We start from the raw sequence: 57,671 nt of genomic DNA on the forward strand, positions 1-57,671 counted from the left end.
GAAAGCTTAGTTGCTTTTGCGTGAAAGCTTAGTTGCTTTTGCGTGAAAGCTTAGTTGCTTTTGCGTGAAAGCTTAGTTGCTTTTGTCTGAAAGCTTAGTTGCTTTTGCGTGAAAGCTTTATTGCTTTTGATGCTCTCATCAGGTGCTTTCTAAAAAAATGTGCCAAGCAATCAATCAAAAGCTTAGGAGTTTTTGATGCACTAATTAGAAGTTTCCCAGAAAGGATACTGAGCAATCGAAAAAAAGATACCGAGCGATCTTGCGATCGCCCGGTATCTTTTGGGCCACCATTCGGCAACTTCTTTTGCGTGGCACCTAAATGGAGCAGAAACATCCCCTCAAGCGAATGCTTTATCTCTAATAGTTCTCTTGCGGTAGTCAGTTTGTGCCAGAGAGTCGATGGAGGATTTTCCTGCGATTTGGATGTAAACACCCTTAAGAAAGTGTATTACCAATTTGGAAGAAGTCAATTAGTTTTCGATGGAATCTATCATGAGGAAGAAAAATTCAGTATGTAAGGAGGAGAATTTCTTACGTACTCTTCAATATCGAGGCTCCTCACAAGAGAGCTAAAACAGCCTCCACACAAAAGCGACAAAAGAAGTCATCAGAAAGCCAAGTAAGAGAGGCAAAAAGGCTGAGATAGCTGTCCACTTGCCACTCTTGGTCTCCTTGTAAATTGTGTATAAGGTGGTGCTGCAAGGATTGTGCAGCAGGCTGAATAGCATCAAATTGACACCGGTCAGCAAGGTCCAACCTCCCATATCGAATACTTGTTTGGTGATATTCTCATCTTCAAACATCACTCCAGCTCCGGCTCCAATTTCCGTATTGCCTGTCACCAAAAGAGTTAGCATCAGTATTGTGGGGATCACAATCTCATTGGCTGGTATGGCTAAAATATATGCCAGCAATATGACTCCATTCAACCCCATTAGCCAGCCGATACCATCCAGAGAATGAGCCAATCTGGCAGCTATACTGAGATCTCCAATCATGATGTTGGAAGAAAGCCAAATAAGAGCACCGGCCGGAATGGCGAAGATAATTGCACGCCACAGAACGATAAGTGTACGATCGACAAGGGATGTATAGAGTGTTTGCCAAAACTGTGGAGGCCTGTATGGAGGTAACTCCAAGTGAAAAGTGGACACCGAGCCTTTGAGCAATGTGCGCGACAAACTCCATGAAGAGAAAAACATAAAAGCGATACCAAGCAATGCAACAACAACTACAGCTCCGATAGAGGCCGTAGCACGAAAAGCTGCAGGCACCGAAGCCCCTATATAGAGAGACGCGATGAGGATTTGCAAAGGCCAGCGACCATTACAAAGGGAAAAATTGTTTGTCACAATAGCAATCAGCCTCTCTCTCGGGCTGTCTATAATACGAGTGGAAACGACCCCGGCAGCATTACAGCCAAACCCCATTGTCATTGTGAGAGCCTGCTTGCCGTGTGCTCCTGATCGACGGAACAATTCATCGAGGTTAAAGGCGACACGAGGCAGATAGCCAAAATCTTCGAGCAATGTGAAGAGAGGGAAAAATATAGCCATGGGAGGCAACATCACCGATACCACCCAAGCTGTGGATAAATAAACCCCGTCGATCAAGAAGCCGGTGAGCCACCATGGGGCCCAAGATTCAAAAAGCCCTCTCAACCAGGGATGCCCCTGACCCACCAATAGCTCTCCTAAGAAGGAACTCGGATAGTTGCTTCCTACAATAGTGAGCCAGAGGACAGCCACTAACATCAACAGCATAATGGGGAAGCCCCACAGCCGGCTGGTGAGGATGCGGTCCAGTTTTACATCCAAAGGAGCTCGTCCATTGGCATATTCGTAGCGAATAATACCCTCGCATAGCGATACCGATTCTTTGTAAAGACCTTCGGTTAATTTATCGTGCAGATCATCTCCCAGTTCATCACCTAATTCACCAGCTCGAGCAATCAAAGCCTTCCAACGAACTGAATCGGCTAAAAGCTGCCCGGATAGAGCATATCCCTTACTAAGTCGATCTATTACTTCATCATCTCGTTCGATCAATCGATATGCCAACCAACGTTTATGTCGGTAGTCAGGGAGAATTTCGGTCAGTTTATCAACAATCTCGCCGACTGCAACTTCAGAAGCCCCTTCGAGAGGGTTGCTTCGATAAGGCTTACAACGAATTTCCTCATGAGCTAGCCCTGCGATTGTGGATAATAGCCCATTTATTCCTTCTCCCGATCTGGCAGAACAACCTACCACCGGTATTCCCAACCGTTTCCCCAATGCTCTCAGATCAATGTCCACCTTATTACGCCGGGCTTCATCCAGTAGGTTGATACACAGAACGACTTTGTCGGAAATTTGCATCGTCTGCAATACCAAATTAAGGTTACGCTCCAATCTGGTAGCATCAGCTACAATCACTGTTACATCAGGGTTTCCGAAAAGAATAAAGTTCCTTGCTACTTCTTCATCTTCAGAGGTGGAGAGCAGAGAATAGGTTCCCGGCAAATCCACAATCCGATACTCATCTTGCCCATAGGCATATGCACCTTCGGCCCTCTCTACGGTCTTACCCGGCCAATTCCCAGTATGTTGTTTAAGCCCTGTCAGGCGATTGAAAATAGTGCTCTTACCGGTATTGGGATTCCCAGCGAGAGCAACTGTATAGTTGCCTCGCCTGCTCTCCGAATCTCCCAATTGACGCAAAGCATCTCCTTGTGAGCAACCGGAACAGGAAGACGATGTACAAGTCGATTTATGTATCATAAAGGATTTTTGTTTGCTGATATAGGCCTGACTCGGATATGAGCTGCTTGATCATGTCTCAAGGCAATGGTGCTACCTCTTACCAAGTAGGCTGTAGGGTTTCCCAAGGGGGATCTCAAATCGATACTTACAATGCTTCCGGGCACGAAACCAAGGTCTAACAACCGACGCCTACCAGCTCCTCGGTATAGGTCGCTGATGCCTACAACCAGAGCTCGTGTACCGGAGGGCAGTTGATGAAGTCGAATACAATCGAGTTCCTCAGATATAATGGAAACATCCAGAGAGGTAGAGACTGTAATCTGGGAACGCATGACCGGGGACAGTAGGTATTTTTTCCCCTCAAAAAGGATTTGCAAACCATCTTGTGTTTCTTCCAGTAGCTGCAGAATAGCCCCGGGATACAAACCTATCTTCACTAGTTTGAGGAAAGCATCTTCCGGCTCATCCTCCATGTGCAGAATACGTGCGTAACCCGGGATTTGCATTTTCCCTGCCAGAGACTGTCCCTTAGCTATCGGCATATGACCGTCTTTCGTTGGGATAGGATCTCCATGAGGATCAAATCGAGGATTACCCAATAGACGTGATATACGCTCTTCTTCTGCTTCATCCATGGCATGCTCCACTCTCTCGGCTTTACTGTGCCACTCTTGAGGGGCAAAGCTCGAATGCTCGGCCAGATAAGTTTCGTACAATCTGTGCCTGCGAATGAGAACTAATGCTCGTTGGCGACCTTTCTGAGTAAGCACGAGATTCGAATCGATATCAGCATAGTTCCGTAGGTGCTCTATTGCTGCTGCCAAGATCTTTTGGCTGCAGCCTATTTCGGACGCCATTCTGGTCAGTCTCGGCCTGCGCCCCTCTTCTTCGTGGTGAAAAAGTAGCTTCAATATGTCTTCTGAGACCTCTTTGAGGTAAGGCCTCTTGTCAAAAAGAGAAAAAAAGAAACTCCTCTTTTTTCTGCTCCCTGTTGATTGACGATTCATTCGTATCTGTTTTAGGGACAAAAATATAGAACTCTATCTCCTCCAGTATCGCTATTCTTAGGGATTTATAGAGGGAGTCTTGCTGTGGGAACCGATTTGCAAAGCAATTTGTTCGGCTGCGAAAAGATTCTGTAACCCCAACCTCTCACCCAAAAGGTAGGGAACCTCAACAATGCAGACTAAGGACTAAGGTAGAGGGCATCTCTGCCATTGCATCCACATCATTGGTCGAAAGGAAGTTCCAACGATTACGGCTGAGTATTATGAAGTCGTAATCCTGCAAGATTGATGTAGTTGGGAGTAACTCTGCTGACAGCAATGATTCTGTACCGTGCAGTTTCCCTTGCAGATCTATTTGTGGGGAGGTTGGCAAGATACTTAGTTTGGCTCCATTATTTTCTGCCATTGTTCTGGCATATGGTAGCAATTTGATATCGCTTTCCTCCCCTATCTGCAGGAGAATGTTTTTGGGCTGACTAAACCCTCTATCTATGAGTACCCCCACTGAACAAGAGACATGGGAAAAAAAGTAAGACATCTTGTCCCGAAGCATTGGAGCTGCTGCCAACAGACTCTCTCCTGCTGAGACTCCTATACCTCCGATACGCCTTTTCAGGCGAGAGCGACGAGCCTCTACCTCACGATGACTCTTGAGACCGGAGTGTTTCACGCCTCCTCCTACCAATAGCAAACCATAATTACCCTCTTCAGCTACTTCAACAATCATTTGTTCCGGATGATCGGATAGCTCATACTGTGTCTTAAGCTTTGTTCCCAACCGCTGGCTTTCCTCCAACATTGGAGTAAAGCTTGATTCCTTAAACCTGGCTGCCATAATAGGATTGGTTTCAGCATGAGGGGTAATATGCAATGCAGTTACATCCGGTATGATGTCTTTCCCTCTTCTAGTCAATTGATCAGCCAATCTGAGCAATAGAGCTCCCGAAGCTGGGCGGCCAAAAGAGATGAGCACTTTGGCCGATTGGTATACTCGATTTACATTGCTCAGGCGTTTCTTTCTTTTTTCCAGCCTACGGTATCCTGCATTGATTAGACTAATTAGAGGTGTTGTCATGAAGGTAGTAACCAATGTCATCAGTACCAAGATTGTGAATATCACTGGAGGCAAAATGCCCAAGTCGAAGCCTAAGGCGAGAACAACCAATTCCATAAGCCCTCGTGTATTCATAAAAGCACCAAGATATAGACTGTCTTTCCGTGTCTCACCTACAGCTCTTGCTGCTACGTAAGTACCCACTACCTTACCGAATATAGCCACCAGAGTAAAAATCAAAAACAAGATCCATAAAGAAGCAGTATTGATCAGTCCTACCTGAGTTGCCAACCCTGAACTGGCAAAGAAAAGAGGAAGAAAAAAGCTGAGAGAAACATCTTCTACCTTCTCAGTTATGAGATGACGGAACTTCAAGTTGTCGGGCATCACTAAGCCCATGATAAATGCGCCAAAAATGGCATGCATACTCAGAAGATCTGTAACATAGGAAGATACGATAAGCAGGATGAATATAATCCCGACCATGGATTTACCCACCACCTCCGTATTGTCATAGATTTTGCTAACAAAGGAGAAGAAAGGCCGTATGACAAAGAACATCACCAGCAAATACAGCAAAAGGAAAACGAAGTTGTACACGGAGCTGAGCATACTGCCAGAAGAAGAAATCGCCATGACAGCTGCCAAAATAAGCCAAGCTGTAATGTCCCCTGTAGCCGCGGTGTTTAGTGCCAAACTTCCTAGGTGAGTACGTCCAAGGCGGCGCTCCTGTATGATTCTTGCCAGTACAGGAAAAGCGGTAATGCTCATGGCTACTCCTACAAACAGGGCATAGGGGAGAAATGAAGTTTGAGACATGGCATACTGCTCATAGGTATAGAAGCTCAACCACACACCTAAGGCAAAAGGCAAGCAGATACCAGCATGGCTGATGATCAGAGAAGAGCGGAACTTTTGCTTTACCTCTTTTAGGCTAAGCTCCATGCCAATAGCGAACATGAAGAGAATAAGACCAATCTCACTTAATAGCCCAATACTTCCGAGACTGTGCTCGGGAAAAAGAAATTGGAAAGCCTCCGGCCAGACAGCTCCCAAAAGAGATGGACCAAGGATGATACCAGAAAGAATCTCCCCAATAACGGTTGGCTGACCTATTCGATTGAATATCCAACCCACAAAGCGGGCAACTGAAAGGATTACTATAATCTGCAGCAGCAATAGCCCTATCGGGCTAATTGTATGCTCTGCTACGGAGTCTGAAAAAGAATCAAATGCAGCGATCCAGCCATATTCTCCGGAGGTAGACTCTGGATGGACAGCTCCCACAGACTCGACTGACGAACCTAACCTAATACCAAGAATGATGGCTAAGGCACATACCACAAGAGTGAAAACATAGAAGATCACCTGCTTCCACATCGCAGGTCTGCTTGTCAAAGAGAGGTTACCGTCTTTTATTTCTTTCACCTTATTCCGATTACTTTCAAATTATACTGTCTTGTAGAGGAAGGTAGCTATGAGGTAAGCCAACTTATACATTAAATCGGAAGTGCATAATGTCTCCATCCTGCACTACATAGTCTTTGCCTTCGACATTCATCTTCCCGGCTTCTCGAACAGCAGACTCCGATCCAAGGGCTATATAGTCTTCATACTTGATTACTTCAGCACGAATGAAGCCCTTTTCAAAATCGGTATGGATCACGCCAGCACATACGGGAGCTTTGGAGCCTTTGTGGTATGTCCAGGCTCGCACCTCTTGTTTGCCGGCAGTAAGGAAGGTTTCCAAATCCAGAAGTTTGTATGCTGACCGAATAAGCCTGCTTACACCACTCTCTTCCAATCCTATTTCGGCAAGAAACATTTGCCGTTCTTCGTAAGTCTCAAGTTCAGCTATTTCACTCTCTATTTTGGCTGCTACAACCAATAGTTCGGCTTGTTCTTTAGCTATAGCTTGGCGAACTTGCTCCACATATTGGTTCCCGGAAAGAGCCGAAGCCTCGTCCACATTACATATATACAACACAGGCTTGGCCGTAAGAAGACATAAATCTTTGGCTACCTTGAGTTCATCTTTCGTCTCAAAAGATACGGTACGGGCGTTCAATCCTTGTTCCAAAACGTCTTTATACCTCAACAACACCTCGCAAGAGAGTTTGGCCTGTTTGTCCCCACCTGTCTGAGCTTGCTTGTAAACTTTCTGCAGGCGACTCTCCACAGTCTCAAGGTCTTTGAGCTGTAGTTCGGTATCTATAATCTCCTTATCACGGAGGGGATCTATACTTCCATCCACATGCGTGATATTGTCATCATCAAAGCAACGCAGCACATGCAAGATTGCATCAGTCTCACGAATATTTGCCAAAAACTTATTGCCCAATCCTTCTCCTTTGCTGGCGCCTTTGACTAATCCTGCTATATCAACGATTTCCACGGTGGTGGGGACGATGCGTTCAGGTTGAATGAGTTCGGCCAACTTATTGAGCCGTTCATCAGGAACAGTGATGACACCGACATTAGGCTCGATAGTACAAAAAGGGAAATTAGCCGACTGAGCTTTTGCATTAGAAAGACAGTTGAACAAGGTACTCTTACCCACATTGGGTAAACCAACAATACCACACTGAAGAGACATATCCGATTTCTTTTGTATTGACTTGATTATGGAGGACAAAGATAGGAAGAATGAGACCTTTACAAAAAATGCCGGACGGAAATCCTTGCTATTCCGTCCGGCAGATTGCTATAAGGCAGTCGGAACACCCGACCTCAAAATTACGCCCCAATAATTATTTACTTAGTTGCTTGTGCATGGCAGCAGCAGCTTTGCGCCCATCGCCCATCGCGAGAATTACGGTGGCTCCTCCGCGCACAATATCTCCACCTGCAAAAATGGTAGGAATATCTGTTCGGTTCTCTTCATCCACCAAGATCGTTCCCTTAGGAGATATCTTTAAGCCATCTATTGAGCGAGGAATAAGGGGATTGGGAGATACACCGATACTTACGATAACCTCATCTACAGCTATCTCTTCTATGGCTCCAACAATCTCTACCGGTTTGCGACGTCCACTCTGGTCAGGTTCCCCAAGCTCCATTTTTTGCAGGCGCATGGCTCGCACCTTTCCCTTGTCATCGGCGAGATACTCAATCGGGTTATGCAGGGTCAGAAATTCTACCCCCTCTTCCTTGGCATGCTTCACTTCTTCCAGTCGAGCAGGCATTTCCTGTTCAGAACGCCGGTATACGATCATAGCTCGGTCTGCCCCAAGTCTCTTGGCTGTACGCACGGAGTCCATAGCCGTATTGCCACCGCCTATTACAGCCACATTTTTACCCTTGAACACAGGTGTGTCACTATCACTATCGGCTGCATGCATCAGGTTGACACGGGTGAGATATTCATTAGAAGACATCACTCCAATGAGGTTTTCTCCAGGGATATTCATGAAATTGGGCAATCCGGCTCCGCTTCCTACGAACATTCCGGAGAATCCCATCTCCACAATATCATCATAGCTCAGTGTACGACCGATAATTGTGTCATTCTCAAATACAACCCCCATTCGTTCTAACAGATCTATCTCACTCTGTACAACACTATTGGGCAATCTGTATTCAGGAATGCCATACTTGAGCACTCCTCCTATTTCATGTAGGGCTTCAAACACAGTCACACTATAGCCGAGCTTGGCCATATCTCCAGCAAAAGACAACCCAGCAGGTCCACTGCCCACAACTGCAATACTTTTTCCGTTGGATTCAGCCATTTGCGGTAGAGCTATCTCTCCATGTGTGCACTCATAGTCTGCTGCAAAACGCTCCAAATAGCCAATTGCTACCGCTTCTTTCTTAAGCCCTGTGGTGTATATACAACGGCTCTCGCACTGCTTTTCCTGTGGACAAACACGCCCACATACGGCTGGCAAAGAACTCGTCTCACGCAAAATTGCGGCAGCCTCAGCAAACTCACCTCGCTCGATATTTTTGATAAAGTCCGGTATACTGATGCTTACAGGGCATCCTTCCATACATCCGGGTTTGGGACAGTCCAAGCAGCGTTTGGCCTCTGCCATTGCTTGCTCTTCGGTAAGTCCCAAGTTCACTTCCTTATCCAGTTGAGTTGCACGATAGGCCGGATCCAACTCCGGCATCACAACCCTCGGGAGTTGCATACGCTCCTTGTTTTTCATCTTATTGCGTAGCTCTTCGCGCCAGGCTTCGGCTCTACGCATAGCCGTATGAGTGGTCTGTGTCATTGCTCCAAACTCTTATAAGCGCCAAGGCGCATGATCATTTCATCAAAATCCACCTTATGAGCATCAAACTCAGGTCCGTCTACACAAACAAACTTAGTCTTACCATCTACCGTGATGCGACAGGCTCCACACATCCCCGTACCATCCACCATGATTGTATTGAGGGATGCAATTGTTGGGATTTCGTATTTCTTTGTCAGAAGAGCTACGAACTTCATCATTATGGCAGGGCCTATAGTCACGCACAAATCGACTTTTTCTCTCTGTATCACAGATTCTACTCCTTCAGTCACAAGTCCTTTATGGCCATAAGAGCCATCGTCTGTCATGATGATAACTTCGTCGCTATTGGCCTTCATTTGCTCCTCCAATATTACAAGCTCTTTGGTTCGTGCAGCCAACACTACGATAACTTTGTTACCTGCCTTATGGAAAGCCTCTACAATAGGCAGCAGAGGAGCTACTCCCACACCTCCCCCAGCACAAACGACAGTACCGACCTTTTCTACATGTGTGCTTTTACCCAACGGTCCTACAATGTCATCTATGCAATCACCTACTTCCAAGGCACAAATCTTCTCAGAGGAACGACCTACGACTTGTATTACTAGAGTGATTGTGCCACGGTCCGGATCCGCAGCTGCGATGGTAAGAGGTACGCGCTCTCCTTTGGGTCCCGTACGAACGATTACAAAGTGTCCAGCACGTCTGGCTTTGGCTATGCGTGGAGCCTCTACTACCAACTTCACAACCTTGGGAGAGAAATACTCTTTCTCGACAATCCTATTCTTCATAATAGCTGTAACAAGTGAAAAATCGACAGTATTTAATATTCTAAATTGACGTCAAAGGTAAGAATAAAGACTAGATAAGGCGAACACAGCCCCAAATGATTTTTTTTGCAGTTAATGCAAAGCTTGCTATTCTTCGTTGGTTGTTTTTGATATGGAGCAAAGCAAGCAACATTTGGTATTCGCATCTACTCCGAATCGCCTATCAGCTACCAATCCGGGAACCCAAATAGGAGTATTGTCTGAGCATAACAGATCCATATCTCGTTCTTGAAGAGGGTATTTGCAATCAATCAGTAGCTTAGAGATCTTTTTCGAGCCTTTCATACCAAAAGGATAGATCTTTTCTCCTGCTTGTTTAAGGCGTAGAGAGAGCTGTCCCAATTTGTTGTAATCGAAAAGAGCCATATTGAGGGGAAGACGGAGAGATGCTCCAAACATTTGTCGGTCAACTATTCTCCAACATAGTTTCAAGTCCTTGTTGTGAGGAAATAGACATTCTCCCTGCTCTGTATTGTTTATAGGGATGAGAATTTCTTTTACATCATGCTGATCCAATAGAGAAGCCAATGGGTAGATATGCAGAGAATTTGTACTGCGCACCAATCGATGAGTTGGTGAGTCATATACGGCTCCAGATGAATTGGAAAGGCGTTGGTAAATATCTCGAATCATCACTCTGGAGAAATGAGCCGGACGGAGAAGTTCAAAAAGGAATGTAGGGACAGAGGCGGAAGATAGAACTTCTTCCATTGATATTTTACCTTCCCTGTAAAAGCGAATCACCGACTCTGATAACTGCTCCTCAAATATATCTTCAACTCCTTGCAGGTTATCTATGGTTCGATCTATGGCTTTTTCTACAGAAGGATTGATTTCTTTGAGTAGAGGGATTAGGCGATGCCGCACGAAGTTCCGTTTGTAGGTCGTATCTGTATTGCTTTTATCTATACGATAGTCTTGATCAATATCTGATAGATATTCCTCTATTTCCTTCCGACTAAAATGTAATAAGGGACGGAATATGCGCTGTTTGCTCCATGTACGCATCGCTGTGAGACCTCGTAGGCCGGTACCAGCTGTCAGATTTAGTAATAGCGTCTCTATATTGTCATCCCGATGGTGTGCCAAAGCCAAAGCGGAAGCTTGTCTCGATTGCATTAGTTCTTCAAACCAAGTATACCGCAGTTTGCGAGCAGACATTTCTATGGAAATGCCATGTTTTTGGGCGTAAGAAGTGGTGTCAAATGTTATGTGACGAATAGGGATATCTAAATCCTGGCAAAGCTTCTGGACAAAAACTTCATCCTCTTCACAGTCTCCTGGTCTGAGGCTAAAATTACAGTGCGCTGCTTCGACAAGGCAGCCCAGACGATACAGACTTAACAGCAATGCCACGGAATCGGCCCCTCCACTTACTCCCACTATTATCAGGTCTTGGACTCGCAAGCCTGCCTGATTCAACTCCTTTTTTATCTGCTTCTCTATCGCTTCCGTATGAGGAGTATGGATACCTTGTTGCATATTTATTGGACAAAAAGAAAGGCCCCATCGAGACATATTCCCCAAGTTTGGAGGATATGTTTCGGTGGGGCTATGTTATTGTAAGCTTTCAGATAAACCGCAAGGAAGAAGTCTCTGTATCTCCGTAAGAGAGACTCAATCTTGTTTTTTATCGGCTTCCGAAGCAATTAACTCTGGGTCAATCATGATGCGACCACAGTATTCACATACAATAATCTTCTTGTGCAGCTTAACATCAAGTTGTCGCTGCGGAGGAATCTTATTGAAGCATCCGCCACAAGCCCCTCTATCTACTGGCACAACAGCAAGACCGTTGCGAGCACCTTTTCTGATTCGCTTGAATGCCAAAAGGAGACGTGGCTCAATTTGCTTTTCCAATTCTTTTGCTTGATCATGGAGAGTCTCCTCGTCTTGTTTCGTTTCGGAAATGATGGCATCTAATTCGCTCTTTTTAGCTTCCAAGTCGCTCTTACGCTCTTCGATATGCTCCTTGAGCGATGCTATCTCAACCTTGCGCCCCTGTATCTCAGCATTATTCTCTTTCAGCTTTTTTTCTGACAATTGTACCTCTAACTCCTGAAATTCGATTTCCTTTTGCAGGTTGTCGTATTCCTTGTTGTTGCGCACCATATCAAGTTGAGCCTTATACTTCTCGATCAAGTCCTTTGCTTTTGAGGCTTTGGTTTTTTCTTGGGTTACAGTTGCGGAGAGCGTTTTGTTGTCTGCGGTAAAATTAGCCAAACGTGTCTCCATACCGGCGATTTCGTCCTCAAGATCTTGAACCTCCAACGGAAGTTCCCCTCTGAGCTTTCTTATCTTGTCGATTTCAGAGAGTGTTCGCTGTAGTATTGCCAGTGCAATTTGTTTTTGTTCTACTGTGGTTTCCGGTTTGTCTGCTCCTGCAGTCTGGGTCAGTGGGGTTTCGTTTGTTTTAGCCATCAGTATTGTATTATAGATAATTTACCGGGTTACTTATTCGTACGCTAATGCGAATCGCAAAGTTAGGGAATTTCTGCAATAATGTACGTTGGAAAAGTTCCGTTGCATATTGTTCAGTCTCGTAATGACCTGCGGTCACTAGCATGGGACCATCGACAGCATCGTAGAAATCGTTGTATTTAGCTTCACCGGTGAGAAATATGTCCGCTTTTTTCTGCATTGCAGATTTATACATGAAAGCTCCAGATCCTCCACAAATAGCCACCCTCTGTATCAGTTGATCGGGAAATTTTGGTCGACTATAGCACAGTCGATCTGCAGAAAGTAGCCTTTTGATTTGATGCAAAAACTCAATGTAAGGAATAGGGTGGGGAAGAAGACCAATAAGGCCTCCTCCTTGTGTATCCCAACTATTGTCGAGAGAGACTATGTCAAAAGCCGGTTCCTCATAGGGGTGTGCCTTACATAGGACCTCTACAATTTGGCTCTCTTTGTGTGCCGGGAATATCGTGCTGATGCAAGTCTCCGGTACAACGCAGAGTTTCCCCTCTTCTCCAGTGTGAGGATGCGTCTCTTGTCCAGGACGAAAAGAACCGAGACCTTCTACCTGATAACTACAACAGTCGTATGCTCCGATTTCTCCAGCTCCGGCTTGCCAGATTGCATTTTGAACAGATCGGATATGATTTGCAGGTACAAATGTAACCAGCTTACGTAGCTTATTCTTCAATGGAATTAGTGGCAGACAATTCTCTAGTCCTAAATGTTCTGCCAGAATACTGTTGATCCCTGGCAAAGCATTGTCTGCATTGGTATGAGCTGCGTAGACATGAAGGTCATGGCGTGCAGCCAGACGGATACTCCGCTCTATGTAAGAAGAATTTCCAAGCCGCTTGACAGCATTAAAGAGCAGGGGGTGGTGTGTCACCACCATATTGCAACCCGTTTCTATAGCTTCGGTCAATACAGCTTCGTCGACATCGACAGCAATCAGGATACCTGTCACCTCTGCCGATCGGTCTCCTATTTGCAGACCGCTATTGTCATAGCTTTCTTGAAAAGACAGGGGGAAAGCCTCTTCTAGACAATCTACAATGTCGGATACTTTCATTATTTCTGTGCTATGACTTCTAAAGCCAAGTCTTGGAGCTGCTCGGCATCCAATGCAGAAGGTGCATCTATCATTACATCCCGTCCCGATGTGTTTTTGGGGAACGCAATGCAATCTCTAATGGAGTCAAGGCCTGCAAAGAGTGATACCCAGCGGTCCAATCCGTAAGCGATACCACCATGAGGAGGTGCTCCGTATTTGAAAGCATTCATCAAAAATCCGAACTGCTCTTCTGCTTTTTCGGGAGTAAATCCCAATACATCGAACATCTTTCTCTGTAGCTGTTTGTCATGTATCCGGATCGATCCTCCGCCAACTTCCACTCCATTGATAACCATATCGTAGGCGTTGGCTCTTACTTTTCCCGGATCTGTCTCCAACAGAGGAATATCCTCTGCCTTGGGAGAGGTGAAGGGGTGGTGCATAGCATAGTATCGGGCCGTTTCCTCATCCCATTCCAAAAGAGGGAAGTCCACGACCCAAAGGCATTCGAACTTGTTCTTGTCCCGAAGACCCAATCGCTGAGCAACTTCCAGCCGCAATTCACAAAGTTGCTTTCGCGTTTTCATCGGATCTTCTCCACACATTAATAAAATCAAATCCCCTTTCTTAGCCTGCATTTTATCGGCTAAGCGCAACAAAATATCCTGGTTGTAGAACTTGTCTGCGGAGCTCTTTACTGATCCATCTTCTGTCACTCGTGCATACACCAATCCTTTGGCCCCTATTTGAGGTCTTTTGACATATTCAGTGAGCTCATCAAGTTGCTTACGAGTGAAAGATGCTGCGTTAGGAGCTACTATTCCCCCAATGTAGGCTGCAGTGTCAAATACCCCAAATCCATGTCCCTGCATGATATCTTCCACTTCTACAAAGTGCATGTCAAAACGAAGGTCTGGTTTGTCTGACCCGTAAAGTTTCATAGCATTAGCCCAAGTAATCCGGGGGAAACGATCGGGCAAATCGACATTGCGTAGCTTCTTGAAAAGATGACGTGTCATCCCTTCAAAAGTGTTGAGTATATCCTCTTGTTCCACAAAACTCATTTCGCAATCTATCTGCGTAAACTCAGGCTGGCGGTCTGCCCTGAGGTCTTCGTCTCGGAAACATTTTACAATCTGGAAGTAACGATCCATTCCTGCCACCATGAGCAACTGCTTGAATGTCTGAGGAGATTGAGGCAAAGCATAGAATTGTCCTTGATTCATGCGAGATGGAACGACAAAATCTCTGGCCCCCTCAGGAGTTGATTTGATCAGGACAGGAGTTTCAACCTCTATAAAATTCAAGCTATCCAGGTAGCGTCGAACTTCAAGACACATCTTATGTCTAAGTTCTAGATTTGAACGCACAGCTGACCTGCGTATATCCAAATAGCGGAATTTCATCCTCAAATCATCTCCTCCATCCGTCTCATCTTCTATTGTAAAAGGAGGCGTTTCGGACTTATTAAGCACTATCAGCTTATCGACGATGATCTCAATCTCTCCTGTCGGTATTTGGTTGTTGATACTTTGTCTCTTGATAACAGTACCTTCCGCCTCTATCACGTATTCACGGCCAAGATGCTCAGCCTGTTCCATCATATCAGAAGAACACCCTTCTGCATTAAAAACGAGTTGGGTGATTCCATATCGATCTCGGAGATCTATGAATGTCATCCCTCCCATTTTTCGGCTGCGTTGTACCCATCCGGCAAGTTTTACTCTCGTATCGACATCCGTCAGGCGAAGTTCGCCACAAGTCTTTGTTCTGTACATATATCTATTATCTTTTACTCTTTTATTGGAAAGAAAGTTGCATAACATAACTCATGGGCATAATACCCCCTTATGGTGAGCTTCTTCATTCGGATCATATCAAAGTCTTCCTGTAAACAGAGATCCTATGGGCTTCTTACATATCACCGATAGCGCAAAAATACAAGAAAAAAGCCTTGTATGACTGATTGTTTACTGTATTATTACTCTTTGGTGATATGATCCTCGAAATCGTCTATTCAACATCTTCTAGTGTGAAATTCTCAACAAACTTTAGAAATACCCTGCATTTTCGCTTAGTCAGTTGAAAAGTTCGGATAAGATGGATAAGGTTCGAAGTTCTCCAAATGGGGGAAGATGGAGCCGGTAATAAGCCAATAAATACTCAAGAATCTCTCGTCTTTCGTTTCTTGAATACTGAAACAAATGCATATTGGCGTAACTAATTCGAGCAAATAAAACCAATGCACTTCGTCTCCGTGGAGGAATAGAAGGCCCGGCCGGATGAGAGAGAGAGTAACAACTCTCTTTCAAATCAAAAAAAATCGGACCATCCGATATGGGAGAAGAGAGTATATCAGGGGAGAACCCCAAAAAGTCCAGTAATCGAAGAAGGAAACACAGATGAAAGTTAGCCGCAGATTTTTCTGTGCTATCCAAAAAGGATAGGGATGCAGCTATAAAGTCATATAAATTGGCTTCCGAAGGTAATCCTCCGAGTATTCGGTGCAAGAGTTCACAAACAAAGAGAGAGATGCTCTGCTTCACAGGATCCATTCGTAGTAGAGGCATCGGATTTATTACCTGTACCTGTGAAAGCCTGCAAAGGTCGTTATGTCGACGAATATCCGTCACGAATTCAAGTTCGATGGGTGGGGAAATCAAAGAAGAGAGCCGCCCTCCTCTCCGACTCCCCTTAGCCTCCGGAAAGATGCAACTAATTTTTCCAGCTTCTCTGGAATAGAGATGCGCAATACTGTTTGTATCATTGTATCGAAAGCGATGTAGTACAATCGCACGGGTAGTGATTTGCACGGAGGATATAGGTGTGTAAAAGGGTAGTGAGGATCTCTACAATAATTCAAGGAGTTCTGTCAACTGTTGCACCTGATGTATAGGGCGTCTGGTTTCATCCTGTGGCATCTCAAGCTTATAAGGGTTGTACCAGATAGAAGCTATTTTGGCATTGTGAGCACCCACAATATCTGCAGCCCAACTATCTCCGATCATTAAAGTCTCCTCTCGCAGAGCAGAGCAGCAAGACAGAGCTCTATCGAAGATCCTCTTGTGAGGTTTATTGATCCCTACATCTTCAGACAAGACCATGTGGTCTACGTATGTAGCAAGTCCGCTGTTTTCCAGCTTGGCTCTTTGTATCTCTCTAAAGCCATTGCTAACAATGCAAATCTTATAATACCTGTGTAAATAGGGCATCACTTCGAGAGCTCCGGGGCAGGTACGTGTTTTTTTGGCTGTACGGGATAGGAAATCATCATTGTATTGCAGTATCTCACTGTCTGTTGGATCTATCACTCCTTGTAACGGTTTGCGAAATCGATTCAAAGTGAGTGTATGTTTATCTATCAAACCTCTCCTGTATTCGTCCCAAAGACAATCATTTATTCGGTAGTAGGAATCGAAGAAAGCCTCAAAAGAAGCAAAATGCTGTCCCCAATTCCGGGCAACATATAGCTCTTTGAGGCTTTCTTTGTTGTTGTCAAACGTGTCCCAAAGGGTATCGTCCAGATCAACAAAGAGCGTTTTGATCATATTACTTCACTTTCACAATCAAGATCTTGGATACACTCCAGAACTGTTTGGCGTCTTTGATAATGATAGAAAGTTCACCCTTGTTTCCTGCACGCAATTCATAGGAAGAAGCCGGGTGAGAAGTAAGTAATTCGGCCTTCTTCGCTTGCAGGGCAATTTGATTGAGTTCTCGCAGGTCAGCACTACTGAAATAGCCCATATTGGCCTTATCAGTTACTACCTTGCCATCTTTCAGCAATCCCATATCTTTCAGGTCTCTTGCCGTACCAATCGCATAGCGCACTGTGTTAAGTTCCCTCTCCTGTGCCATTAGCTCGGTTCTCTGTGAGGCATTCTCTACAGCCATATCGTTGAGATGTGCATTTTGAAGACCTATGATAGAGTCTTGCATACCGATGTACAAATTCTTGCGAACAAGCTCATCGTTCAGATGCTGTATTTCAGCCGTTTTGTCTGCAAACTGTTTTCTCAAAGAAGCCAAAGTACGTTGCAAGCCCTTGTTCTCTCGTCCGAACTTTTCGATCTGTTGGGATAGCTTCTGGATGTTTTCTCTGTTGGATTGGAGTTTCTCATTGATTAACTGCATGTTATCTCTAATTCTGTCTCTCTGACTTTTCTTGAAGTCTCCGCTTATAGGATTTACATTGATCATACCTTCCATTTGAGAAATCTCCTGGAAGTTCGTCAAGACAGTGCTAATCAGAGAGTCCATCTCTCCCAGTTCGGCTTCATGAGCTGCGTTGATAGCAAATACGCTGTCGTACTGAGCTTTGAGTTCTTTGTAAGCCGATGAATTTCGACCACAAGACGAAGTGAAGGCTGCCACTAAAGCCAAGCCAAAGATTACTTTCTTGTTCATAACATCTTCTTAATTTGGGGTTTCGTTCTTATTTCTTTCCTCCAATAACGAGTACAAACTCGCCACGTGGAGGAGTTTCACTAAAATGAGCAATCAACTCCTCTAGAGAACCTCTCTTTATTTCCTGATGGAGCTTTGTCAATTCTCGACAGGCTGCTGCAGGTCGTTCCAAACCACAATGCTCTGCCAGCTGCTGCAAGGTCCGTAACACTCGGTACGGAGATTCATATATAACCACTGTGCGAGTTTCTTCTGCCAAAGAGACCAAGCGAGTTTGCCGACCTTTCTTCATGGGCAAAAATCCCTCAAAGACGAATCGATCGCATGGTAGGCCAGAAGCAACAAGAGCAGGTACAAAAGCACAAGGACCAGGCAAACAATCCACTTCTATCCCTGCTTCAGCACAAGCTCGACTCAGCATGAAGCCTGGATCACTAATCCCTGGTGTCCCTGCATCACTAATAAGAGCAACTTCTTCACCAGCTTCAATGCGTTCTATTACTGATTGTACAGTGCGGTGTTCATTAAACTTATGATGGCTAAGCATGGGCTTGTGTATACCATACTTCTGCAACAAAACAGAGCTGGTGCGCGTATCCTCAGCCAATATCAAATCGGCAGAACAAAGCACCTCCACAGCTCTGTATGTCATATCGGATAGATTGCCGATAGGAGTTGGTACGATTACAAGTTTAGCCATACTGCAACTATTAAGGGTCTTCTTAATGGAGACCCGAGTAATAACGGTCTATAGCCCCCCGTAGTATGCTCCATACCGAACTATCATCTTTCAGACCCAATGCCCGAACATGCTGCAATGCTTCGATACCGGAAGAGGATGCCGAAATCTTGATCTGAAAGTTTTGCAAATTTTCCTCTCTATTATCGAAAACCTCTTTCACTACGCTATAGTAGTCCACTATTGGTAAAAGAGCTTTGAGAGAAAATGTAGCAGGAAGGGAGACTTCCATTGTATTGCTCTTCTCTTCTCCGGAGTAGCAAACTCGCGAACCGATAGGGAATGTTTGCGAAGTATTTATACCCTTTTTCCCCAGACAAACTTGGGCCAGCGCGCCACACTGCGTGGCAAAGGCCAAAGCCAATCCTTGCAACTTCAACAAATCCTCCACTCCATAGTCACCATTTTTCAAACTTTCAGTGGCCAAACGAAGCATCTCTTCTACTTTTTCCATCCTATTCATCCAACACTACTACCGGTTGAGACTACATGTTATACAAATGTATCAAAAATAATTTCAGCACATGGCTTTCTAATCATTATTTGGCGTACACAATCATTTTAGACTCAAAACAAGCTATTAAGGGGTTGTAAGCTATTTGATAACCACCATAAAGGTGATATGTCTTTGTCTTCTTTATAGCTTGGTGCCACCATACTTTTCATACATTTGTCTCAGATGTTAAACCCTGAAAAACCATCATGTGCAAGACAGCCCAAAAGGCTAACTATAGAAAAAGTAGAATCTCTGACCTATGAAACAATACCTATCTCTACTCTGTACTTTCTTTTGTTTTACCTATATGGCATTCACACAGTCAAAGTCGAATATCAAGAAAGAGAACTACTCCGTGCAAATAGGAAACTTCAAAATCGTGCCGGCAGAGCAGACTGTCTATGAGAAAGAATATACATCGGGAACAGATATGGATTCGGATGGGAATGTAATCCATTGGGATGGATATAGATACGTACCCTCTCGAACTGTGAACTTTGGAACAACCAAACTTATCGTTGCAGGAAGTATCATTTTCTTCAAAGAACTTTTTCCAATACATTCGGTAGACCCGACTACTTTGTGCCTAATCTTTCAATCATTTGGATATGAATCCAACTATACCTACCTCTTGTCTCCATTTGAAAACATCGTATATCTGCTGGAGGGGGATATGCGAGCTCCTTCAAAAATCGATATTTCCGGATATACACATATCAGACAATTGCTTTTCAAAGATGAAAGAGGGAAGCTCTTCTTTATACCCATGAGAGAGGGAAAACTATTGGAAGTAGATATCTCTCTGGATGAAAAAAGTCTGCAACATACGGCAGGAAATTTCTATTCGGACAAGAATGGATTGTACTATTTGGGAGAAAACACTAGGTGTCAATTGGAGAAAAGCAATGGAAGGAATCTTCGCCCCATTTTGTACGAGAAATATTTTGTGTACGGAGATGCCGCATATCCTTATGTCTGTGATGCCGATCCAAAAAGATTTAGGCTGAATGCAAAGACCACGCAAAAAGTATCCACTGTATATGATACTTATCTGGGTGATGATAGTAAAATATTCAAGCTATCAAACAACTTTTCAAGAACCATCTCCCCCAGTCTCATAAAACCCTGGAGAATGGTTGAGAAAGGAAGACCTCAGGCCCCTTTCCACAAATGGCAGTTCATAGATATACTCACGGTCAGAGGAAACAAAGAAGGTAATACCTTGTATTTCTCTTCACCCGGGCATTATGCCAATGGGGGGAGCTACTATACACTGATAAAGACTCCGAGCGGATTTTATGGACTGACCGGTTCTTCAGAACATTTAGAGGCGAAAGTAATTGATCAGGTAATGATTTATGATGCCAAGAAGAAAAAGCATGAACCGATTGAAATAGAGCAGTACAAGAGGCTTACAGCAAACTTCTATTTGTATAAGGGGAATCTATACGAGACTGATGCAAACCTTGTCGAGACAAAAGTCGATATAAAAAAAATGAAAGCCATACTTGCCAACAATCAAAAAACTGATTTCTATACTGATGGAAAATATCTCTTAGGAGGGTATAACTTGTGGCATAAGGAGAAGATGCAAGAAGGGAGGTACAAGTTTTCCGAACCTCTATTCAAGGATGTCGATTGGGAGACATTGCATGTCGTAAATGAGAAAATGATGATAGACAAGAATAACCTCTATCAGGAAAGTAGCTCCATACTCAAAATAATCCCTTTAGAGAAGATAGAGATACCGGTATTAGTAATCCTGGAAGCGAAAACCAATGGGCTTGGGTATTGATTAAAAAGCAAGATTGGGAATGCTCTTAAAAGATTATCTTTGTGGCAATAAGCAAAAAATAGAATGACACCCGAATATCTGCTTATACTCAATGGCCCAAATCTAAATGCTTTAGGAAGGCGCGAACCTGACATATATGGTCGGAAAGATTTCGACTCCTACCTTGCAGAGCTTCGTCAATGCTATCCTCAGACCAAAATTCTTTACTACCAAAGTAACCACGAGGGAGCTCTCATAGACAAACTCTACGAAGCAGAGTCTAATCCCGGCTGTTTGGGCATAGTCCTCAATGCCGGAGCTTATACGCATACATCATTAGCTTTGGCTGATGCTATACGCTCCATTGTGCTGCCGGTGATAGAGGTGCACATCAGCAATACAGCCGCACGAGAGGAAATTCGTCAATGTTCTCTCATTGCCTCTGCTTGTAAGGGGACAATTACAGGTTTAGGTTTAGAATCTTATACATTAGCTGTCCATTATTTCCTACATCTGTACTTAAACAAAGAACAAATACATGAAACAAACTAAGATTGTAGCAACAATCTCTGACCTTCGTTGCGAAAAAGATTTTCTGACCCGGCTGATAAATGCCGGAGTAAATGTTGTACGCCTCAATACAGCTCATATGGATGAAGAAGGAATGGATCGTATCATTGATAGGGTACGATCCATTTCTTCTTTTGTGGGAATCCTCATGGATACCAAAGGACCGGAGGTCCGTACTACCACAGTAGAGTCTCCGATAGTCTATAGAGAGGGCGATAACTTCTACATAAAGGGTGATCCAAGCTCCATTTCTACCAAAGAGTGTCTCTCGGTGAACTATACCAATTTTGTGAGAGATGTAAATGTTGGCAGTTGTATTCTTATCGATGATGGAATCTTGGAAATAGAGGTCCTCGAACGAATTGAGGACCGGCTCTATTGCCGTGCACTTAACGATGGGGAAATCGGTAGTCGCAAGAGTGTGAATGTGCCAGGAGTACGCATCAATTTGCCCTCACTGACAGAGCGAGACAAACGGTACATTGATTATGCTATCAGAAAGGATATAGACTTTATTGCTCATTCCTTTGTTCGCTCGGCTCAAGATGTTTTGGACATTCAGAAAATACTGGATGCTGCTGGCAGTCACATCAAGATCATAGCAAAGATTGAAAATCAGGAGGGGGTGGACAATGCAGACGAAATACTGAAACACGCCTATGGTATGATGATCGCTCGTGGGGATTTGGGGATAGAGGTACCACAAGAGAAAATCCCAGCTCTGCAACGGCAACTCATACGAAAATGTGTAGAACACCAAAAGCCCGTAATCGTAGCCACACAGATGCTGCATACAATGATAGAAAACCCACGTCCCACACGAGCTGAAGTAACTGATGTGGCTAATGCTATATATTATCGTACCGATGCGGTGATGCTTAGTGGAGAGACAGCCAAAGGACGCTACCCCGAAGCTGCAGTAGAGACAATGAAACGTATTATCCTCGAGGCTGAGAAATCTAAACTTGAAGCCAATGACATACGAGTTCCATTCGGGAACGATGATTTGGATACAACTTCTTTTCTTGCTAAACAGGCTGTGAAGTCAGTTGCCAAATTAGGCGTAAAAGCGATTGTTACAGATAGTTTTACTGGTCGAACAGCCCGAGTCTTAGCTGCTTTTCGAGGAAAAGTCCCCATCTATGCTATATGCTACAATGAACGGGTAACCCGACAACTCACTCTCAGCTACGGGGTGTGGACTTCCTACCAGCCATTGGAAAAAGGTTCTTTGGAAAACCTGTCTGCAGCACTAAAACATCTGATTCTGGAAGGTATGATCAAACCCGATGATCTGGTGGCTTATATCAGCGGACGTCCTGGGAGAGAAAGTTCAAGCACAGGTCTGGAGATAGATCAAGTATGCAACCTGATAGAACGGAAATGCTGGTAGAAGTTCTCCTGCACCATCATGCTTTTTGATTAACAGCTAAATACATACATGCTAAATGAGTTCTTCTTTACTTCTTCCCATCACAGTTGTTTTGTTGACTATTATACTTTGGGGGATTTATACCTATAACAAGTTGATTGTGAGACAAAACAAACTGGAACAATGTGAGAGTGGTATTTCAGTTGCTTTGAAACAGCGGAGCGACATGATTCCTGCTCTTGTTTCTTCCGTTAAAGGATATGTTGGATATGAAAACAATCTTTTGAAGAAAATAACTGAATTGCGTTCCCTTGCCGCTGAAACGATGAGGAAAGAGGAAAAACAGGGGCTTGACACGGCTCTTTCTCAAGAACTATCAAAACTCCCAATCTTGGTAGAAAAATATCCGCTACTGAAAGCTGACACCCAATTTCTCAAATTGGAAAATTCGATCGAGGAGGTGGAGGATCGATTGCAGGCTATCAGAAGAACATACAATGCGGCAGCCGTCAGTTATAACAACACAATTCGTATGTTCCCATCAAACATTGTGGCTTCTCTTGCCAAACACAAACCCGTACAACTGATACAGATTCCAGAGTGAGAAAAAAGTACCTCTTTCCTAACAGATATGACACCAAGATAAAGGCTTATGGAAACAGGAGACAGAATACAAAAACTCGACAGAGAAATGTCGGACATCCTGAACAAAGCAAGACGTACCCGACATATTTTCGTTGTTGCCAGAGCTATTTCTTTTGGCTTATCGCTTTGTTACATCCTTTTCTGCATTTCTGCAGTATTCTTGGGTAATTATATCCTTGCACATGATTACGAGGCAAATCCTTACCCCAGCTTTTGGGAGGCCAACCGAGCTTTGGTTATAATACTCCCAGCATTTCTCCTTATTAGTATAAGTGCCGGTGTACTCCCAAGTCTGTACAAGCAAATCAGCAAGACACAGCAGGCGATGACCCAAAAAGTGATTGCCTGTTTATATCCTGATGTTGAATGTTCTTTGGGACATGCACCTTTCAGCAGAAGCAAAATTGTCGGCAGCCTCCTTTTTGGAAGAGCTCACATCAAGTCTTGTCACAGCTATGGTTATGTAAAACTAGCCTCAGTTGATGGTTCTCCCACCATTACGGCCCACGATATTGTTATTCCGTCATTTGGCAAGACTGCGACTTTAGAAAAGAGTCAAATCGGAGCATTCTTAGTAACGATCAAGTATTTGCTGGAAAATATCGTTTCTCCCTATCCTGATGCAGGATATGGGGCAAAAGGAATGTTTGTACAAATCCCTCTGAATCGATCTTTTGAGGGGAAAGTAATCATCTTACCGGATCATATGGAGGAAAAGATTGATTACTTGGCACAAGCGATCCAATCTCTCAAGAGTGTTCATGGTAGCAAACCGGTATTCATGGAAGATCCGGAGTTTGAAAGAAAGTTTGTAGTCTATTCAGATGATGAGATTTTGGCTCGATACATTCTCACCCCATCTATGATGCTACGGATAACGGCTTTGAGAAATCAATATGGTCGAGATATAATGTGCTCTTTTGTGAGAAATACGTTTACTTTGTTTGTCCCTATCCCGGAGGGTTTCCTCTCTCTGCATGGAAAGCAAACGAAAAAAACATCCCCAATAGGAGAATTGTCCGCAAGTATAGAGACAACGAAAAGTATAGTGCAAGAGCTGAAATTGAACAGCAGAATATTTACCAATCAATAAAACTTAAAGCAAAATGGAGACAAGCACAAATTCAAGCAACTATCCTGAGAGTTTGTATCAGTATTATGTCAACAGTGACAAATTTGAGAAGAGGACAAACATGATCAAGAAAGTCATATACTATGCCTTGGTCGCTCTGTGTGTCATTCTATTGATTATGCCATCCCTACTGCCTCTCTCATCTCTTTTGGTGAGAATTCTGGCTGTTTTGGGGATATTGATTTTTGGTTTTGCCGCTTACTTCGGAGGGGAAGACTATTTCAATATTGCCTCTGGAGGGAAGATTACCCAAAGTGCAATCAAAAAATTCGATAGAAACTTGGTGAACGAAGCCGAAATCATGAGAATGTTCGATGAAAATGACTTTGAAGGTCTTGCCGATGCTCCTGATGCCCACAATAATCCTCTCCAGTTGTATATCCATGAGGATGCGAAGGGTAAAGTTTTCTATCTGCAATTGATGAAATACTTTTCCCCTTCAGACTTTAGAGGAATAACTGAAGTAAAAGAAATATCGGAACCTTTGTACTCACAGGTATATCCCATTATCAAGAGTATTAAGAGTACCCCTAGATAAATACCTTTATGGTAGAGGATAGCAGTTTCTGCTCCTATCTTCTCGTTATTCTCCACACTTCAGAATCAGAAGTCTGAAGTGTGGAGAGTTTTTTTCTCCTGTTTGGAAACCCAAAAATCAATACCAATGTAGCGAGAGTCATATTGTGTGTGATACGTAGAGATTTGTAGAGGTAAAGTGATCGGGAGAGAGGAGGCTTTATAAACATTCCACTATACAGTAGCTCTCAAATTGAGCTCTGTCATCTATTGAGACTATTGCACAAGGCACAGTATCCTTTTCCAACATTGCGTAATGTATATTCATGTAAAAACGATCGAAGATCTAAGCAAGAAAAAATCAAAGAAAAAGGGCCTGAATATTGGACTCAATATTCTCCCTTTTTGGGGAGGTGAATGCTCTTCTAAAAAGCCCTATTCATCGGGATTCTGAGAGGGTCGAATTTCTCTCCTCAGAAAAATTTTGCTAACACAGGAGAGAGATTTTTTTCCTCAGGAGAGAATTTTTGTTTTCTCCCGTGTCACGAAAAAATAGAACCCGTAGAGGACAGAAATGAGAGAAAAATTAAAGACGAATAGGTCTCTTTTCAGGCCCTAAAAACCAATAAGTGGTTTACATAAATAGTATAAAAATGATGGAAAAACACATCTTTTTGAGCTAAAATCATATCTGGAAAGTTGTCAGGGGAAATACGACCCCAAATCTGCATCTCAACACTTTACTATAGGTTTATTCCGTAACCTATTTACCTTATCTCCCTGGGGGGAGGCTTTCTGCATCTCTCAGAACCTGCGAAATACCTTGAATAGGAGACATAAAAAAGCAGCTTACTTGGGAGTTTTCCCCAAGCAAGCTGCCTATTATTCTTTTCTCGGAAACCTCTACAAACGTCCTGTAGAGAGAATGAAAAAGAGGAGACTTTTTTATTATTTTCCGAAACGAGCCTTTAATACCTTGATCATGTCTTGCGACATACTATCCAGGTCATATTTGGGAGCCCAATCCCATTCTGCTCTGGCACAACTATCATCAAGAGAGTTTGGCCAAGACTCTGCAATACCCTGACGCAAAGGGTCTACATCATAGAGCATCTCGAAATCGGGTATAATCTTCTTGACTGCTGCTGCAATATGTTCTGGAGCAAAGCTCATTGAGGCAATGTTGAAGCTATTACGGTGCTTCAATCGAGTCGGGTCTGCTTCCATCAGTTCGATAGCCCCATTCAGTGCATCGGGCATATACATCATATCCATATATGTACCCTGCTTTATGGGACAAACAAAGCGTCCTTCTTTCACGGCTGCGTAGTAGATATCTACTGCATAATCCGTTGTACCACCACCCGGAGGTGTCACATTAGATATGAGTCCGGGGAAACGTACGGATCTGGTATCTACACCAAAACGCTTGAAATAGTAGTCGCTGAGCAATTCTCCCGAAACTTTTGTCACACCGTACATCGTCTTAGGACGCTGGATTGTGTCTTGAGGTGTTTTGTCTTTGGGAGTATCATCGCCAAATGCTCCGATAGAGCTTGGAGTGAACACTGCACAGCCTTTTTCTCTGGCAACCTCAAGTGTATTGAAGAGACCACCCAAACCAATGTGCCACGCCAATTGGGGCTTATTTTCGGCTACAGCTGAGAGTAGAGCAGCCAAATTGTAGATCGTATCTACTTTGTACTTATCCACAGCCTCCGCAATATGGGCTGCATTGGTGATATCGACTACAGCAGAAGGGCCACTCTCAAGCAACTCGCCTTTAGGCTCAGCCCCGGGAATATACCCTGCAACTACGTTGCCGTTGGGATAGCGGCGTCTTAACTCCATTGTCAGCTCCGAACCTATCTGTCCGGTGGATCCGATAATAAGGATGTTCTTCATTATTTGTTTTACCTGATTAGTTAGATCAATTCGACTGCAAAAGTACAGAAACTCTATATACCTATTTTGATATGTGGCAAAAGATTATGCGATCAGACTAAAGATTTTTGTTCTTATTCCCCTCTTTATCTCTCTCTTTCGTGTTCACAGTTATTTGAGAGGCAATATCCGCAAACCTTTGTTTGTACCTTTGTGCCAAATGCCTGCCAAAGAAAAAAAAAATACAGTACCCGGATTACTCTCTCCTGATCCCGAAAATGCAGAGATGAGTTATGCCTTACAGTTAGTCAATTCGACTAACTGCAATGTTTTCCTCACAGGTAAAGCCGGTACGGGAAAATCAACGCTGCTTCGTTACATCTGTGCAAATACCAAGAAACAACATATAGTACTCGCTCCAACTGGATTGGCAGCTCTTAATGTAGGTGGGCAAACCATCCACTCTTTCTTTCATCTTCCTTTGGAACCTTTCTTGCCTGATGATTTCAAGATCATCAAAACGATGACAAAAAGACTTAAAGCCGATGAGAAAAAGATATTGCGCAAGGTGGAGCTAATCGTAATAGACGAAGTATCTATGGTGAGAGCCGACTTGGTCGATGCGATGGATAAGGTATTGAGAAAAGTGAGAGGGAAACCTCTGCTTCCATTCGGCGGAGTACAGCTTTTATTTGTCGGAGACTTATACCAGTTGGAGCCCGTGATAAGTCCGGACGAAAAGGAAATCCTCGATCGTTTTTATCCCAACCAATACTTTTTCTCTGCCAAAGTCTTTTCCGATGCAGCGATTGTTCCAATCGAATTAAAGACCGTATACCGGCAAGAAGATTCGGGCTTTGTACAGCTCTTAGATAGGATCCGCATCGGGATGCCAACCCAAAGTGATGTCGATATGCTCAATGGACGCTTCATACGAGATTATCGGATCAATGAGGGGGAGATGATTATAACCCTCTGCAACACGAGAAAACGAGTGAATGAGATCAATGAGTATCACCTGTCTCGTCGAGAAGGAAAAGAGGTTATTTGTTTGGGGATTATCAATGGTGAAATGCCAGAACGGACTTTGCCAACAGATTTGGAATTGCGCCTCAAACTAGGGGCTCAAGTGATTTTCGTGCAAAATGACCCAAATCATCAATGGGTAAATGGCAGTGTAGGGGTAATAGAGGAGATCGATGATGATGTCTCTTCTATTATCGTAAAAAAAGAGGATGGACATACAGTGCGAGTGTCGATGTCTGTATGGAACAACGTAAAGTATAGATATGACGAAGAGACGCAAAGTATAGAAAGCGAGGTAATTGGTAGCTTTCAGCAGTTCCCTCTTAAATTGGCTTGGGCTATTACGATACACAAAAGTCAAGGACTTACTTTCGATAGGGTAGTCATAGATTTCTCCGGAGGGAGCTTTGCGGCGGGGCAGGCGTATGTAGCTTTGAGCAGGTGTCGATCTCTGGAAGGTATTGTTCTGCGACTAGCATTCAATCCCTTCGGTATAATTGTGAGGAAGGAGGTAATTGATTTCTATCGCACAGCTAACAACCAAGAGCAAATCTCTTTGGCTTTGATACAAGCCGAAGCCGAACGCAAATTCGTACATGTGGCCAGACTATGTAATGCAGGCAAACTGGAAAGTGCTTCGCTTCTATTTGCTGAGGCTTTAGGAGAGGCGAATATCTTTACAGATCGGCTTCCGAACCGCTTGTTGCGCTACAAGTTGGGCAAACTAACTACAATGCAACAAGAGCTACAACAGCTCCGCGAGCAACTCAGAGAGCAGGAGCTGTTGCTTCGTAGTTTTGCCGATGAATTTACCGATATGGGGCAAATGTGCATGGAAGTAGGGGAGTACGAAGCTGCATTGCGGAACTATAAGAAGGCATTGAAACTCAAACCGAAGAGTAGAAGAATCAAATACTCTTTGGCCAAAGCCCTGGAGCAGATCAAACGAGACAATCAACAAGAATAAAGAGAATACAAACTAATCCTAATATCAATCAGAAGCTATGTTTTCAGGTATTGTAGAAGAATGTGGTCGATTGGAGGCCATCGAACGCAACGGTACAAATATAGATCTCACTCTCAGTTGCAGCTTTGTATCTGAGTTGAGTATTGACCAGTCTATTGCCCACAATGGGGTTTGTCTCACCGTGGTGCGCAAGACGGAGAGCACCTACACGGTGACAGCCATTCAAGAAACTTTGGATCGCTCCAATTTGGGATTACTGAAAGTTGGAGATGCTGTAAATCTCGAGCGTTCAATGCTCATAGGAGGACGTCTCGATGGGCACATCGTGCAGGGGCACGTAGACCAAACAGCCAAATGTGTGGATCTGAAACAATTGGATGGCAGTTGGTACTATACTTTCGAGTATGAATTAGATCGGGAAATGGCTCGTAAAGGCTATATGACAGTGGAAAAAGGATCTATAACCGTGAACGGAGTAAGTCTCACTGTTTGTGATTCTGAACTGCAATCTTTCCGGGTCGCTATTATACCTTACACACACGATAACACCAATTTTCGTGATATAAAGGTTGGATCGGTCGTTAATCTAGAGTTTGATATTGTTGGCAAATATCTAAGTAAGATGCAGGCTTATCTTCAATAATGAAACAGGATACATACATATATGATCTGATCAATAGGCGACAGAGCGACAGGGCTTACGATACTCGTCCGGTGGATCCGGAGGTAATAACTCGCATTATGCGAGCTGTTCGTTTGGCTCCCTCTGCGTGTAATTCTCAGCCATGGAGCTTTGTTGTGGTAACAGATGAGGCCAAGCGACACGAGATTGCTTCAGCCTGCAGTTCCAAATTGCTTGGTCTTAATCATTTCTCCTACCAGGCTCCAGTACATATCATTGTGGTGGAGGATCGGGCTAACTTTACGGCTGCCATGGGCAATCTAATCAAGAAAATGCACTTTGCTCACTTCGACATCGGCATTGCTCTATCTCACCTAACCTTGGCGGCTACAGCCGAAGGGCTGGGTAGCTGTATTCTGGGATGGATAGACGAGAAAAAGATCCGAAAAACTCTGGGTATCCCCGATTCTAAACGGGTGTTGTTTGATGTCCTACTTGGTTACTCAACCGACCCCTCTAGAGAGAAGAGACGTAAAGGGTATGATGATATCATTCATCTGGAGAAGTGGTGAGTACTTGGCTTATTTGTAAGGGTCATTGTATGGAATCTTTGTAAACAAGTCAGACAGTAGACACAAAAAAGGACCTGCCTCACACTCTAAATCCCCATTCAAAAGGGAGAGAGAGTTTTGAGGCAGGTCGGTTTTTCTTGCTTAGGCTAGATTGCCTAGCCTTTTTTAGCGGGAAAGCATTGGCAAATGGTGCCCGCTTACCATTTTGATAAGCACTCAATTCTCTCGATTACTCGGTATCTTTTTGTCGATCGCTCGGCATCTTTTCTGGGAAGCATCTAATGAGCACATCGAAAGCAACTAAGCTTTTGAGTGGTCTCTCAATGGCTTTTGGATTTCCTTTTGCTATGGACAAATCTTTCGTTATCGAAGTAAGTTGATAGAGAATAGGTTGCGCCACTCTTCGGCTCTGGATGTCTCGTGCGAGAGAACGAAGAATATAGCGTAGATTATGGATAGCATTCAAGAGATCAGCTTTACTCATTATAGAGCCACTGAAAAGCAATATGAAGTCTTCAATACCTCGTATTCAGAAGAAACTGGTTCGAGTCAACCCACGACAACCATGCTCAATGCGATTTTGATGCGGGAGCTAAGCTTTTTCACTCCATTGCTCCACGACGGATTCGTCCGAGAGATTACGAAGATATCCGAGAAGCAACAATCCACACATCGAATGAATTGGCTTCCAGGGCGACCATTGTTCTGATAATACAAAGGCTCGAAAGTCGTATCGAATTGCCCCTTTAATCATGAAAATCTGCAAGTCTCTTAGTATAGGGATAAGAAAACTTGCAGATTTATCAAAGGAGTTTTGTAGAATAATTCGCTGAATATCAGAAAAGTTATTTAGGGAATAACTACTTACAGATTGGGGTTAATTTTCCCCCATTCTTCTGCAGGTGGGATAATGCCCATGGCGATTACTTCGTCCCGGAGTTTGCTCAGATGCAAGTAGCTCTTTTTGAGTTCCTGTATCTCTGCATCTGTTCCTTTGATAGGAGCAAAAGAGACACCATTGCTATCAATATGGGCCTCCATAGCCATCATAATGTGTTGGAAATCGGGGATATTCACATAGCAACCTGCTGGCCAGCGGAATGCTTCGCCTCCCATTGCTGCCCTGATCATTTCAATAGACACATAGGACGGGCTTTGGAAAGACGATCTGCCACGGAGCTTGATAATGTTGGCACCTCCTTTAATTACTCTTTGTTTCAGAGCAACCCATTCCTCCTCTGTAAGTTTGTCAGTACCGATCAAATCAGTAAGAGGCCGTCCATCTACTTGAGCAGTGCTGGCAAATACGGCCATCTGTTCCCCATGACCTCCATAGGTGCGACAATTGGTAACCTTACTTTGTTCTATGCCGAAGTGTTTGGCCAATTCGCTCTGTAATCTGGTGCTATCCAATCCAGCTAGAGTAGTAACTTGTGAGGGTTTGAGACCGCTTTCGATAAGTGTTATAAGCCCCGTTATGTCAGCTGGGTTGAAAATAATTACAACATGTTTTAGATCTGGGCAATAAGCCTTGATATCTTTTCCCAGTTGAGCCGCTATGGTAGCATTCCCTTTCAGAAGATCTTCACGAGTCATCCCCTCTTTCCGAGGTGCTCCACCAGAAGAAACAAGAAATTTAGCTCCGGTAAGAGCCTCTTTGATATCGGAGGTATAGGTAAGATTCAGGCCTTCGAAGCCACAGTGGCGAATCTCTTCTGCCACACCTTCGAGACCTTGAGAAAAGGGATCGTATAGGCAAAGATTCGGAGTTAGACGCATCATGGCAGCTGTTTGGGCCATGTTGGAGCCGATCATACCGGCAGCACCGACAATAGTCAGTTTTTCGTTTGTTAGGAAACTCATAGACGATTGACTTAAATTGGGTTTGGTTACTATATTCGTTCAGCTAAATTTTCTATTGGAACTTACCTGAGATCTATAATCTCAGCCTTTGGATAGTCTTTGGGATCAATCTTAAAGGAGTATTTTGCAAGACTTGGCATAGGAACAACTCCCATTATCTTGATGGAGATATAGCTCCTATCTGTAAGAGAAACCTTTATGTACAGGGGTAGATTATTTTCTCTATTGAGACAGACTTCTATTTGGGAGAAGTTACTCTTTTGTTTAGGTGTAAGTCCGATCACAGGGCCTAGTTTTGTTTCTGGCAAATCAAAGACATGAAATCCTCCATCGGGTTGATCAAGCAAAACCAGAGGATTTATTTGTGCCAGTTCGTCTGAGGTCGGAGATGAAATATTCAGTGTGTTATCCTCCTTATTGTAGAATGTCAGACTTTTACCATCATAGACAGCTGTTACTGCATCTTGCAAACGAAACTTTTTGCCCAACACATCCAAGCGACCTTTACTACTGCTTATTCCACGACCTCTATTGTCAAAGAAAGAGGATTCGTAGCTCACAGAAACACCTCTATTCATACCCAAGGCCGAAGCACTTTTGCGCAATAGCTGTACTGCATTCTGGGCGTAAGCTGCTGATAAGCTGGAGAATAGAATAATCATCCAGACAAGCAAAATATTTCTTTTCCTTTTCATGGATATTGGAAATACGTTGTTGATTAGAGCGAGGGGGATAAAAGAGTTAGAGCTTGCTCAAGAAACGCTCTCGATTCACTACAAAGCGCTCATGCGTCCCCTTTCCAATAAGACCATCTGGATCCCAAGCCTCTACATCGAAGCTGATCTTTCTGCCATCTATGGCCGTTACGGTAGCTGTTGCAGTAATTTCAGCTCCCAGTTTACTGGCTTTGCTGTGAGTTATATTCAGGGCAATGCCTACGGAAGTATCTTCGGCTGACAGATGTTTGCTAAGTAAAGTGAGGGCTGCCTGCTCCATGAGAGCGGCCATAGAAGGGGTGGAAAATACAGCCAAATCTCCAGAGGACATTGCTGCAGCTGTATTCTTTTCATTTACGAAAGTTGAGCAATTGTAAGTATCACCTATCTGTATCATTTTAGTCCTTCTCTGTTAGGGTTAGAGTCTTTATTTGTTCCTACGTTTAGTATCTATGACAATAGATGGAGTGTCAGATTTATTCTTCATCGGCATTTCCCAATATAGCTTCTAATCTCATTTCGTCTTGGATTAATACCTGTCGTGGCTTGCTCCCATCCTGTGCCGATACAATACCCATTGCCTCAAGTTGATCCATGAGACGTCCTGCTCGATTGTATCCGATGTTGAATCGTCGCTGAATGTTGGATGTAGAGCCGAGTTGTGTTGATACAACCATTCTTGCAACTTCTGCAAACATGGGATCGAGCTCTTGGTGAGAACCGCTCACGACTCTTTCCTCCTTCTCTACAGGAGCTTCTGGGAGTAGATAGGCTGAACCAAAACTTTCTTGCATACTGATTTTTTCTACAAGCTGTTCACTTTCCGGAGTATCCATAAAGGCACATTGCAGTCGGATTGTTTCTTTCCCTTGGTTGAAAAGCATATCTCCTCTTCCGACAAGTTGGTTTGCTCCATTTTGGTCGAGGATTGTGCGAGAATCCACTGCACTAAATACCTTGAATGCAATACGAGCAGGGAAGTTTGCCTTAATTACTCCTGTGATAATATCGGTTGTGGGCCTTTGTGTTGCAATCACCATGTGTATACCAGCTGCTCTCGCTTTTTGGGCAATACGTGTGATAGGCATCTCCACCTCTTTACCTGCTGTCATGATCAAGTCTGCAAACTCGTCTATGATCAGTACGATATAAGACATAAATTCATGCCCCTGCAGCGGAGAGAGTTTCTTTGCCTTGAATAGTTCATTGTATTCTTTTATGTTGCGTACCCTTGCTCTGGTGAGCAACTTGTATCTCTCATCCATCAGCACACAAAGGGATTTGAGAGTAGGGACAACCATAGACATATCCGTTACAATGGCATGTTCGGCATCAGGGAGTTTTGCAAGGAAATGTCGCTCTATTCCCTCATAGAGAGAAAATTCCAGCATCTTCGGGTCTACCAACACGAACTTGAGCTCTTCAGGCCTTTTTTTGAACAACAAGGAAGCTATCATAGCATTTAACCCGACTGACTTGCCTTGACCTGTTGCTCCTGCTATCAAGAGGTGAGGCATTTTTGTCAGGTCAAACATAAATACCTCATTGGTGATTGTCTTACCGATGGCTATAGGCAGTTCAAACTTTGATTCTTGATACTTCTTTGAAGCCAATACCGAGCGCATCGGCACGGTACGAGGTTGAGAATTGGGAACCTCTATCCCAATAGTTCCTTTTCCGGGCATAGGGGCAATAATACGTATTCCCTCACTTTTTAGACTCATTGCAATGTCATCTTCCATGGAGCGTATGCGAGAGATCTTGATGCCTGGCTCAGGGATTACTTCATATAGGGTGATTGTGGGGCCAACTGTCACCTTGGCCATGGAAACCTTTATCTTAAAACTATCCAAGGTGGATATGATTCGCTCCTTGTTGTATTCAATTTCCTTTTGGTCATACTGTGGAGCTGAATCTTCCGGCTCATTGAGCAATTCCACTGAAGGTATGGTGTATGACCTTAGGTGCATCCAACGGCCGGCTTTCTCCTGTTCTGCCTCTATATCTGAGAGATCGCAAGGCTCCTCTCCCTTTGCTATCTCAATCTCCACTCCATCTATCTGCATTTTTTTAGGTATGGGAGCCATTTGTGGAGAAGCTGACTGAATAGAACTCTCCTCTATAGTAGAAATACCTTTAAGCTTGTCCACTTCTCCAGAATAGTGAGATGAATCAAGTTCCGTGAAATCTGTTTCCAAACTCTCTTTTTTCTGATTTTCTCCAGCTCCGGAAAGGTCTTCGATTGGGAGTTCTGTTTCCTCTATCGAACCTACTGGAGAAGTCTTCTTGTTTCCTAATTTGGCTAAACTCCGATACCTGCGAATATTTTCTGTGCTATAGAATACACTTATAACGATTGCCAAAGAGCTAAGTAACAAGAGCATACCAGGAACGCCTATGTAGCCGTCCAATTTGCCTGCCCATAGCGATCCATGTGCTCCTCCCCACAGGATAAATCCATCACCTAAAAAGCGATTTGTAATCCAGCCCATAAGTAGCGATATGTATACGCACATTACAGAGGAAAAAATGATTCGACTAACGAGATTTATCTTGAAACGAGAGTTTTCGATTTTGTCGAATCCAATCAGTTTGGCTCCTATTGACAGAAGAAGAAAAAGAAGAAAAAAGCTCCCCAAGCCAAATTGGTCATTGATCAACCAATGAGATAGACGAGCTCCCATTGTGCTGCAAATATTATGTGCGGATTCCACCTCTGTGGGCTGTGCCAACCCTCTGTCAATCACCAATGACTGATCCATCCCTCCGGTGAAGAAGAATGAACAACACGCCAAAAATCCGTACAAGGCTAAGAATACGAGAACACAACCAACAATAAATCCAGTTATCGACCCTTCAGATACCGGCCATTTGAAGCCTTTGCCTCGTTTTGACTTTTGGGTATCTCGAGACTTTCCCTTATTGCTATTTATTTTCTTTCTGCCTGTATTTTGCCGATTTGCCATATATCACTCTTTGTATTTCATACCCACCCATCGGCTTCTGTAGAGAAGTTGGTATTAGTCTTGTTCCCTGTCGGGGCGGAGCCATGCAAAGGTACGATATTGGATCCGTTGAGTAAAAAAAAAGGAAACCTCCGGGCTTAGAAATCTGCCGTTGGTTTCCTTTTTGAATGAAAGAGATGAGCCAAGCTACACCTTTTCTTCTCCAAAGATTTAATCGTTATTTCATTTCATCTCTCATGGAAAAGAGTGCAGAAATAGTAACAGAAACTTTGCCCGGGATCGAAATCATAGGCTTACTCAAATTCATCTTGAACGAGATCTTGGCTTTTCCTCTTTTGGCAACTTCATTCAGAATAGTCTCATAAAACCTGATCTCCTCGGATGCCATGTTACCAATCCTCACAGGGCCAGACTCCTTAATAGATCCTACTGATATGGTTTGATCTGCACAAGCAACCTCCACATCACTCAATTCCACATCACCTGGTAGTTGGAAGTTGAATTCACGCATTGCGCCACTACTGATATCTACAGATATTTTCTCTATCCACCCATAGTTCTCCTTGCCTATTTGGGAGAGCTCTTTGAAATCATCTAAAGAGAACTCGATATAGTCAGAGATTTGTTTGTTACCTGCCAAATCCAGAGCCTTTGTACCTGTAGCAGCTATCTCTTTGGGAATTGTGTTCGGACGTGGAGTAGGGTCGTCACTACTACAAGCTGAGAAAGCCACCAACATCACCATGAGTGCTACAAATGACCATGCAAATTTCTTCATCTTCTTTTCCTTTCGTTTTTTACGTTCCTGCAATAGCCCAATGCTACCGCTCTCAGCACAAAATTAAACTATTACATCATATCTCCAATACCCCTCATATAATACAACGTTTATTTTCTTTTTGACATTTATCGGAATCTATAGATATGTGAGATTGGTCAAGTAAAATACATCCTCCAAAAATAAGATTACACTTAACTGATACTACACAACATACTGAGACAATGAAAGACTTTGGAGGAGCAGATTAAGAGGTTATGCTTAATTGATACTGCAAATACAATACTTGATGCTTTTTCATTAACGTTTGGGCTTGGCCTCATGCTCGAAGCTCTCTCCTTTCTCTTTTCATTCTCAATGCTTTTAATTTCTACATCCTGCAAGGCTCAGCCCTCAAAACATTGCCGAAAAGGATCCTTTGGTAGTTCATACAATAGGCTTTCTTCATAATTTTTTTGATCCAGAGAAAAAGAGAGGCCGACCCTCTAACGGGTCGGCCTCATCTCTATTGTTTGATTGTCAAAACAACCTACAAAAGGTTGTTGACTCAAGAGTCTTAATTAGTCTTACGAATAATATCCATCCCTCTCTTGATGGCATCTTCATTCATCGGAATGAGTTTATGATGACGCTCAGGGAGAGACTTGCGCAGACCGGCAACAACACTTTCTATGGTAACCATGGGTGCAACCTTAAGCATACCCCCAAGTACAATCATATTGAAAGCTTTCTGGTTACCCATTGCCATAGACTCATCCGTAGCATCTACTTCATAAATGCTCACATCTGTACGAGATGGTTTGCGATGTATACCATTTGGATCGTATATGAGAATTCCTCCCTTCTTCACTTTAGGTTCAAATTTGTCCATAGAAGGTTGGTTCAATACGATAACGATATCATATTCATTCACGACTGGAGAGCTTACAGCATCATCGCTTACGATTACAGTTACATTGGATGTGCCACCACGCTGTTCTGGACCATAAGAAGGCATCCAAGAAACCTCTTTGTTCTCCATTAGACCGGAATAAGCCAGTATTTTACCCATAGACAGCACGCCTTGTCCTCCAAAGCCGGCAATCACTATTTCGTATGTCATAATATTGGGATTGTAATGATTATTATTCTATGTCTTTGAGATCTCCCAAAGGATATTTCTTGGCCATATGTTCTACCATCCATTCGTTGGAAGCCGAAGGGGACATTTTCCAGCCGGAATTACAAGTAGAAACAACTTCTACTACAGAGGTGCCCTTGCGATCCATAGAGTTTTGGAAAGCTTTCATGAGAGCTTTCTTTGCCTTACGAACAGCGGCTGCCGTGTGTACGGATTGACGTGTTACATAGCAAGTTCCATCCAATTGGGCGAGCAAATCAGAGATTTTCAGAGGATATCCGTTGAGCTCAACATTGCGCCCTGCCGGACAAGTCGCAGTGGGCATACCTTCGAGGGTAGTCGGGGCCATTTGACCTCCTGTCATACCATAGATACCATTGTTGATAAATACAATCACAATATTTTCACCACGGTTACAAGCATGAATTGTCTCTGCTGTACCAATAGCGGCCAAGTCTCCATCTCCTTGGTAGGTAAATACGAGCTTGTTAGGTAACAGACGCTTAGTAGCTGTTGCCAAGGCGGGAGCGCGGCCGTGAGCAGCTTCTTGCCAATCAATATCGATGTACTTGTATGCAAATACAGCACAACCTACGGGTGCTATACCAATGGCATCTTCGGTAAGACCCATTTCTTCGATCACTTCGGCAATCAGTTTATGTACTACGCCATGGCTGCAACCCGGGCAGTAGTGCATGTTTATATCATTGAGAAGTTCTGGCTTTTTGTACACCAAGTTCTCAGGCTTGATAATATCCTTGATATCCATTGTGTTTGATTATTTGGAGATTTAACGATTGAAATGATTGATCAGATAAGTGGCCACTCTCACTCCGATAGCACAAAACCCCAGAGTGACAAAAATCGCCGGAGTTTGTCTCCACAAAAAGTAAGACACAAAAGTGGCGACCACAAGTGTTAGGAACAATATTGTGAGAAATGTTACCAGACGACCGAGTTTGGGATTGTTCATCTTTTACCAAAGGGGTAGAGAAGTCGGACAACTTATAGAGCTATCATTTATTTTATCAGCTTGGCTTTGAGTGCCTCCAATACTTCATCGGGGGTAAATATCATACCTCCCATGCGCCCGTAGTGCTCTACGGGAACTTTTCCATTCACAGCCAAACGAACATCCTCTACCATCTGGCCAGCATTCAACTCCACAGAAAGCATACCCTTCACACGATTGGCATACTCAGCCAGTACCTTAGACGGGAATGGCCAAAGGGTGATCGGGCGGAGCAGGCCAACTTTGATACCTTGCTCACGAGCCAGCTGGAGCACTTTCATACAAATACGAGCAGAAGAACCGAAAGCAACCAACAGGTATTCAGCATCTTCTGTCTGATATTCAGCATAACGCACTTCTTTGGCTTCGATTTCAGCATACTTAGCTTGGAAGCGTTTGTTGTTTTGCTCCATCACCGCTGAGTCAAGCTCAAGAGACGTGATGAAATTCTTCTCACGCATTCCCTTACGTCCGAGCGTTGCCCAAGGACATTCTGTACGTATTTCATCTTCTGTACGACGAGCCTTTTGTTCAGGAAGAACAACTTTCTCCATCATCTGTCCAATAATGCCATCGGACAAAATGAGAGATGGGTTACGATATTTGAAAGCCAAGTCATATCCCAACTCAACAAAATCTACCATCTCTTGCACAGAATAGGGAGCCAAAGTGATAAGTCTGTAGTCACCATGACCACCGCCTTTCACACTCTGGAAATAGTCTGCCTGACTGGGTTGAATTGTACCAAGGCCGGGGCCTCCACGCATCACATTGACGATAAGGCAAGGCAATTCAGCTCCTGCACAATAACTTATGCCCTCTTGCTTGAGGCTGACGCCGGGGCTGGAAGACGAAGTCATCACTCGCTTACCACAAGAAGCTCCACCATACACCATGTTGATGGCAGCCACTTCACTTTCGGCTTGTAATACGACCATACCTGTGGTGTTCCAAGGAGCCTGCTCTGTAAGCGTTTCCAACACTTCCGACTGAGGGGTGATGGGATATCCAAAGTATCCATCCGTACCATTCAATATAGCTGAATGAGCAAGGGCTTCATTGCCCTTCATCAATTTTACTTCTCCTGCCATGATTTGCAGCAATTAGCAATTTAGAAATTTACAACTTCACCTTATAGACAGTAATACAACCGTCGGGGCAAACAGTACCACAGCTTGCGCAACCGATACAATCTTCTGGATTTTTCATATAGGCATAATGATAGCCCTTGTCGTTCACTTCCTGCGGGTGCAGCTCGAGTACCTTGACCGGGCAAGACACAACGCAGAGATTACAGCCTTTACAACGCTGGGTATTTACCACCACAGCTCCTCTGATTTTAGCCATTATAACATTTGTGTTGTAATTGATATTCTGCCACCACTCAACGAATCGCCCGGATTTACCTATAGGTAGGTACCGAAAGAGCCCATCTTGTGGTTTTATGCGACCAAAGGTACCTATTCTTTGTATTACAACAAAATGAATTTGAAGACATTTCCATATCTGTATTGGGAAGCCATCTAGAAACATCTCATTAAGGAAAGATATATGGAGGTTGAAGTCTCTCTTTCTGTGGAGAGAGGCCATTCTTCATATTTTCCGGGTAGGATTTAATAGCCAAAATGCAGTAATAGTCCTTGTAAAAGAACGAAAAATCAATTTTGAGGACACTTCAAAGGAGCCGATGAATAGGGTATTCTGAGAGGATTCGAATTTATCTCCTGAGAGAATTTTTGCCAACACGGGAGAAAGTGTTTGTTTCTTCAGAAGAGAATTTTTACTGTTTTCGGTGATATCTGAGCTTGTCAGCATTGTGGTAATTCGCAAGTTGTAGATATGTAAATATGGGTCTAAGAATAAAATCGTAATGAATGCAGAGGAAAGAGACTTTTTGATGATGCGAAAAGAGATTTCTCAAACAGTATTCTGTAAATGTGTAGGAGTAAGTATAGACTGGGTAATTTATCTTCGTTTTGTTACCTTTGTGCTGTTGTAACAGAAGTATAAAATCAGCCAAATCAATAATATGATCGAGGAAAACAACCTGACTCCGCCCGAAGAAGAATATTCGGCCGGTAGCATCCAAGTACTGGAAGGACTTGAAGCCGTGCGTAAACGTCCGGCGATGTATATTGGAGACACGGGGGAGAAAGGTTTGCATCATCTAGTGTACGAGGTGGTGGATAATTCTATTGATGAAGCCTTGGCCGGGCATTGTACGCATATAGAGGTTTCCATTTGTCAGGACAATTCCATTCGTGTAAAGGACAATGGCCGAGGGATCCCAGTAGATTTGCACGAAAAAGAGCAGCGAAGTGCCTTGGAAGTAGTGCTTACGGTGCTTCATGCTGGAGGAAAATTCAACAAAGACAGTTATAAAGTTTCTGGAGGTTTACATGGTGTAGGGGTTTCTTGTGTAAACGCTTTGTCCACCTATCTCAAGGCTGAAGTACATCGACAGGGACATATCTACATCCAAGAATTTGAGCGTGGGAAACCAATGGCTCCAATTCGTACAGAAGGGGAAGCTTATGACACCGGTACTATTGTCTCCTTTAAACCAGATCCGACAATTTTCTCTACCACTGTCTATGAGTGGCGTATTTTATCGAACCGTCTCCGAGAGTTGGCATTCCTCAATGCAGGTCTCTCTCTCACCCTCATTGATGAACGAGACAGAGATGAATCAGGAAATCCACGCAGAGAAGAGTTCTTCTCTAGAGAGGGGTTGAAAGAGTTTGTAACCTATCTAGATCGCTCCAAAGAATCTCTTGTAAACGATATTATCCATCTGGTAACGGAGAAGCAGAGCATCCCCGTAGAGGTGGCCATGACCTACAATACGACTTATCAGGAGAATGTGTACAGCTATGTCAATAATATTAACACTATAGAAGGGGGTACGCATCTTGCAGGTTTCCGCCGAGGTTTGACACGTACGCTCAAAAAATATGCAACCGACTCCAAAATGCTGGACAAGGTGAAAGTAGAGATATCGGGAGATGACTTCCGAGAAGGGCTCACAGCCGTGGTCAGTATCAAAGTTGCAGAGCCCCAGTTTGAAGGGCAAACCAAAACAAAACTGGGGAACACCGAAGTAATTGGAGCTGTGGATATGGCCGTTGGTGAGGCGCTAGAAAATTATCTGGAAGAACACCCCAAAGAGGCCAAGCTGATTATTGACAAAGTAATTATTGCAGCTACAGCCAGACACGCTGCCCGTAAGGCACGGGAAATGGTACAGCGGAAATCTCCCTTGGCCGGAGGAGGATTGCCGGGCAAGTTGAGTGACTGTTCTTCTAAAGATCCAGCACTATGCGAGCTATTCCTCGTTGAGGGAGATTCAGCAGGTGGAACAGCTAAGCAGGGTCGCAACAGAGAGTTTCAGGCCATTTTGCCTCTGAGAGGTAAAATCTTGAATGTGGAAAAAGCAATGCCACACCGTGTATTAGAGAGTGAAGAAATACGCAATATCTACACGGCCTTGGGGGTAACAATCGGGACAGAAGAAGACAGTAAAGAGTTGAATTTGTCCAAGCTGCGGTATCATAAGATTATCATCATGACTGATGCCGATGTCGATGGTAGTCACATTGCGACCCTTATCCTCACATTCCTTTTCCGCAACATGAGGCCTCTCATTGAAAAAGGATACGTGTATATAGCTACTCCGCCTCTCTATCTCTGTAAAAAAGGGAAGGAACAACAGTATTGTTGGGACGACAAGCAGCGACACGACTTTGTGTCTCGGTTTGCAGATGGAGATGAAAGCAAAGTACATATACAACGATACAAGGGTCTTGGGGAAATGAACGATGACCAGCTGTGGGAAACAACCATGAATCCAGACAATCGGACTCTTCGCAGGATAACGATAGAGAACGCACAAGATGCTGACGAGGTCTTCTCCATGCTCATGGGAGATGAAGTAGCCCCAAGGCGTACCTTTATCGAAGAGAATGCCACTTATGCCCGGATTGATGCCTGACGAAGGACTTTATCGCAAAATCGAGCAAACACGCTCAAAATGTTTGCGAACAGCATCCCCCACGGGGGGCTCTCCTCGTATTGGTATATCTGCCAATTACAACGATATTTTGGGGTCATGCCTAAGCCGAGCTTATAGTGATGCTGTCATCCAAGCCGGAGGAACCCCTTTTATTTTACCACTTACTGACGATGAGGCGGTAATCGAAACTTATCTCGACTCTATCGACGGCCTTTTAGTAAGTGGAGGAGGTGACATATACCCGTATTATTTGAGTGAGGATGCTAAGCAACACCTTGGAGAGGTTTGTCCGGAACGAGATCGCTATGACTTAGAATTAATTCGCCTGGCAGCCCGTCGCAATATCCCCATATTCGGTATTTGTCGAGGGCATCAACTTCTTGCAGCCGCATTCGGCGGTACAATTTATCAGGATATCTATTCCCAATATCAAACCTCCTCTTCTGTCTTGGGACACAATCCCAAACTCCCTAAACAGCAGTATGCTCATCGCATACTGTTGGATAAGCGACCCGACAGTTTGCTATCTCGTTTACTATATCCACAAGGGGAACTTTGGGTAAACAGTTTGCATCATCAAGCTGTAAAGAGTGTGCCGCCCAAATTTACAGAGACAGCTGTTGCCCTAGACGGGATAAATGAGGCAATGGAAGCCTATCCAGAAAAGGCAATCTTCTCCGTACAATGGCATCCCGAACAGATGATCTATGGAGGCGTGGACAAAGAGCGGCAGTCGTCGCTCTTTACTCATTTGATAGAGGAAGCTGACTTGTATCGGCGTGCTCGTACGATTCATCGTCATGTAGCCGTTGTCGACTCACATGTGGATACGCCAATGCATTTCGAAAAATCTCCTCGCTTTGACTTGGATACAGACTGTCTGGTAGATCTACCTAAGATGCAGGCTGGGCATGTTGATGCCGTATTGATGGCTGCTTATCTGCCACAAGGAGACTTGTCTGATAGCGATTTTTCAAAAGTCGAACAGAATGCAACTCGTCTATTAGAGGGAATTCATGCTCTCTCTCGCTTAGCTCCCGACAAATTGTGCATAGCTAGGGCTCCTATAGATATTTTACGAGCTAAGCGCAGAGGTCGGAAAGCAATTATGCCTGTTATTGAGAATGGCTACGCAATAGGAAATGATCTTAGCTTGCTGCGCAAGTATAAAGAACTGGGAGTGGCTTATATCACCCTGTGTCACAATGGAGATAATCAGTTATGTGACTCATCTTCACGATCTTGCCAGACTCACAAGGGGCTGAGTTCTTTGGGGCGTTATGCCATAGCCGAAATGAATAGGCTGGGTATTGCCATTGATGTTTCTCATGCTGCCGACAGTACTATAAGCCAAGTGCTGGAATGTAGCAAAGCTCCCATCTTAGCATCGCATTCTTCTGTGAGAGCTTTAGCTGATCATCCCCGAAATTTGCCTGATGAATTGATTCGGGCAATTGCGCAAAAAGGAGGAGTGATACAAGTTTGTCTCTACCCAGGTTTTCTCAATAAAGAAGCTGACAAAGCCACATTGTTCGATGCTGTAGATCATATTGAATATATCATTGAATTGGTAGGGATAGAAGCCGTTGGCATCGGAAGTGATTTCGATGGAGGGACAGATCTTCCCGGATGTCGCAACGAGGCAGACTTAATACGGATCACGATCGAACTGCTCAGACGAGGTCATAGCACAGCGGAGCTCAAGGCTATCTTGGGAGGCAACTTACTTCGCCTTATTTCTGAAGTACAAAGCATAGGGTACAAGCTCATGCCCAATGATTTGTAGTTCAGCTGAAACAAACAACCTAAATAATCCACTAAATAGTTATCAATTATGGCAAACAAAAAAGAGAAGCTCCTCAGTGACTTCCCGCCTATTACAACTGATGAATGGGTGGCCAAAATCACGGCCGACCTCAAGGGTGCCCCATTCGACAAAAAGTTGGTGTGGCGCACTCCCGAAGGCTTCGATCTTTACCCCTTCTACAGAATGGAGGATATAGAGGGGTTGAACACAGCGAAAAACCTGCCGGCTCAATTCCCTTATGTGCGCTCAACACGTATGGACAATGAGTGGACAGTTCGCCAAGACCTGGTAGTAGAAGACCTATCCGAAGCCAATATCAAAGCTTTGGATTTGTTACAGAGAGGTGTTACGGCTTTGGGATTCAAGCTTAAAAGAGACCAGACAACCGTAGAGGCTTTAGAAAAATTGCTCAAAGACATTGTCCCCGAAGCTGTTGAACTACATTTCAGTTGTTGCCAGTCAGTTGTTGTAAAGCTGGCTAAGGCTTTGGCAGAGTATCTCTCCGCTAAATCTCAAGATCCTGCTGCATGCCGTGGATCAATCAATTACAATCCCTTCAAAAAACAACTTGTACGAGGTGTAGTCAAGGAAGACTGGGCTACCACAGCCAAGGAAATTCTACTTGCAGTAGAGCCGATACCCGGATTCCGTGTGCTGCATATAGATGCCTATCTACTGGCTGATGCCGGTGCCTATATTACTCAACAATTGGGGTTTGCTTTAGCTTGGGGACAACAATTGCTTGATACCCTCTCAGATGAGGGGTATTCGATAGACACACTTGGTAGACGTATACAGTTTAATTTTGGTGTGGGGACCAACTATTTCATGGAGATAGCCAAGTTCAGAGCTGCTCGATGGCTATGGGCTGAAATAGTAGGGGCCTATGGTGATCAATACAAGGGGGATGCGGCTAAGATTTATATGCACGCCATAAGCACAACTTGGAATAAGACTCTATACGACTCCTATGTCAACCTCCTTCGTACGCAAACAGAAACAATGTCCGCCTCCTTGGGTGGTGTAAATTCCATTACAGTACTCCCTTTTGATGGCATATATCAGCAACCGGACGAATTCTCCGAACGTATTGCTCGAAATCAGCAACTTCTGCTCAAAGAGGAATGTAATTTCGACAAGGTGATAGACCCTTCTGCCGGATCGTATTATATCGAACATCTTACTAACAGTATAGCCACTGAAGGCTGGAAACTCTTCCTCTCTGTTATTGAAGATGGTGGTTTCTGCAAGCAAGCTAATGAAGGCAAAGTGCAGGCAGCTGTAAACGCTTCCAACGCCAAGCGACATGAGGCTGTAGCTCGCCGCAAAGAAAGCTTGCTAGGAACGAACCAGTTCCCCAATTTCACCGAATTGGTTGCTGGTAAGGTCGCCCAAACAGAGGAAAAATCTGCGGGCAAACATGGCTGTGGCTGCGGAGGATGCAACAGTACTATCGAGGCTCTGTCCTTCTCTCGTGCGGCTTCGGATTTTGAGGACCTTCGCCTCTCTACCGAACGTAGTGGAAAAACTCCTACTGTCTTCATGCTTACTATCGGTAATTTGGCAATGCGCTTGGCAAGATCTCAGTTCTCATCAAACTTCTTTGCTTGTGCTGGTTACAAACTGATAGATAACCTCGGTTTTGAGACAGTTGAAGAGGGGGTAGATGCGGCTATGAAAGCAGGAGCAGACATTGTTTGTCTATGCTCCAGTGATGATGAGTATGCAACTTATGCCATACCGGCATATCGCTACCTCAATGGTCGTGCCGAGTTTGTAGTAGCCGGAGCTCCTGCTTGTATGCCGGAGTTGCAGGAAGCAGGGATAAAGGATTACGTAAATGTGAAGTCCAATGTCTTGGAAGTGCTCCAAGACTTCAATAAAAGACTTGGTATTAACGCCTAACAGCCGAATAGTATGAAGCCAAATTTCAGAAATATAGACATCAAGTCCGCCGGCTTTGTGGCAATGAATGCTACCAAGTGGGCTGAGGACAACCATATATCAGCCAACTGGCGTACCCCTGAACAGATCGATGTACGTCCGGTCTATACACAAGACGATCTAGAAGGAATGGAGCACTTGCATTATGCCTCGGGCTTACCTCCTTTCTTGCGTGGCCCGTACAGTGCCATGTACCCTCTTCGTCCATGGACCATTAGACAATATGCCGGATTCTCTACGGCAGAGGAATCAAATGCTTTCTACAGACGTAACCTTGCGTCAGGACAGAAAGGTTTGTCGGTGGCCTTCGACTTGGCAACCCACCGTGGCTATGATGCCGATCACAGCCGAGTTGTAGGTGATGTGGGAAAGGCAGGTGTTTCTATCTGCTCTCTCGAAGATATGAAGGTACTCTTCGATGGGATCCCCTTGTCCAAAATGTCGGTGTCCATGACCATGAATGGAGCTGTATTGCCAGTCTTGGCTTTCTATATCAACGCCGGTTTGGAACAAGGAGCCAAACTTGAGGAGATGGCCGGTACAATACAGAATGATATTCTGAAAGAGTTTATGGTGCGTAATACCTACATCTACCCACCTGAATTCTCAATGAAGATTATTGCAGACATCTTTGAGTACACCTCTCAAAAGATGCCTAAGTTCAACTCTATCTCTATCTCTGGCTACCATATGCAGGAGGCCGGAGCGACGGCAGACATCGAAATGGCTTATACGCTGTCCGATGGTATGGAGTATCTGCGTGCCGGTATCAATGCTGGTATACCTGTAGACAAGTTTGCACCACGTTTGTCTTTCTTCTGGGCTATTGGAGTAAACCACTTCATGGAGATCGCAAAAATGCGTGCAGCTCGTATGCTTTGGGCTAAAATAGTCAAGAGCTTTGGCGCAGAAAACCCCAAGAGTTTACCACTGCGTACCCATAGCCAGACTTCCGGTTGGTCGCTTACGGAGCAAGACCCCTTCAACAATGTCGGACGTACTTGTATAGAAGCAATGGCTGCCGTTTTGGGGCATACTCAATCCTTGCACACCAATGCGTTGGATGAGGCTATTGCTTTGCCTACAGACTTCTCAGCTCGTATCGCACGTAATACACAGATCTACATTCAGGAAGAAACCATGGTTTGTAAGCAAATCGACCCATGGGGAGGTTCTTACTATGTGGAAAGTCTTACAAATGAGCTGATGCATAAAGCCTGGGCTCATATCCAAGAGATCGAAGGCATGGGTGGTATGGCCAAGGCAATCGAGACCGGACTGCCGAAATTGCGTATCGAAGAGGCGGCAGCACGCACTCAAGCCCGCATTGACTCCAACCAACAAACAATTGTGGGAGTTAATAAATATCGTCTGGACAAAGAAGATCCTATTGATATTCTGGAGATCGACAATACGGCCGTACGAGAACAACAAATTGGTCGCTTGAACGAGCTGCGCAAAGATCGAGACGAAGAGGCTGTAAAGAAGGCTCTCGAAGACATCACCAATTGTGTGCGCACCAAAGAAGGGAACTTGCTCGAATTGGCTGTAAAGGCAGCTGGTTTGCGTGCTTCTTTGGGTGAAATATCTGATGCTTGCGAAGAAGTCGTAGGTAGATACAAAGCTGTAATCCGAACCATATCAGGCGTGTATTCATCAGAATCGGGTGGCGACAAAGTATTTGATCGCGCCAAGCAGCTCGCAGAAGAGTTCGCTAAGAAAGAAGGGCGTCAGCCTCGTATCATGATTGCCAAAATGGGGCAAGACGGACACGACCGTGGAGCCAAAGTAGTTGCCACAGGCTATGCCGACTGCGGTTTCGACGTAGACATGGGGCCTTTGTTCCAAACTCCGGAAGAGGCTGCTCGGCAGGCTGTAGAGAATGACGTTCATGTAATGGGTGTCAGCTCATTGGCTGCAGGGCACAAGACGTTGATCCCACAAGTAATAGAAGAGCTGAAGAAATTAGGACGTCCCGATATTTTGGTAACAGCCGGTGGTGTTATCCCCGCGCAGGACTATGATTTCCTATACAAAGCCGGTGTGGTAGCAATCTTCGGTCCGGGTACTCCGGTGGCTTTCTCTGCTGTAAAAGTGTTGGAGATCCTACTACAAGATTGAAGTAGAGTAGGGTATCTTTTACCCTAACCTCCCCGATATGAAAAGAGGGTTGTGCTGCTTATATGACAGCGCAACCCTCTTTTTTCCTTTGAACAATACCATTCAGGGGGGAGCTTATCAGATCACCCCTGTTTTCATATCATCGTTTTGTACACTCTTGTCTCGTTTAAGTTGCCCAAAGCCTCTTTTCGTTCTTCCGCCGTGGCACGGTCGGAAGTGATGATGCCTGTCCAAGGCAGGTTTACTAATCTTTTCATGTTCACAACGAGTTTGAATTAAAAAATCTCCGCAAAACAGCAAGGCGATTTGCGGAGATTGAATGTGCAATTTTCGGTCATGGTCCGGCGATTGCCGCGTTGATCATGATGTGAAGGTTTCATCAGAGAGCCTTGCTCACACGGAGATCATCAGTAATTTTTTTAGGTAACTCCCCTCCCGCCACTTTCAAGGACAGGAGGAGAGGTTTATTTTATCGTGTCATGCCCGTGGGGCAAGGCAAATCCTATGGGCGGACGGGCCGCACCGCCCACCCGTAGCAGCGGCGGCTGTTGCTCCAGTCGTGCTGGCCCGAACCGAAGTGGAGGCTGCGGGCGTAGTCGCTGCCGGGCCCGACGAGCGAACTCGACCAACAGCCGCCCCACCTGCCGGCACCGTCGAGATCGTAACCATTGCGGTTGCCGGCGGCCGGCAGGAAGATGCTGTTGCCGTTCTTCTTCGATACCACCTTGTAGCCGTTCACGCCGTAGCCGTTCACATCGTCCCTCTTGATCCAAGTCCAGGTGCAGTTGTCTGGGTTTACCAGTTCTAGGATTTCACCTGCGGTCGGCATGCGCCAGGGTGCGCCGAGCGCGGCGGTGGCGGCATCGTCCTCGGGGTCGAGGACGGTTTTTCGGTCGGTTTTGTTGTATTTATTCAAGTTATCCTCCGTACCCCACTTGTAGGTTGCCCATACGTAGTCAGTCTTGGGCTCTGTCTCGCCCCATGCGTAGTAGTCGCCGTTATCGCCCGGCTTTGATGCGCCGAGGTTGCACCTCGCCCATTTGAGACCGCTTGGCAGGCCGAGGTCGACATATTCCATCGTTGAAGGAGTGGTGCCTCCTCCACCTTCGCCTCCTCCACCTTCGCCTCCTCCACCGCCGCTGCCGCCACTTCCGATGGCTGCTTTGAGTTCGTCGAGCTTGGCGATGATTTGTGCGAGGGCTGCGGCTGCCGAGGTGTTGCCGGAGTTCACAGAGGCGATGAGGTTGTTGATGGCGGTGGTTACGTTGGCAATCTGTGTGGCGATGCCTGCCTGTGCGTCGCCGAGTGCTTCAATCTGCGTCTTCATGGCATTGAGGGCGGCGACTACGGCGTCGAACTTGTCGCTATAGTTCGGCATAGCATTGATGGCCGCCTTGATGGCAGAGAGTTTGTCGCCATAGTCGGGCAGGTTGGCAATGGCCGTCTTGATGGCTTCAAGCTGCGCGGAGTAGTCGGGCAGTGCCTTGATAGCATCTTCGAGCAGCTGCATTTTGCTTTCCATGGAGAGGGCCTGTGCCTTGATGGCAGCCTCGATGGCAGCGAGCTTCTGGGCGGTGGTAGCAGATGTGCTCTCGATGATGCCGCGGATAGCTTCGAGCTTCTCGGAGAGCGCTCCGCTCATGTTGTCGATGGCCTGTGCTAATTTGGTGGTCATCTCGTCGAGCTTGATGGTGTTGTTGTTCACCGCTGTCTCCAAGAGTTGCAACTTGCTTTCGAGTGAGAGGGTGTTTGCCGCAGTTGTCGATGGCCTGTGCTAATTTGGTGGTCATCTCGTCGAGCTTGATGGTGTTGTTGTTCACCGCTGTCCCCAAGAGTAGCAACTTGCTTTCGAGTGAGAGCGTCTGTGCCTTGATAGCTGCCTCTATGGCAGCGAGCTTAGCCGCAAGCGCATTGCTCTGATTGGTGATTACTTCGATGAGCATCTGCAATTTCTCGGCTTGCGTGGCTTTCATCTGGTCAATGGATGAGGAGAGCTTGGCAATAGCCTCTTCCATCTTCATTGTACCATTGTTGATGGCTTCCACCACCTTGGTGAAGTCGTTGTTCACTGTCACGTTCATCGTGTAGTTGATCTCGGGTGCGTCTTCCTGACATGAGGTGAGGAACGTGGGTGCTGCCAACAGCATGGTGATGGCAAACAGGATAGATTTTATTCGTTTCATAATCTCTATTGTTTTAATCATTATTGTTACTTAGTTGTTTGGAAAATAGCAAAGTCATGCTCCTATGGAACTTTCGTCCGGGGGCGTAGGCGTCGGAGTGGGTGTACCGCTTTGGGTAGAGATGCCGTCGGGACGTGTCACCATACGCTGCACCGCCTTGGCTTGGTCGCGCATCTCGTGTCGGGGGAAGAACTGTATGCGGGGTGTCTTCAACGTGTCGGCGGTAACCTCCTTTTCGGTTTCCATACGCTTTCCCGTGGAGACGACCTTGAACGAACCGAGGTCGGCAAGGTCGACGGCACGACCGGCAAACATCTCCTCACGCACGACCTCTGCCAGTGCCGTGATGGCGGCACGCACGTCGGCACGCGAGAGGGCGGTGGCATTGATGATGCGATCCTCCACCTGACGGGAGGTAATCTTGTCTTGTGTCGCAGGGGCGGCATAGTACATGGTCTTGCCCTTGTGCTTGCCAATGTTTACGACGACTTTCTTGACGCTGTATAGAATCATAGTCTTTTGTTGTTTTATCTCTGCCCGAATGTGCTGTCGAAACATCGAGTGACATCCTATTGGAACGTCGATGGACGTTCTATTGGAGCATTGATTGACGTTCCGTCGGTGCGTTGCTTCCGTTGCCTTTCGAGCATCTTGAGATGGGTTAATAAACTCTATTCTTCTACGGTAATGATTACTCGGCGTCCCTTCAGCACGACGGGCTTGCTCTGCTCGCACTCGCTGAGACGCTTGGAGAGTTCCTGCTGCTTGCTCTCGGCACGGTCGGCACGCTGTCGGTCGTTCTCGGCTTGCTGTCGCAGGGCGTTCAACTGGTCGTTGAGGGTGGCAATTTCACCATCATAGCGTGCCGCCAATGCCTTGGCACGGCTGGGGGCGAAGCTGTATCGCATGGTGGCGAGGGCGAAGATGAGGTTCTTCGGTGCCATCTCCTTGCGGGCGATGAGCCAGTCCATTTCTCCCTTTATGCCTACGGCAATGCGTGGCGAGAGGTTCGCCTCAATGTGGAGCGATGCAGGGATGTAGAAATTGCGGAAGTCGGTGTGCGTATTGGTGGTACGCACGTTGCCCGTGAGCGTGAGGCTCGACTCGTTGCTGATGGTGGCATCGGGAGTAAGTGGCGACGTAGTGCCACCCTGCGAGATGGTGTTGTTGAAGTAGATGCCATACTCGTTGCCTTTGGCAAAGAGGTAGCCCACGCCCGTGCCGGCATAGATGTTGAGCCATTGCGCCTTTCGGCTGCTCCATAGCTCCATGATGTTGAAGTCAGCACCGAGGCGTACTTTGTGGTAGTTCACCACATAGTTGCCATAGGTCTTGACGGGCATTTGCTTCGGGTCGATGGTAGAGAACCTCTGCTCGCGACGGTAGCGTGAGTAGAGATACTCCGCACCAACACGCACCCACGGCACGATGTGGTAGTCGATGCCGCCGCCCACGGCAGGCGACAGACTGTAACTACGTTTGGCATCAAGGTTCTGATACCACACGCCCGATGCCCACGACGTGCCACCCTCGGCATAGATGCTCCAAGTATGGGTGCGGGCTTGTCGATTGAAGTCGGGCTGTGTCGGCGTGCCTCCCGATGACTCCGAGGTCTGCCCGTGGGCAACGACGGCAATCGTGCAGGAGAGCAGAGCCGTCAGCCCCATTCGGGTCATCCTGCCTAAGAGAGGCAGTGACGATGACTGATGTTCGCTTCTGTTCATAATTACTTTTGTTTAATGAATACTAGGTGATTGTATTAGTCTTTTCGTGTATCGGATTTCGGAGGGTCGCTGTCGCCCCCGAGCGTATCGGGTAGCTTTTCTCTGGCGAGGTTGCCCTTTAGCTGCTTGTCCACTTCGATGCGTACCATATCGCGGATCACATCCAAGAGTTCTAAGCGGTCGCTTGTAATACGAGCAATCTCGTCGGGGGAGATGCGACGGTTTGAAGTATCTTTTTTTCGTGCCATTTCAAAACGTCTGTTTTCTTTTCTGCAAAGCTACCCCCGCATCTGCCAAAGGGATATGTTGATTTCGGACAAAAACCTGCAGAAATCGGACATTCTTCAAGTACCCCACCTGCATATTTCGGACATCGAGAAATCGCATTCCATTGAATATCAGCGAAAAATGCCGAAAAAGCTCGCAGATAGTCCGAAAAATAGTTTTGAGGACTTTGGGAGAGTTTCGAGTGTTTTTCGTCAGTATTTTCTTTCGCTTTTCTTTCTGTGATTGCTTTGCATGCAGTGCGGAAATGAACTTACGAAATGAATATTTGATTTCTTATGGAAGTTTTATTGGCGTTGTATTATGGATTATGGAGCTTTTTGTTACCTTTGCAAGCAGATTAAAATATGGATTTATGGATGCAAGAAGATTGACCACCATCTTTTCCGACCAAAAGGAAGAACTGCTGTCGCACGACCCGTCGCTGTTGTGCAGCAGAATGGAGGAGAGGCAGCTGTCGCCGTCGAGCAACCTTGCCCAGATTGTGATAGGCGTGCGCCGAAGCGGAAAATCCACCCTGTGCGAGAAGTTCATACGGCAGCAGGGGGTGGAATTTGCCTATGCCAACTTCGATGACGACCGACTGACAGGAATGGAGACCGACGATTTCGACCGTGTGCTTGATGCCTTGTATCAGATATATGGTGATTTCAAGTATCTTTTCCTTGACGAGGTGCAGAACATCAAGGGCTGGCAGTTGTTTGTCAACCGCCTGCTTCGCCAGAAAGTGCACCTGTTTGTCACGGGTTCCAACTCCAAACTGCTGAGCAGCGAACTGACCACCCACCTGACAGGACGACACAACAAGGTGGAACTCTATCCGTTCTCGTTTACCGAATATGCCACGATGCGTGGCGTGGAACTTCGCTCCCTCTCCACCAAAGCCAAAGCCCTGCGCAAGAAAGCCCTGCATGAATACCTGATGGACGGCGGCTTTCCCGAACTGATGAACGAGCAGAACAAAAGGGGGTACATTGAGGCACTGCTCAATTCGATCATCAAGAACGACATCGCACGGCGGTTCCGTCTGAGGCACGTGGAGGTGCTTCGGCGAATGGCAACCTACCTTGCCGACAATTTCTGCCAGGAGTTCGTGGCAACAGACCTTGCCAAACTTTTTGGTGTGTCGAACCACACCATAGAGAACTACTATTCCCATCTGAAGGAGGCATTCCTGCTGCTGGGTGTTCCCAAGTTCTCTTATAAGAGTCGGGAGCGGGTACGCAACGAGAAAGTGTATGTGGTAGATGTGGCTTTTGTATCGGAACGCAGCGGCACTTTCTCCACCGAGAATATGGGTTGGCGATTAGAGAATGTGGTCTATGTGGAACTGCTCCGTCGCTACCGCCCCGAGTATGCTGACGTGTTCTATTACCGTGACAACCAATGGGAAGTGGATTTTGTCATCGCCAAGGGAGGAAAGGTGGAACAGTTGGTGCAGGTGTCCTATGACATCAGTGCGGAGAAGACCTTGAACCGTGAGATCAACGCTCTGCTGAAAGCCGCCACGAAATTCCATTGCGAAAACCTGCTGCTCATCAACTTCGACGAAGACCGTGAAGTGGAGAAGAACGGACATTGCATCCGTATGGTTCCTGCCGCAGAATGGCTGACCCGACAATAAACACACCTATGAACAATCACAAAAAATCATACTTGTGCAACACCACAAACATGGTCTTAAAACCTCTTTACAGCCTCACCACGAGCCTTTTAACATTTATGGGGGGAGGTAAACGCTATCGGCTGATTTTAAGCGTTATAACGACGTTTGTATCGGTTGGTTTTCTGCTTGTTTCGTGCGGGAGAGAGCCAGTTTCTTTTACGGCTGAAGAGCGGCACGAGGCAGACAGCATTGTAAAGTCGATAAAGAACAGCGACTCGCTCGCCGTGCTTCAGAAGCAGTGGGAGAAGGAGGGGAAAACGCTTATGAGCATCGTTGCCCTGCGAGAACAGGGCAAGGCTCTACGCAACAAAAGCCTTTTCGACGAGGCTCTCTATGTCCACAGCGAGGAATTGAAGCAGGCAGAAGCCGCACGAGATACCCTCGAATGGGTGCAGGCACTCAACAACATTGGTACGGACTACCGCCGACTGGGCGTACTGGACGTAGCTCAGGAGTATCACTATAGGGCGTGGAAACTGAGCGAAGAATACTCGGACACCACCTTCACCGCAAAGAAGAACCGTGTGATGTCGCTCAACGGATTGGGCAACATCTATATGACCATCGGCAATTACAACCGTGCCGACAGTGCCCTGCACATGGCTCTGGCAGGCGAGCAGGAGCTGAACAGTGCCGTGGGCATGGCGATCAACTATGCTAACCTCGGCTCCATCTTTGAGCATCGGGGGCAGACAGACTCGGCATGGGTCTATTATCGTCGCTCTATGGAACTCAACCAAAAGGCAAACAATACGTTGGGCATATCGCTTTGCCACACCTACTTTGGCTCGCTGTATGAGAAAGCGAAGGACTACGACAAGTCGATCGCAGAGTATGAAGCCGCTTACAAGCTGATGGAGGCATCCCAAGACGAGTGGCACGCACTGAACTCGCTCATCGCACTGGCGGGCATACACTGTGCCTCGGGCAACGACAGGCAGACTCTCGCCTATCTGGACAGAGCCAAGACAGTGGCGGAGCGCATCAAGTCGGTGGAGCATCAGGCGGAAATCTACACCTTATATTATAAGCACCACAAACATTCGGGCAATCTCTCGCAAGCCTTGGTATGCTATGAGCGTGCGACGGCTTTGCAAGACAGCGTGGTGGATATGGAAAAAATCAACCGCATGCAGAGCACCAGCCTCGCCATAGAGCGAAGACGGCAGCAACAACAAATGGCGGAGGTAAATTATAAATTGGAAAGTGAACGAACGATACGGCATTGGGGGATTGGTGCTTTCGTCTTGCTACTGCTCCTGTCGGGTGGCGGAATAACAGCGTTGTTCTACATACAACGTCTCCGTGCACGCAGCCATCATGCACTAAAGCAAATGAGTATGATGCGCGAGACGTTCTTCACCAACATCACCCATGAGTTCCGCACACCGCTCACCGTCATCTTGGGACTGAGCCGTGAGCTTGTCGACGATGAAAAGGCACGACCGACGACACGGGAAAAGGCAGAGGTTATCAAGCGTCAGGGCAATAGTCTGCTGACGCTTATCAATCAACTCTTGGACATTTCCAAAATCAAGTCGTCTGTGGGTGCCCCCGATTGGTATGCCGGCAACATCACGACCTACATCGAAATGCTGGTAGATAGTTATCAAGACTATGCCGAGAGCCGAGGCGTGAAGCTCCAGTTCATCGGTAAGGACAAGGTGGAGATGGACTTCGTGCCCGACTATGTGACCAAGGTGCTGAATAACCTGCTTTCCAATGCCCTCAAATTCACGCCGGAGTATGGCAAGATAAGAGTTTCGTTGTGGCAACATCACGAGCAACTGCGTATTGACGTGAGTGACACGGGCAGAGGAATAGCCGAGAGTTCTATTCCGCATATCTTCAAGCCGTTTTACCAGTCGGAGCAGGATGCAGGCAACGTCGGCACAGGCGTGGGATTGGCGCTCGTGAAGCAGATCATCGACAACGTAGAGGGTACGATAAGCGTGGAGAGTACCGTGGGCAAGGGAACAACTTTCCACATTGCCGTACCTATACGCCACGAAAGTAAGAAACGCCTCTTGGAAGATACCAGTATGATGGGCAACCCCCCCCTGATCCCCGAAGCCTTACAGATACCCGATGATAGTACCAACTCGGATGCCGACTGCCGTATTTTGATCATCGAAGATAATATCGACGTGGCTGCGTATATCGGCTCACAACTAACAGATGGCTACGCCGTGGCGTACGCTGCTGACGGCACGCAGGGATTGGAAAAAGCCATGGAATTGGTGCCCGACCTGATCATCACCGACCTGATGATGCCCGGTATGGACGGCTTGGAAGTGTGCCGAGCAGTGCGTGGCAATGAAATACTGAGCCATATTCCCGTAATCATCGTAACGGCAAAGGTAAGCGAGGAAGACCGTGTGAAAGGCTTTGAAGCGGGGGCGGATGCCTATCTTGCCAAACCGTTCAACCACGATGAGCTACGAGTGCGTGTGGAGAAACTCCTCGAGCAGCGTCGCCTGTTGCGAGAGAAATATACCAAAGCCGTGACAGAGGGCAAGGAAACTGAGGTAGTCATGAACGATACTGACCGCAGGTTCCTCTCTAAGACGGTGAATGCCATCTATATGCTGATGGAACAACGTGAGCTGAACACCACATTGCTTGCCGATAAACTTTGCCTGAGCGAACGCCAACTCCGCCGCAAGCTAACAGCTCTGACGGGCGACTCCCCTGCTTCCTTCATACAGCATACCCGTATGGAGCGTGCCAAGCAGCTACTCGTCTCCCAACCCGAATGGACGATAGAAGTGGTGGCAGACTCTTGCGGCTTCGAGAGCTACTCGGTGTTCTACCACGCTTTCAAGAAACTCTACAACATCTCTCCCTCACAGTACAGACAAGAGGGGAGCTGAATACACAAGTCCCTTTTGGGTTAATGGGCATGACGATGGGATATATCTTTGCGGTATATCCCATTCGTTGTATATGGAAGAGCCACTTCCCACCATATCAATGCCACAAGTACGCAGTTATTCCCAACTGCTAACATGCACGGTTTCTTTGATTTACCTTTTCCCATGCACCGCTGTTGGTGTCATTAAATACATTGTAATATGGACGAAAAAATCAAAGACCAAGAAGTCCTTTTAGTCGAGGATCAGAAGGACAAAACTCTCAAAGCCGTCGCAGGGACGGACGAGAAAGGCGGACTGAAGACTCTACCGCCCACCGCCGAGCAGAAAGAAGAGAAGTAGGAACAGAAGCGTTCCAAGGGAATGAAAATGTAATCCGCCACCACTAACATCCAAAAGTAAAATCGTATGAAAGTCATCATAGCAGAAAAACCGAGCGTAGCCCGTGAGATTGCCCGCGTCGTTCGGGCAACGAACAGAAAAGAGGGCTATATAGAAGGCAGTAAC

Annotated in this window: 47 protein-coding genes and 3 pseudogenes (1 of these 50 running past the window's edge); 18 read left to right on the plus strand and 32 right to left on the minus strand. The window is 45.5% G+C overall.

Annotated features, from left to right (window positions below; genetic code table 11):
• Positions 1-569: 569 nt before the first annotated feature.
• From feoB to B5D48_RS03205, 15 genes are all read right to left on the minus strand, one after another.
• Positions 570-2,762: a ferrous iron transport protein B gene (gene feoB / locus B5D48_RS03135; protein WP_023937754.1), complete on the minus strand. Its 2,193-nt coding sequence runs from the start codon at positions 2,760-2,762 to the stop codon at positions 570-572.
• Entirely contained in the window at positions 2,759-3,751 is a 993-nt protein-coding gene (locus B5D48_RS03140) for a metal-dependent transcriptional regulator (RefSeq protein ID WP_023937755.1), read from the minus strand. The genes feoB and B5D48_RS03140 overlap by 4 nt, the downstream gene beginning before the upstream one ends.
• 166 nt (positions 3,752-3,917) lie before the next feature.
• Positions 3,918-6,233, minus strand: a complete 2,316-nt coding sequence (locus B5D48_RS03145) for a cation:proton antiporter domain-containing protein (protein ID WP_023937756.1) — start codon at positions 6,231-6,233, stop codon at positions 3,918-3,920.
• A 64-nt stretch (positions 6,234-6,297) separates the two neighbouring features.
• Positions 6,298-7,401: a redox-regulated ATPase YchF gene (gene ychF, locus B5D48_RS03150; protein ID WP_023937757.1), complete on the minus strand. Its 1,104-nt coding sequence runs from the start codon at positions 7,399-7,401 to the stop codon at positions 6,298-6,300.
• A gap of 154 nt (positions 7,402-7,555) precedes the next feature.
• Positions 7,556-9,025 carry an NADPH-dependent glutamate synthase gene (gene gltA, locus B5D48_RS03155; protein ID WP_023937760.1) on the minus strand — a complete coding sequence of 490 codons (1,470 nt, stop codon included), beginning with the start codon at positions 9,023-9,025 and terminating at the stop codon, positions 7,556-7,558.
• Positions 9,022-9,819, minus strand: a complete 798-nt coding sequence (locus B5D48_RS03160; RefSeq protein WP_023937761.1) for a sulfide/dihydroorotate dehydrogenase-like FAD/NAD-binding protein — start codon at positions 9,817-9,819, stop codon at positions 9,022-9,024. The genes gltA and B5D48_RS03160 overlap by 4 nt, the downstream gene beginning before the upstream one ends.
• A 126-nt stretch (positions 9,820-9,945) precedes the next feature.
• Positions 9,946-11,340: a tRNA lysidine(34) synthetase TilS gene (gene tilS / locus B5D48_RS03165; protein WP_023937762.1), complete on the minus strand. Its 1,395-nt coding sequence runs from the start codon at positions 11,338-11,340 to the stop codon at positions 9,946-9,948.
• A gap of 135 nt (positions 11,341-11,475) precedes the next feature.
• Positions 11,476-12,279 (minus strand): zinc ribbon domain-containing protein, encoded by an 804-nt coding sequence (locus B5D48_RS03170; RefSeq protein WP_023937764.1) that lies wholly within the window; start codon positions 12,277-12,279, stop codon positions 11,476-11,478.
• 10 nt (positions 12,280-12,289) lie between these two features.
• The gene (locus B5D48_RS03175) at positions 12,290-13,390 is read right to left on the minus strand and encodes a Nif3-like dinuclear metal center hexameric protein (RefSeq protein ID WP_023937765.1); all 1,101 of its coding nucleotides are present in this window, start codon (positions 13,388-13,390) and stop codon (positions 12,290-12,292) included.
• Positions 13,390-15,150 (minus strand): aspartate--tRNA ligase, encoded by a 1,761-nt coding sequence (gene aspS, locus B5D48_RS03180; protein WP_023937766.1) that lies wholly within the window; start codon positions 15,148-15,150, stop codon positions 13,390-13,392. The genes B5D48_RS03175 and aspS overlap by 1 nt, the downstream gene beginning before the upstream one ends.
• A 300-nt stretch (positions 15,151-15,450) precedes the next feature.
• The gene (recO, locus tag B5D48_RS09345; RefSeq protein ID WP_042120323.1) at positions 15,451-16,185 is read right to left on the minus strand and encodes a DNA repair protein RecO; all 735 of its coding nucleotides are present in this window, start codon (positions 16,183-16,185) and stop codon (positions 15,451-15,453) included.
• A gap of 36 nt (positions 16,186-16,221) precedes the next feature.
• Complete coding sequence (locus tag B5D48_RS03190; RefSeq protein WP_023937770.1) at positions 16,222-16,920, minus strand: YjjG family noncanonical pyrimidine nucleotidase; 699 nt, start codon at positions 16,918-16,920, stop codon at positions 16,222-16,224.
• Position 16,921: 1 nt separating this feature from the next.
• On the minus strand, positions 16,922-17,779 hold the full coding sequence (locus B5D48_RS03195) for a Cbp1 family collagen-binding glycoprotein adhesin (protein WP_023937771.1): 858 nt from the start codon (positions 17,777-17,779) through the stop codon (positions 16,922-16,924).
• 28 nt (positions 17,780-17,807) lie between these two features.
• Positions 17,808-18,479 (minus strand): 16S rRNA (cytidine(1402)-2'-O)-methyltransferase, encoded by a 672-nt coding sequence (gene rsmI, locus B5D48_RS03200; RefSeq protein WP_023937772.1) that lies wholly within the window; start codon positions 18,477-18,479, stop codon positions 17,808-17,810.
• A 22-nt stretch (positions 18,480-18,501) separates the two neighbouring features.
• Positions 18,502-18,972 (minus strand): hypothetical protein, encoded by a 471-nt coding sequence (locus B5D48_RS03205; protein ID WP_036888756.1) that lies wholly within the window; start codon positions 18,970-18,972, stop codon positions 18,502-18,504.
• 301 nt (positions 18,973-19,273) lie between these two features.
• Here B5D48_RS03205 and B5D48_RS03210 point away from each other — a divergent pair, with 301 nt between their 5' ends.
• The 6 genes from B5D48_RS03210 to B5D48_RS09180 all read left to right on the plus strand — a co-directional run bounded on the left by B5D48_RS03210 (position 19,274) and on the right by B5D48_RS09180 (position 25,045).
• On the plus strand, positions 19,274-20,809 hold the full coding sequence (locus B5D48_RS03210; protein WP_023937774.1) for a hypothetical protein: 1,536 nt from the start codon (positions 19,274-19,276) through the stop codon (positions 20,807-20,809).
• Between the two features lie 63 nt (positions 20,810-20,872).
• Entirely contained in the window at positions 20,873-21,340 is a 468-nt protein-coding gene (locus tag B5D48_RS03215; RefSeq protein WP_023937775.1) for a type II 3-dehydroquinate dehydratase, read from the plus strand.
• Positions 21,327-22,751 (plus strand): pyruvate kinase, encoded by a 1,425-nt coding sequence (gene pyk, locus B5D48_RS03220; protein ID WP_023937777.1) that lies wholly within the window; start codon positions 21,327-21,329, stop codon positions 22,749-22,751. The genes B5D48_RS03215 and pyk overlap by 14 nt, the downstream gene beginning before the upstream one ends.
• A 55-nt stretch (positions 22,752-22,806) precedes the next feature.
• A complete protein-coding gene (locus tag B5D48_RS03225) occupies positions 22,807-23,334 on the plus strand; it encodes a LemA family protein (RefSeq protein WP_023937778.1) in 528 nt (175 codons plus the stop codon).
• A gap of 48 nt (positions 23,335-23,382) precedes the next feature.
• Positions 23,383-24,468 carry a DUF3137 domain-containing protein gene (locus tag B5D48_RS03230; RefSeq protein WP_023937779.1) on the plus strand — a complete coding sequence of 362 codons (1,086 nt, stop codon included), beginning with the start codon at positions 23,383-23,385 and terminating at the stop codon, positions 24,466-24,468.
• 13 nt (positions 24,469-24,481) lie between these two features.
• Positions 24,482-25,045, plus strand: a complete 564-nt coding sequence (locus B5D48_RS09180; RefSeq protein WP_023940454.1) for a hypothetical protein — start codon at positions 24,482-24,484, stop codon at positions 25,043-25,045.
• Between the two features lie 926 nt (positions 25,046-25,971).
• Here B5D48_RS09180 and B5D48_RS03240 read toward each other — a convergent pair.
• Complete coding sequence (locus B5D48_RS03240) at positions 25,972-26,928, minus strand: NAD-dependent epimerase/dehydratase family protein (RefSeq protein ID WP_023937783.1); 957 nt, start codon at positions 26,926-26,928, stop codon at positions 25,972-25,974.
• A 199-nt stretch (positions 26,929-27,127) separates the two neighbouring features.
• On the opposite strand from B5D48_RS03240, the gene B5D48_RS03245 reads away from it, so the two are divergent.
• The 4 genes and pseudogenes from B5D48_RS03245 to B5D48_RS09205 form a co-directional block, all read left to right on the plus strand.
• The gene (locus tag B5D48_RS03245) at positions 27,128-28,900 is read left to right on the plus strand and encodes an AAA family ATPase (RefSeq protein ID WP_143742796.1); all 1,773 of its coding nucleotides are present in this window, start codon (positions 27,128-27,130) and stop codon (positions 28,898-28,900) included.
• A gap of 37 nt (positions 28,901-28,937) precedes the next feature.
• Positions 28,938-29,543, plus strand: coding sequence for a riboflavin synthase (locus B5D48_RS03250; protein ID WP_023937785.1), 606 nt, complete (start codon positions 28,938-28,940; stop codon positions 29,541-29,543).
• Positions 29,543-30,094, plus strand: a complete 552-nt coding sequence (locus tag B5D48_RS03255; RefSeq protein WP_023937786.1) for a nitroreductase family protein — start codon at positions 29,543-29,545, stop codon at positions 30,092-30,094. Before B5D48_RS03250 ends, B5D48_RS03255 begins: the two co-directional genes overlap by 1 nt.
• A gap of 379 nt (positions 30,095-30,473) precedes the next feature.
• Positions 30,474-30,678 (plus strand): annotated as a pseudogene (locus B5D48_RS09205) (ISAs1 family transposase); the annotation flags it as partial.
• An 11-nt stretch (positions 30,679-30,689) separates the two neighbouring features.
• Here B5D48_RS09205 and B5D48_RS09025 read toward each other — a convergent pair.
• The 11 genes and pseudogenes from B5D48_RS09025 to B5D48_RS03310 form a co-directional block, all read right to left on the minus strand.
• Positions 30,690-30,835: pseudogene (locus tag B5D48_RS09025) on the minus strand (transposase); the annotation flags it as partial.
• A 123-nt stretch (positions 30,836-30,958) separates the two neighbouring features.
• Positions 30,959-31,957 carry a malate dehydrogenase gene (locus tag B5D48_RS03265; protein WP_023937789.1) on the minus strand — a complete coding sequence of 333 codons (999 nt, stop codon included), beginning with the start codon at positions 31,955-31,957 and terminating at the stop codon, positions 30,959-30,961.
• Between the two features lie 62 nt (positions 31,958-32,019).
• A complete protein-coding gene (locus B5D48_RS03270) occupies positions 32,020-32,652 on the minus strand; it encodes an outer membrane lipoprotein periplasmic chaperone LolA1 (RefSeq protein ID WP_023940461.1) in 633 nt (210 codons plus the stop codon).
• 46 nt (positions 32,653-32,698) lie between these two features.
• Positions 32,699-33,070 (minus strand): thioesterase family protein, encoded by a 372-nt coding sequence (locus tag B5D48_RS03275; RefSeq protein ID WP_023937791.1) that lies wholly within the window; start codon positions 33,068-33,070, stop codon positions 32,699-32,701.
• Positions 33,071-33,149: 79 nt separating this feature from the next.
• The gene (locus tag B5D48_RS03280; protein WP_023937792.1) at positions 33,150-35,639 is read right to left on the minus strand and encodes a DNA translocase FtsK; all 2,490 of its coding nucleotides are present in this window, start codon (positions 35,637-35,639) and stop codon (positions 33,150-33,152) included.
• A gap of 217 nt (positions 35,640-35,856) precedes the next feature.
• Complete coding sequence (locus B5D48_RS03285; protein WP_036888769.1) at positions 35,857-36,417, minus strand: hypothetical protein; 561 nt, start codon at positions 36,415-36,417, stop codon at positions 35,857-35,859.
• A gap of 556 nt (positions 36,418-36,973) precedes the next feature.
• Positions 36,974-37,519, minus strand: a complete 546-nt coding sequence (locus tag B5D48_RS03290) for a 2-oxoacid:acceptor oxidoreductase family protein (protein WP_023938641.1) — start codon at positions 37,517-37,519, stop codon at positions 36,974-36,976.
• A 22-nt stretch (positions 37,520-37,541) separates the two neighbouring features.
• A complete protein-coding gene (locus tag B5D48_RS03295; RefSeq protein WP_023938640.1) occupies positions 37,542-38,306 on the minus strand; it encodes a thiamine pyrophosphate-dependent enzyme in 765 nt (254 codons plus the stop codon).
• Between the two features lie 21 nt (positions 38,307-38,327).
• Positions 38,328-38,510, minus strand: coding sequence for a hypothetical protein (locus B5D48_RS03300; protein ID WP_023938638.1), 183 nt, complete (start codon positions 38,508-38,510; stop codon positions 38,328-38,330).
• A 47-nt stretch (positions 38,511-38,557) separates the two neighbouring features.
• Entirely contained in the window at positions 38,558-39,640 is a 1,083-nt protein-coding gene (locus B5D48_RS03305; RefSeq protein WP_023938636.1) for a 3-methyl-2-oxobutanoate dehydrogenase subunit VorB, read from the minus strand.
• 28 nt (positions 39,641-39,668) lie between these two features.
• Positions 39,669-39,896, minus strand: coding sequence for a 4Fe-4S dicluster domain-containing protein (locus B5D48_RS03310; protein ID WP_023939507.1), 228 nt, complete (start codon positions 39,894-39,896; stop codon positions 39,669-39,671).
• A gap of 682 nt (positions 39,897-40,578) precedes the next feature.
• On the opposite strand from B5D48_RS03310, the gene gyrB reads away from it, so the two are divergent.
• From gyrB to scpA, 4 genes are read left to right on the plus strand one after another with little or no spacing between them, the layout of a single operon-like run.
• Entirely contained in the window at positions 40,579-42,540 is a 1,962-nt protein-coding gene (gene gyrB, locus B5D48_RS03320) for a DNA topoisomerase (ATP-hydrolyzing) subunit B (RefSeq protein ID WP_023938630.1), read from the plus strand.
• On the plus strand, positions 42,521-44,347 hold the full coding sequence (locus B5D48_RS03325; RefSeq protein WP_023938628.1) for a gamma-glutamyl-gamma-aminobutyrate hydrolase family protein: 1,827 nt from the start codon (positions 42,521-42,523) through the stop codon (positions 44,345-44,347). Before gyrB ends, B5D48_RS03325 begins: the two co-directional genes overlap by 20 nt.
• Positions 44,348-44,395: 48 nt before the next feature.
• Positions 44,396-46,273, plus strand: a complete 1,878-nt coding sequence (mutA, locus tag B5D48_RS03330; RefSeq protein ID WP_023938626.1) for a methylmalonyl-CoA mutase small subunit — start codon at positions 44,396-44,398, stop codon at positions 46,271-46,273.
• 12 nt (positions 46,274-46,285) lie between these two features.
• A complete protein-coding gene (scpA, locus tag B5D48_RS03335) occupies positions 46,286-48,433 on the plus strand; it encodes a methylmalonyl-CoA mutase (RefSeq protein WP_023938625.1) in 2,148 nt (715 codons plus the stop codon).
• A gap of 134 nt (positions 48,434-48,567) precedes the next feature.
• Here the strand turns inward: scpA and B5D48_RS09295 are convergent, their stop codons facing one another.
• From B5D48_RS09295 to B5D48_RS03360, 5 genes are all read right to left on the minus strand, one after another.
• Positions 48,568-48,690: a hypothetical protein gene (locus tag B5D48_RS09295; protein WP_023938624.1), complete on the minus strand. Its 123-nt coding sequence runs from the start codon at positions 48,688-48,690 to the stop codon at positions 48,568-48,570.
• A 245-nt stretch (positions 48,691-48,935) separates the two neighbouring features.
• Entirely contained in the window at positions 48,936-50,138 is a 1,203-nt protein-coding gene (locus B5D48_RS03340) for a methyl-accepting chemotaxis protein (protein ID WP_159445544.1), read from the minus strand.
• A 532-nt stretch (positions 50,139-50,670) separates the two neighbouring features.
• Positions 50,671-51,129, minus strand: a complete 459-nt coding sequence (locus tag B5D48_RS03350) for an HU family DNA-binding protein (RefSeq protein ID WP_023938418.1) — start codon at positions 51,127-51,129, stop codon at positions 50,671-50,673.
• 158 nt (positions 51,130-51,287) lie between these two features.
• Positions 51,288-52,283 (minus strand): outer membrane protein, encoded by a 996-nt coding sequence (locus tag B5D48_RS03355; RefSeq protein ID WP_052512536.1) that lies wholly within the window; start codon positions 52,281-52,283, stop codon positions 51,288-51,290.
• A gap of 92 nt (positions 52,284-52,375) precedes the next feature.
• Entirely contained in the window at positions 52,376-52,588 is a 213-nt protein-coding gene (locus B5D48_RS03360; RefSeq protein WP_023938416.1) for a hypothetical protein, read from the minus strand.
• A gap of 284 nt (positions 52,589-52,872) precedes the next feature.
• Between B5D48_RS03360 and B5D48_RS03370 the strand changes: the two genes are divergently transcribed.
• The 4 genes and pseudogenes from B5D48_RS03370 to B5D48_RS03380 all read left to right on the plus strand — a co-directional run.
• A complete protein-coding gene (locus B5D48_RS03370; protein ID WP_234985392.1) occupies positions 52,873-54,249 on the plus strand; it encodes an ATP-binding protein in 1,377 nt (458 codons plus the stop codon).
• Positions 54,250-54,890: 641 nt separating this feature from the next.
• Positions 54,891-57,164, plus strand: a complete 2,274-nt coding sequence (locus tag B5D48_RS03375; RefSeq protein ID WP_234985393.1) for a hybrid sensor histidine kinase/response regulator transcription factor — start codon at positions 54,891-54,893, stop codon at positions 57,162-57,164.
• A gap of 201 nt (positions 57,165-57,365) precedes the next feature.
• Entirely contained in the window at positions 57,366-57,506 is a 141-nt protein-coding gene (locus B5D48_RS09185) for a hypothetical protein (RefSeq protein WP_023938410.1), read from the plus strand.
• Between the two features lie 66 nt (positions 57,507-57,572).
• A pseudogene (locus B5D48_RS03380) lies at positions 57,573-57,671 on the plus strand (DNA topoisomerase) (its annotated part continues 1,362 nt past the right edge of the window); the annotation flags it as partial.

Source organism: Porphyromonas crevioricanis (assembly GCF_900167225.1).
In the GTDB taxonomy this organism is placed as follows: domain Bacteria; phylum Bacteroidota; class Bacteroidia; order Bacteroidales; family Porphyromonadaceae; genus Porphyromonas; species Porphyromonas crevioricanis.

Coding starts and splice junctions, on each gene's coding strand:
- B5D48_RS03250 (WP_023937785.1), top strand. CDS start 28,938: ATGTTTTCAGGTATTGTAGAAGAATGTGGTCGATTGGAGGCCATCGAA.
- aspS (WP_023937766.1), bottom strand. CDS start 15,150: ATGTACAGAACAAAGACTTGTGGCGAACTTCGCCTGACGGATGTCGAT.
- feoB (WP_023937754.1), bottom strand. CDS start 2,762: ATGATACATAAATCGACTTGTACATCGTCTTCCTGTTCCGGTTGCTCA.
- pyk (WP_023937777.1), top strand. CDS start 21,327: ATGAAACAAACTAAGATTGTAGCAACAATCTCTGACCTTCGTTGCGAA.
- B5D48_RS09295 (WP_023938624.1), bottom strand. CDS start 48,690: ATGAAAAGATTAGTAAACCTGCCTTGGACAGGCATCATCACTTCCGAC.
- B5D48_RS03355 (WP_052512536.1), bottom strand. CDS start 52,283: ATGGGGCTGACGGCTCTGCTCTCCTGCACGATTGCCGTCGTTGCCCAC.
- rsmI (WP_023937772.1), bottom strand. CDS start 18,479: ATGGCTAAACTTGTAATCGTACCAACTCCTATCGGCAATCTATCCGAT.
- B5D48_RS03310 (WP_023939507.1), bottom strand. CDS start 39,896: ATGGCTAAAATCAGAGGAGCTGTGGTGGTAAATACCCAGCGTTGTAAA.
- B5D48_RS03205 (WP_036888756.1), bottom strand. CDS start 18,972: ATGGAAAAAGTAGAAGAGATGCTTCGTTTGGCCACTGAAAGTTTGAAA.
- B5D48_RS03215 (WP_023937775.1), top strand. CDS start 20,873: ATGACACCCGAATATCTGCTTATACTCAATGGCCCAAATCTAAATGCT.
- gltA (WP_023937760.1), bottom strand. CDS start 9,025: ATGACACAGACCACTCATACGGCTATGCGTAGAGCCGAAGCCTGGCGC.
- B5D48_RS03275 (WP_023937791.1), bottom strand. CDS start 33,070: ATGATACAGATAGGTGATACTTACAATTGCTCAACTTTCGTAAATGAA.
- scpA (WP_023938625.1), top strand. CDS start 46,286: ATGAAGCCAAATTTCAGAAATATAGACATCAAGTCCGCCGGCTTTGTG.
- B5D48_RS03270 (WP_023940461.1), bottom strand. CDS start 32,652: ATGAAAAGGAAAAGAAATATTTTGCTTGTCTGGATGATTATTCTATTC.
- B5D48_RS03210 (WP_023937774.1), top strand. CDS start 19,274: ATGAAACAATACCTATCTCTACTCTGTACTTTCTTTTGTTTTACCTAT.
- B5D48_RS03170 (WP_023937764.1), bottom strand. CDS start 12,279: ATGGCTAAAACAAACGAAACCCCACTGACCCAGACTGCAGGAGCAGAC.
- B5D48_RS03190 (WP_023937770.1), bottom strand. CDS start 16,920: ATGATCAAAACGCTCTTTGTTGATCTGGACGATACCCTTTGGGACACG.
- B5D48_RS03280 (WP_023937792.1), bottom strand. CDS start 35,639: ATGGCAAATCGGCAAAATACAGGCAGAAAGAAAATAAATAGCAATAAG.
- B5D48_RS03290 (WP_023938641.1), bottom strand. CDS start 37,519: ATGACATACGAAATAGTGATTGCCGGCTTTGGAGGACAAGGCGTGCTG.
- mutA (WP_023938626.1), top strand. CDS start 44,396: ATGGCAAACAAAAAAGAGAAGCTCCTCAGTGACTTCCCGCCTATTACA.
- B5D48_RS03230 (WP_023937779.1), top strand. CDS start 23,383: ATGGAAACAGGAGACAGAATACAAAAACTCGACAGAGAAATGTCGGAC.
- B5D48_RS03295 (WP_023938640.1), bottom strand. CDS start 38,306: ATGGATATCAAGGATATTATCAAGCCTGAGAACTTGGTGTACAAAAAG.
- tilS (WP_023937762.1), bottom strand. CDS start 11,340: ATGCAACAAGGTATCCATACTCCTCATACGGAAGCGATAGAGAAGCAG.
- B5D48_RS03285 (WP_036888769.1), bottom strand. CDS start 36,417: ATGAAGAAATTTGCATGGTCATTTGTAGCACTCATGGTGATGTTGGTG.
- B5D48_RS09185 (WP_023938410.1), top strand. CDS start 57,366: ATGGACGAAAAAATCAAAGACCAAGAAGTCCTTTTAGTCGAGGATCAG.
- ychF (WP_023937757.1), bottom strand. CDS start 7,401: ATGTCTCTTCAGTGTGGTATTGTTGGTTTACCCAATGTGGGTAAGAGT.
- B5D48_RS03140 (WP_023937755.1), bottom strand. CDS start 3,751: ATGAATCGTCAATCAACAGGGAGCAGAAAAAAGAGGAGTTTCTTTTTT.
- B5D48_RS03160 (WP_023937761.1), bottom strand. CDS start 9,819: ATGAAGAATAGGATTGTCGAGAAAGAGTATTTCTCTCCCAAGGTTGTG.
- B5D48_RS03245 (WP_143742796.1), top strand. CDS start 27,128: ATGCCTGCCAAAGAAAAAAAAAATACAGTACCCGGATTACTCTCTCCT.
- B5D48_RS03360 (WP_023938416.1), bottom strand. CDS start 52,588: ATGGCACGAAAAAAAGATACTTCAAACCGTCGCATCTCCCCCGACGAG.
- B5D48_RS03255 (WP_023937786.1), top strand. CDS start 29,543: ATGAAACAGGATACATACATATATGATCTGATCAATAGGCGACAGAGC.
- gyrB (WP_023938630.1), top strand. CDS start 40,579: ATGATCGAGGAAAACAACCTGACTCCGCCCGAAGAAGAATATTCGGCC.
- B5D48_RS03225 (WP_023937778.1), top strand. CDS start 22,807: ATGAGTTCTTCTTTACTTCTTCCCATCACAGTTGTTTTGTTGACTATT.
- B5D48_RS03195 (WP_023937771.1), bottom strand. CDS start 17,779: ATGAACAAGAAAGTAATCTTTGGCTTGGCTTTAGTGGCAGCCTTCACT.
- B5D48_RS03300 (WP_023938638.1), bottom strand. CDS start 38,510: ATGAACAATCCCAAACTCGGTCGTCTGGTAACATTTCTCACAATATTG.
- B5D48_RS09180 (WP_023940454.1), top strand. CDS start 24,482: ATGGAGACAAGCACAAATTCAAGCAACTATCCTGAGAGTTTGTATCAG.
- B5D48_RS03325 (WP_023938628.1), top strand. CDS start 42,521: ATGCCCGGATTGATGCCTGACGAAGGACTTTATCGCAAAATCGAGCAA.
- B5D48_RS03350 (WP_023938418.1), bottom strand. CDS start 51,129: ATGATTCTATACAGCGTCAAGAAAGTCGTCGTAAACATTGGCAAGCAC.
- B5D48_RS03305 (WP_023938636.1), bottom strand. CDS start 39,640: ATGGCAGGAGAAGTAAAATTGATGAAGGGCAATGAAGCCCTTGCTCAT.
- B5D48_RS03370 (WP_234985392.1), top strand. CDS start 52,873: ATGAACTTACGAAATGAATATTTGATTTCTTATGGAAGTTTTATTGGC.
- B5D48_RS03240 (WP_023937783.1), bottom strand. CDS start 26,928: ATGAAGAACATCCTTATTATCGGATCCACCGGACAGATAGGTTCGGAG.
- B5D48_RS03175 (WP_023937765.1), bottom strand. CDS start 13,390: ATGAAAGTATCCGACATTGTAGATTGTCTAGAAGAGGCTTTCCCCCTG.
- B5D48_RS03265 (WP_023937789.1), bottom strand. CDS start 31,957: ATGAGTTTCCTAACAAACGAAAAACTGACTATTGTCGGTGCTGCCGGT.
- B5D48_RS03375 (WP_234985393.1), top strand. CDS start 54,891: ATGGCTCTGGCAGGCGAGCAGGAGCTGAACAGTGCCGTGGGCATGGCG.